We start from the raw sequence: 56,549 nt of genomic DNA, 5'->3' as shown, positions 1-56,549 counted from the left end.
GAGTCGACGCGGGCCAGCTCCTCCAGGGCGATGCCGAGGGCCAGGTAGTCGCCGCCCATCCCGCCGTACTCCTCGGGGAACGGCAGTCCGAACAGGCCCATCCGGCCCATCTCGCGGACGATCTCGTACGGGAACTCGTGCCGCTCGTAGAAGTCGCCGATCTTCGGCGCCACGACGTCGTGCGCGAACTCCTCCACCGTACGGCGGAGTTCTTCCAGTTCGGGGGAGAGGCGGTGGTCCATGGTCGTCACTCCTGGTGGGAGAGGGCGCGGACGGTACGGGACGGGCTGGGTCGGCCCAGCTGTTCGGCCATCCACACGCTGGTGGCGGTCAGGCGGCCGAGGTCGACTCCGGTCTCGACGCCGAGGCCCTGGAGCATCCAGACCAGGTCCTCGGTGGCGAGGTTGCCGGTGGCGGACTTCGCGTACGGGCAGCCGCCGAGCCCGCCGGCGGACGCGTCGACCGTCGTCACGCCGTGTTGCAGGGCCGCGTAGGTGTTGGCGAGCGCCTGGCCGTAGGTGTCGTGGAAGTGCACGCCGACGACGTTCGTCGGCACGCCCTCCTCGTTCAGCAGGGAGAGGAGTTCCAGGACGTGGCCGGGGGTGGCCACGCCGATCGTGTCGCCCAGGCTCAGCTCGTCGCAGCCCATGTCGCGCAGCGCCTTGCAGATCCGGACGACCTGGTGGAGCGGGACGGCGCCCTCCCAGGGGTCGCCGAAGCACATCGAGACGTACCCGCGGACGTGCACGTCGGCGTCCTTGGCCTGCCGGACGACCGGGTCGAAGACGGCCAGGGACTCGTCCAGGGAGCGGTTGAGGTTGGCCTTGGCGAAGGACTCGGTCGCGCTGGCGAAGACGGCGACCCGCCGGGCGCCGAGGCCGAGGGCGCGGTCCAGGCCGCGCTGGTTGGGGACCAGGACGGGGAGCGAGACGCCCCGGAGGCCGGCGAGCTGGGGGAACAGGTCCTCCGCGTCGGCCAGTTGGGGCACCCACTTCGGGTGGACGAAGCTCGTCGCCTCGATCGTGGTCAGGCCCGCGTCGGCCAGGCGGTGGACGAACTCCGCCTTCACCGACGTCGGTACGGTCGTCTTCTCGTTCTGCAGGCCGTCGCGCGCGCCGACCTCGTGGATCCGGACGCGGGCCGGGAGGCCGGGCGCCGGTACGACCATGGGGAGTGTCACTGGCCCTCCTCTGCCGGGGTGATCACGGCCAGCACCTGGTCCATGGCGACCGTGGCACCCGGTTTCACGTCGAGTTCGGCGACCGTGCCGGCGTGCGGGGCGGAGATGACGTGCTCCATCTTCATCGCCTCCACCACCAGCAGGCTCTGCCCGGCGGTGACCTCGTCCCCGACGGCGACCTTCACGACGGTCACCGTGCCCGGCATCGGCGCGGTGAGGGAGTCGGCCCCCGCGTGCCCCACACCCGTGAGGGACGCGGCGACCGGGTCGTGGTCGCGGACCTGCCAGGCGTCGCCGTCGCGGCCGATCCAGTCGGCGGCGCGGTGGAAGGTGTGCCGGACGCCGTCCAGCACCACCGACACGCGGTCGGCGGTGACGGTGTGCGTGCCGCGCGGGGCGTACTCCACCGGGTCCTGCACCCGGAGGTGGAAGCCGACGGGCTTGGCGGCACCGCCGAGGCGCCAGCCGCTGGGCAGGGAGAAGGGGTCCGTCCAGCCTCCGTCCGCGACCGGCCGCAGCGCCTCCAGCCGTACGGCCGCCGCCGCCTCGTACACCTCGTCCGGTACGTCCGTGGCGACCAGGTCGTCCACCACCCGCTCGACCAGGCCGGTGTCCAGCTCGCCCGCCACCACCGCCGGGTGGCCCAGCAGACGGCGCAGGAAACCGGCGTTGGTCTGCACGCCGAGGGTGACCGTCTCCGCGAGGGCCTGGCGCAGCTTGCGCAGCGCGGTCGCGCGGTCCGGGCCGTACGCGATCACCTTGGACAGCATCGGGTCGTAGCGGCTGCCGACCTCGGAGCCCTCGCTGAGCCCGGAGTCGGTGCGCACGCCGTCGCCCTGTGGTTCCCGCAGCAGCAGCACGGTGCCGCCGGTGGGCAGGAAGCCGCGTGCCGGGTCCTCGGCGCAGATCCGGGCCTCGACGGCGTGGCCGGTGAGCGTGACGTCGCCCTGGCCGAAGGACAGCCGCTCGCCGGCCGCCACCCGCAGCTGCCACTCCACCAGGTCCAGACCCGTGATCAGTTCGGTGACCGGGTGCTCCACCTGGAGGCGGGTGTTCATCTCCATGAAGTAGAACGACGCGACGGGGGGTGCGGGGGGTGTCCCCTCGACAGGCACAGTGCCGCCCGGCACGATGAACTCCACCGTGCCCGCGCCGACGTACCCGCACGAGCGCGCCGCCTGGACCGCCGCCGCGCCCATCGCGGCCCGCGTCGCCTCGTCCAGCAGGACCGAGGGCGCCTCCTCGACGACCTTCTGGTGCCGGCGCTGCAGCGAGCACTCGCGTTCGCCGAGGTGGACGACGTTGCCGTGGGCGTCGGCCAGGACCTGGATCTCGATGTGCCGGGGGCGGTCGATCCACCGCTCGACGAGGAGGGTGTCGTCGCCGAAGGAGGCGCGGGCCTCGCGGCGGGCGGCGGCGATCTCGTCGTCCAGGACTCCCAGGTCCCGGACCAGCCGCATGCCCTTGCCACCGCCGCCGGCCGAGGGCTTGAGGAGTACGGGGGCGCCCAGTTCGCGCGCGGCGACCGCCAGGTCGGGGTCACGGCCGCCGGGCACCACCGGCACCCCGGCCGCCGCCACCGTCTCCTTGGCGCGGATCTTGTCGCCCATCAGCGCGATCGCGGCCGCGGGCGGCCCGATGAAGACCAGCCCGGCCTCCTCGCACGCCCGCGCGAAGGCCGCGTTCTCGGCGAGGAAGCCGTAGCCCGGGTGGACGGCCTGCGCCCCGCCGCGGGCGGCCGCCTCCAGCAGCCGTGGCACGGACAGATAGCTCTCGGCCGCCGGCGCCGGACCGATCCGGACCGCGGTGTCGGCCTCGCGGACGTGCCGCGCGTCCGCGTCGGCGTCGGAGTACACGGCCACCGAGCGGACGCCCAGCGAGCGGAGCGTGCGGATGACCCGGACGGCGATCTCGCCCCGGTTGGCCACGAGTACGGTGTCGAACACGAGTCCCCTCCTCACATCCGGAAGACGCCGAACTGGGGCTCGCCCAGCGGCGCGTTGCCACAGGCCGTCAGGGCCAGTCCCAGCACCTGCCGGGTGTCGAGGGGGTCGATGACCCCGTCGTCCCAGAGGCGGGCGGTCGCGTAGTAGGCGTTGCCCTGGCGCTCGTACTGGGCGCGGACGGGTGCCTTGAAGGCCTCCTCGTCCTCGGCCGGCCAGGACTCTCCCCGGGCCTCCAGCTGGTCCCGCTTGACGGTCGCCAGCACCGACGCGGCCTGTTCGCCGCCCATCACCGAGATCTTGGCGTTGGGCCACATCCACAGGAAGCGCGGGGAGTAGGCCCGGCCGCACATGGAGTAGTTCCCGGCGCCGTACGACCCGCCGACCACCACCGTCAGCTTGGGCACCCGTGTGCAGGCCACGGCCGTCACCATCTTCGCGCCGTGCTTGGCGATGCCGCCGGCCTCGTAGTCCTTGCCGACCATGAAGCCGGAGATGTTCTGCAGGAACACCAGCGGGATGCCGCGCTGGTCGCACAGCTCGATGAAGTGGGCGCCCTTCTGGGCGGACTCGGAGAAGAGGATGCCGTTGTTGGCGACGATGCCCACCGGGTGGCCGTGGATGCGGGCGAAGCCGGTGACGAGGGTCTGCCCGAACTCGGCCTTGAACTCGGCGAACCGGGAGCCGTCGACGACGCGGGCGATGATCTCGCGGACGTCGTAGGGGGTGCGGGAGTCGACGGGGACGGCGCCGTAGAGGCCGTGGGGGTCGGCCTTGGGCTCGGTGACGGGCGCGACCTCCCAGGGAAGCGCGCGCCGGGCCGGCAGTGTGGCGACGATGTTCCGGACGATGCGCAGGGCGTGCGCGTCGTCCTCGGCGAGGTGGTCGGTGACACCGGAGATCCGGGAGTGGACCTCGCCGCCGCCCAGCTCCTCGGCGGTGACGACCTCGCCGGTGGCCGCCTTCACCAGCGGGGGGCCGCCGAGGAAGATCGTCCCCTGGTTGCGGACGATGACCGCCTCGTCGCTCATGGCCGGGACGTACGCGCCGCCGGCCGTGCACGAGCCGAGCACGGCGGCGATCTGCGGGATGCCCGCCCCGGACATCCGGGCCTGGTTGTAGAAGATCCGGCCGAAGTGGTCGCGGTCCGGGAAGACCTCGTCCTGCATGGGCAGGAAGGCGCCGCCGGAGTCGACCAGGTACACGCACGGCAGGCGGTTGTCGAGGGCGACCTCCTGCGCGCGCAGGTGCTTCTTCACGGTCATCGGGTAGTACGTGCCGCCCTTGACCGTGGCGTCGTTGGCGACGATCACGCATTCGCGCCCGCCGACCCGGCCGATCCCGGCGATCACGCCCGCCGCCGGGGCCGCCCCGTCGTACATCCCGTCGGCGGCCAGGGGGGCCAGCTCCAGGAAGGGGGAGCCGGGGTCGAGGAGGGTGTCCACCCGGTCCCGGGGCAGCAGCTTGCCGCGTGCGGTGTGCCGGGCCCGCGCCTTCTCACCGCCGCCCAGCGCGGCCGCGGCGAGCTTGGCGCGCAGCTCCTCGACGAGGACGCGGTGCGCCTCCTCGTTGGCCCGAAAGGCCTCCGACGCGGGGTCTGCCGCGCTCGTCAGCTCCGGCGCCTGGTCCATGCCGCGATCCCCTCACCTTGTTAATGAGCGTTAACGCATTGCCTACAGGTTAACGACCGCTAACCTGCCTGTCTAGAATTGTTTTCATGGTCACGAGAACCGACGTCCCGAGCCGTCGCGAGCAGATCCTCAAGGAGGCCGCCCGGCTGTTCGCCGAGCGCGGCTTCCACGGCGTCGGCGTGGACGAGATAGGGGCCGCGGTCGGCATCAGCGGGCCCGGTCTCTACCGGCACTTCGCGGGCAAGGACGCGATGCTCGCGGAGCTGCTGGTGGGGATCAGCGGGCAGTTGCTGACGGGGGCCAGGCGCCGCCTGGCGGAGGCCGGCGGGGACACCGCGCCCTCGGCGGTCCTGGACTCCCTCATCGAGGGCCACATCGACTTCGCCCTCGACGACCGTCCACTGATCACCCTGCACGACAGGGAGCTGGACCGCTTGCGCGACAGCGACCGGAAACTGGTGCGGCAGTTGCAGCGGCAGTACGTCGAGCTGTGGGTGGAGGTGCTCCGGGGTGTCTACCCGGCCCTCCCGGAGCCCGCCGCCCGCTCGGCGGTCCACTCGGTCTTCGGCCTGCTGAACTCCACCCCCCATCTGGGCCGACCGGGTTCGCTGCCGGGCCGGGCGGCGACGGCGGTCCTGCTGCACCGGATGGCGCGGGGCGCCTTCGGCGCGGCGGCGGAGGGGGACGGCGGCTCTCCGGCGTGACGAGCGTTACCTCCTTGCTCCGCCGCACACCCTGGACCCGCCCGGCTACCCGCCGGTACCTTGGACTCTGAGCAAGCGCTTAGACATGCCGAAGTCCGTGGAGGTGGCGGCCGTGCGCCGTACGTTGTTCGACGAGGATCACGAGGCGTTCCGGGAGACCATCCGCGCCTTCATCGAGGCCGAGGTCGTACCCGTGTACGACGAGTGGTTCGCCGCTGGCCAGGCCCCGCGCGAGTTCTACTACAAGCTCGCCGAGCTCGGCGTCTTCGGAATCCGCGTCGACGAGGAGTACGGCGGCGCCGGCATCGACTCCTACAAGTTCGAGGCCGTCCTGTACGAGGAGACCGCCCGCGCGGGCGTCGCCTTCGGCGGTTCCGGCGTGCACGTGCTGCTCGGCCTGCCGTACATAAAGCTGCTGGCGACGGACGAGCAGAAGAAGCGGTACCTGCCGAAGTTCGTCTCCGGCGAGGAGATGTGGGCGATCGCGATGACCGAGCCGGGCACCGGCTCCGACCTCGCGGGCATGAAGACCACCGCCAAGCTCAGTGAGGACGGCACGCACTACGTCCTCAACGGCGCCAAGACCTTCATCACGGGTGGCGTGCACGCCGACCGGATGATCGTCTGCGCCCGTACCTCCGCGCCCACCAAGGAGGACCGCCGGCACGGCATCTCCCTCTTCGTGGTGGACACGAAGGCGGAGGGCTACTCGGTCGGCCGCAAGCTCGACAAGCTGGGCCTGAAGACCTCCGACACCGCCGAGCTGGCGTTCGTCGACGTCAAGGTGCCCGTGGAGGACCTGCTCGGCGAGGAGAACAAGGGCTTCTACTACCTCGGCCACAACCTCGCCTCCGAGCGCTGGGGCATCGCCTACGGCGCCTACGCGCAGGCCAAGGCCGCCATCCGGTTCGCCAAGCAGTACGTCCAGGACCGCGTCGTCTTCGGCCAGCCCGTCGCCGCCTTCCAGAACACCAAGTTCGAGCTGGCCGCCTGCCAGGCCGAGGTGGACGCGGCCGAGGCCGTCGTGGACCGGGCCACGGAGGCCCTCGACGCCGGTGAGCTGACCGCCGCCGAGGCCGCCAGCGCCAAGCTGTTCACCACCGAGGTCGCGCACCGCGTGATCGACCGCTGCCTCCAGCTGCACGGCGGCTACGGCTTCATGAACGAGTACCCGATCGCCCGCCTGTACGCGGACAACCGCGTCAACCGCATCTACGGCGGTACCAGCGAGATCATGAAGACGATCATCGCGAAGGACATGGGCCTGTAAGGTCCCCGCAATTACCGGCCAGTAGAAAAGGTGCCATGAACCAGGCACTAAGTGATCTCCTCGATCTGCTCGACCTGGAGCAGATCGAGGAGAACATCTTCCGCGGTCAGTCCCGGTCCGCCGTCGTCCCGCGGGTCTTCGGCGGGCAGGTCGCGGCCCAGGCGCTGGTCGCCGCGGGGCGCACCGTCCCGGCCGACCGGCACGCCCACTCCCTGCACGCGTACTTCCTGCGGCCCGGCGACCCGGGCGCGCCCATCGTCTACACCGTCGAGCGCATCCGCGACGGCCGCTCCTTCACCACCCGGCGCGCGATCGCCGTCCAGCACGGCCGGCCGATCTTCGCCCTGTCGGCCTCCTTCCAGGTGGACGAGGAGGGCCTCGACCACCAGGCCCCGATGCCCCCCGCGCCCGACCCGGCGACCCTGCCCACCTCGGCGGACCGCTTCCGCGACTACGGCCACCTCGACCCCGCTGTCGTGGAGAAGTTTCTTGAGGCCCGCGAGGCGATCGACCTGCGGTACGTCGAGGAGCCGCCGTTCGGCAAGTACGGCGAGCCGCGCGAGCCGCACAGCCAGGTGTGGTTCCGCACCAACGGCAAGCTCGACGACGACCCCCTGCTGCACGTCGTCCTCGCGACCTATGTCTCCGACATGACCCTCCTCGACTCCGTCCTGCTCGCGCACGGCCGCGGCGGCTGGGCGGTCGGGGACGTGGTGGGCGCCTCGCTCGACCACGCCATGTGGTTCCACCGGCCGTTCCGCGCCGACGAGTGGCTGCTGTACGACCAGGAGTCGCCGTCCGCGCACGGCGGCCGCGGGCTCGGCCAGGCCCGGATCTACACCCGGGACGGGTCACTGGCCATCTCCGTGATCCAGGAGGGTGTGGTCCGCGTCCCCAGGTAGCACCGGGGCACGCCCGGGCCGAACCGCGTTCCCCGCCGATCGGCCGGATGTGTCCGGCCCCCCGCTCCGTCGCCGCCGGCCCCGGAGCGGGGGGTCCAGGACCGGCTCGGGGGTCGACTTCGGGCCCGGTGAGCTCGGGCGATCACGGGTGGTGACCATCCGAGGTGCCGTCGCCTTTATGCCGAATTAAGCTCTATGAGTGAAATGCCGCACAGTGCATGTGCCGCATAGCGGACGTGCCGCGTAGCGGACGTAAGTCCGGCAGAAAGGTATTTCCCATGCGAGTACAGCGCGCGAGGCGTCTCGCCGCGATGTCCGCCGCCGGCCTGCTGCTGGCCGGTGGCGCCGCGATCGGCGCCGCGGGTACCGCCTCGGCGGCCCCCGCCTCCACTCACCAGACTGTCGTCACCGGCGGCTTCGGCTGCAACGGCTTCCGGGGCGGCTTCAACAACTGCGGTTTCCGCAGCTTCGGGTTCGTCCCCGTCGTCCCTGTCGTCCCGGTCGTGGTCGTCCCCAGCTTCGGCTTCGGCGGCTTCGGCGGCTTCGGCGGCTTCAACGGCTTCGGGTTCGGCTGAGCCGGCCGGGCGTCAACACACCAGGAACTGAGGGTCTAGGGTCAGGCCACGATGTGCGGCTCCCGTGTCCGGGGGCCGCACATCGGTCTGTCAGGCCAGCCCCGCCTCGGCCAGCAGATACGCGGTCAACGGGTCGTAGTACCGCGGGCTGAGCACATGGTCGTCGAGCGGTACGGCCACCAGCAGGGTGCCCTCCGCCTCGGCGAGGAACAGCGCCGGGTCGTTGCAGTCGGCGTATCCGACGGAGTCCAGGCCCGCCTGCGCCGCGTAGCCCGCCCAGCCGTGGTCCGCGACGACCAGGTCCGGCAGCGGGCGCCCCTCGCGCTCGAGTCCGCCCAGGACGGCCTTCATCGGCTCCCCGGAGTGGGTGTGCCACAGCGTCGCCCCGTGCTCGAGGACCGCCACGTCGGCGAACTGCATGACGTACCCCTCGTCCGTCTGGAGCCCGTCCGGGATGACCACGATCTCGCAGCCGGCGGCACGCAGCGCGGCCGCGGTCGCCCGGTGCACGTCCAGCAGACCGCCCGGGTGACCGGTCGCGAACAGCACCCGCTGCTGCCCGTCGGCCGCCTTGCGCAGCCGGGCCGCCAGCCGGTTCAGGCCGTCCACGGTCAGCTCGGGGTCGATGGTGTCCTGGCCGTACCGGTACTCGGGATCGTCGTTCACCCCGACCCGCTCGGCCATCACGGCCAGCACGTCCTGCTCGTCACTCCAGCGGTCGCCGAGTTCCAGCCCCAGCCACCAGTTGCGCTCGCCGTTGGCCAGCTTGCGGTAGTGGAGCAGGTTGTTCTCGCGGGGTGTGGCGACATCGCCCGCGATACGGGTCTTCACGAGGTGCTCTACGAGCTCGGCGCGGCTGGGCGTCCCGGGTATCGGCATGGCTCCATTCTGGGGCAGCGGGCTGTGCGCTTCGCCCGCGTATCGCGCGCTGGGACGTGGATCACTGAGGCGGATCACTCCTGCCCCAGGGCGGAACCACGGCTCCGTCCGCACGTCGGGGCGTCGAGTCCGCGCTCGACTGTCCGGACGCCGCGCGCGCCCCGGGCACCGGCGCGCCCGAGGCCGGTGGTATGACGTCCGGGGAGCTGCTGGAGATCCCGCGCGGTCCGGCCGCGTGCGACCTCGATGGCGGCCTCGCACATCGCGTACGAACCGACCACGATCACGACCCGAAAGATTGCCGAGGCGCGTTCGAAGTGACCCACGACCACGACCTGGTGCTCCGCCCGACCGAGGCGCAGACGGCCGCAGCCCTGAACCCGCCCGCCGGCCGAAGCGGCGGGGACCTGGTCGTGGAGACCCTGGCCGGGCTCGGCGCGACCACCGTCTTCGGGCTGCCCGGCCAGCACGCGCTCGGCATGTTCGACGCGCTGCGCCGCTCCTCCCTGCGCTACGTCGGCCTGCGCGTGGAGAACAACGCGGGCTTCGCGGCGGACGCCTACGGCAGGATCACCGGCGAGGCGGCCCCGCTGCTGCTGTCGACGGGCCCGGGCGCGCTGACGTCGCTGGCCGCGCTCCAGGAGGCGGCCTCCGCCTCGGCGCCCGTGCTGGCGATCAGCAGCCAGATCCCCACCGCCGGCCTGGGCGGCGGCCGCCACGGCTATCTGCACGAACTCCCGGACCAGGCGGCCTCCTTCCGGGGCGTGGTGAAGTCGGTCCACACCGTCCGCACCCAGTCGCAGATCCCGTCCGCGCTCGCGGCGGCCTGGAAGTCGGCCCTGACGGCCCCGCACGGCCCGGTGTGGGTGGAGATCCCGCAGGACGTGCTCCTCGCCAAGACCGCGCTGCCCGTGGTGACGGCGGTGGACGCCACCCCGGACGAACTCCCCCCGCGCCCCGAACTGACGGCGGTGGCGGCCGACCTGCTCTCGCGCGCCGCCCGCCCGGCGATCATCGCCGGCGGGGGAGTGGTACGAGCGGACGCGTCCGGCAAACTCCGTCAGCTGGCCGAGAAGCTGAACGCCCCGGTCGTCACCACCTTCGGCGGCAAGGGCGCGTTCCCCTGGCACCACCCCCTGTCCCTTCAGTCCTGGCTGGAGGACCGCCACACCACGGACTTCCTGGCGGACGCCGACGTCCTGCTGGTGGTCGGCTCGGGCCTGGGCGAACTCTCCTCCAACTACCACACGTTCAGGCCGCGCGGCCGGGTCGTCCAGATCGAGGCGGACCTCGGCAAGCTGGAGTCCAACCACCCGGCACTGGGCATCCACGCGGACGCGAGGCTGGCGTTGCAGGCGTTCCTGGAGACGGTGACCCCGCGCGAGGACGACAGCGCGGCGGACCGGGTACGAGACCTGCTCTCGCGCGTCTCGGAACGCATCACCGCCCAGGAACTCACCCTGGAACAGGACGTGCTGGCGTCGGTCCGCCGCGCCCTGCCCGCCGGCTCCCCGTCCTTCTGGGACATGACGATCCTCACGTACTGGGCGTGGTCCGCGTTCGACGCACAGGCGCCGAACCTCATGCACTCCGCCCAGGGCGCCGGCGGCCTCGGCTACGGTTTCCCGGCGGCCCTCGGCGCGGCCGCCGCCGACCCCACCCGCCCGGTGCTGGCGGTCTCCGGCGACGGCGGCGCCCTGTACTCCGTCGCCGAGCTGGCGACGGCGAGGCAGCACCGGCTCCCGGTCACCTGGCTGATCGTCGACGACGGCGGCTACGGCATCCTCCGCGAGTACATGACCGACGCGTTCGGCGAGGCCACGGCGACCGAACTGACCCGCCCCGACTACGTGGCGCTGGCCGAGTCCTTCGGCGTCCCGGGCGTCCGCACGACCCCGCAGACCCTGGAGACCGACCTGGCGAGGGCCCTCGCCGCACCGGGCCCCTCGGTGGTCGTACTCCCGGCACTGCTACGGATGTTCGCGCCGACGCACCTCGGCTAGGGAGGCTGTCAGAGACAGCCCCTACCGCGCCCGCATGACGCATGGGATACGCCGGCCCCTGCCGTCCCGGGCCCGACCCCGGCCAGCCGTGATTCAGCAGGCCCCCGGCCCCACCCCGTCGATGCGGCCGCCGAAGTCGCCGCCGTACTGGGAGCGCCAGTCGCCGTTGTAGACGTCGCGCTTCTCGACCGGGGACCAGTTGACGAAGCAGGCGCGGGTGGAGGCGACGAAGGAGCCGACGTTGTCGTGGAGGTTCGGCGGCATGTCGCGGTAGCCGCTGCGGGACGTCCACTCCCAGTAGTCGCCGCCGAAGCCCTCTCCGCTCCAGAAGCACACCGAGCCGTCGGGGCAGGAGGGGGCCTCGGCCGCGTGGGCGGAGGCGCTCTGGGCGGGGACGACGAGCGCGGTCAGGGCGAGGGCGGCGGCGAGGGACCAGGTGCGAAGCTTCACGGGACTCTCCGGAAAAGGGAGTTGAGGGCACCCCGGCGGAACTGCCGGGGTGCCCTCCATGCTGCTGGGCGGTCACGCGGACACGCCCGAGCCCAAGATCGACTTCACCTGTGTGAGGGAAGTAGTAGGACTGGCCCGGACGGCGCCTACCAGATCGCGTCGACCCACTCGGGGTGGTCGATGAACGGGTTCCGGTTGTGCTGGTAGGTGGTGTAGATGACGTCGTTGCGGTTCTCCTCGAAGGAGTCCGGCGGGTCCTCGTCGTTCCACTGCTTCAGGACCGAGAGCTTGCCGATGTAGGGGGTGGAGCCGTTGTTGACCTTGTCGTCGGGCTCCAGGTCGGCGAATCCGTCGTCGCCCTCGTAGCGCACGGCCATGTAGAGGATCATGCGGGCCACGTCGCCCTTGACCGCGTCGCGCGGCTCGAAGGAGTCCGAGTCGACCTTGCTGCCGCCGCTGTTGGTGAAGGTGGAGCCGCCCTCGTCGAAGTCGAGGTTGCCGCGCTTGCCGTTGACCGCCACGTCCTCGGGCCGGATGTGGTGCAGGTCCGTGCCCGGGCCGGTGGACGTGGTGAGGTCGCCGTGCGAGATCGCCCACACGTGCTCGCGGTTCCAGTCGCCGCCGGCACCGCCGTTGAGGGACTTGCTGCGCGAGATGCCCGAGTACAGCAGGATCACGTTGCTGCTGTTGTTCGGGTCCTGGTCGGTCTTCTTCAGGGCGTCCCACAGCGCCGAGTACGACAGCTTGGTGACGTTCGCGCTGATGATCGTGTGCAGGGACGACTTGAGGCTCGTACCCGTCTTGCCGATCGCGTTCTTGTAGTACGTCGAGTCGTACGCGGTCGTGGTGGCGGCGGCCGGGGTCGCCGTCAGTGCCGGGGCGGTGAGGCCCACCAGGACGGCGGCGGTCGTCAGGGCCACTGACTTCCAGCGCCGGATGTGTGTCGCCAGCATAAAGAGTTTCCCATCTACGCGGGTTGACGAGGCGGCAAGAAGGAGAGTGACATGAACATGAGGACGTGCAGGTAAACGGGACGTAAAAAGAGGCCCCCGGCCGTGTGGCCGGGGGCTTCTTCGGGTGTCGGACCGCGTCAGCCGACGTCCGACGGGTCCAGCCGGTAGAGCGTCGAGGTGGTGCTCTGCGACGAGGAGGACGAGGAGGACGAGGACGAGGAGCTGGACTTCGAGCTCGACGTCGAGCCGCTCGTCGTGCTCTTGCTGTACGCGCTCTCCTTCACCGCCGTGCCGTACTTCTGCACCCAGGCGGTCACCGCGGAGCTGACGCTGTTGCTGCCGCCCATGCCACCGCCCATGCCGCTGCCGCCGACCTGGATGTAGTGCAGCTTGCCCGCCTTGACCAGTTCCTTGAGCTTGGCGACGGTCATCGCGTTGTCGGATCCGGTGAAGCCCCACATGGAGATCACGGGTTCCTGCGCACTCAGCTCGATCTGCGCGGCGGACTGCGAGTTGGAGACGGCCAGCAGCCAGGTGGCGCCGTCCTGGTGCTTCTTCAGATAGGCGATCAGGTCGCTGTCGACACCGCCGCCCATGCCACCGCCGCCGCCGAAGCCGCCGCCCATACGCCCGGTGCCGGTACCGCCGCCGGGCATCTCGCCGGTCCCGCCGGGAAGTTCGCCGTTGCCGCCACCATTCGGCAGCTCGCCGGTCCCGCCGGGAGCCTGGCCGGGCATGCCGCCGCCCGGCGCCTCGCCGTTCGTGCCGCCCGGGAAGCCGCCGCCCGTCTCGCCGCCGGCCTGGCTGTTCCCCTGCTGCCCGCCCGGCAGCTCGCCGCCGCCCGGGAAACCGCCCCGGTTGCCGCCGCCGCCCGGTCCGCCGCCGAAGCCGGAGCCCGTGGAGGGGCCCGCCGTCGGGTTCGTACCGCCCATGCCGCCGCCGGCAGAGCTGCCGAACGGCTCCGCCACCGCGTACGCCGTCGGACCCGCGAGGGCCGCGACCACCGCCACCGCCAGGGAGGCCGTCAGCAGCCGGACCTTGTGCGAGCGGAAGAGGATCATGCCCACGATGCCGGCCGCGGTCAGCACGCCGATCGTCGGCCACAGCCAGGTGTTCCAGCCGGAGGCCCGGCGCAGCAGCACGATCGCCCAGATGCCGGTGACGCCGAAGGCGAGCGGAAGGACCCAGATCCATCGCTTGTCGGTGCGGAAGGCCCGCACCAGCATCGTGCCACCGCCGCCGCACAGCACCGCGATGCCGGGAGCGAGCGCGGTCGTGTAGTACGGGTGCATCGTGCCCTGCGCGGTCGCGAAGATCACGTAGTGCAGCAGGGTCCAGCCGCCCCAGAGGACCAGGGCCATCCGCCTCAGGTCGGTGCGTGGGGCGCGACCGCACAGCACCAGGCCGCCCACCAGGGCGATCGCGGAGAAGGGAAGGAGCCAGGAGATCTGGCCGCCGAGGACGTCGTTGAACATCCGGCCGAGGCCCGCCGAACCGGAGAAGCTGGCGCCCCCGCCCCCGCCGCCGCCGTTGCCCTCGCCGCCGAAGACGCGGCCGAGACCGTCGTAGCCCATGATCAGGTCCCAGGCGGAGCCGTCCGTGGAACCGCCGATGTACGGCCGGTCCGAGGCCGGGACCAGGGAGACCGCGATCGCCCACCAGAAGCTGGAGACGGCCAGCACGACGGCGGCCAGCAGCAGGTTGACGGCGCGCTTGGCCCAGGTGGCCTTCGACGCGTACAGGTAGAGCGCGAAGACGGCCGGGAGCGCGATCCAGCCCGCGAGCAGCTTGGTGTTGAAGGCGAGACCGAAGCACGCCGCCGAACCGAGCAGGGGCAGCAGCTTGTCGTCACGGGTGGCGCGGAACGCGAGCGCCGCGCCCGACACCATCAGGAACACCAGGATCGTGTCGGGGTTGTTGTCGCGGTTGATGGCGACCGTGATCGGGGTCAGCGCCAGCACCAGCGCGGCGACCGCCGCCGCGCCGTGCCCCCACACCCGCTTCACCGTCGAGTGCAGGATCCAGATCGTGGCGAGCGCGAGCACGACCTCGGGCGCCATCATCTGCCAGGTGCCGAAGCCGAAGACGCGGCACGACAGGCCCATGACCATGAGAGCGAACGGCGGTTTGTCGACGGTCAGGAAGTTGCCCGGGTCCAGCGACCCGAAGAACCAGGCCTTCCAGCTCTTCGTGCCGGCCCAGATGGCACCGCTGTAGAAGGTGTTGAGGTCGGAGCCGGAGAGGTTCCAGGAGTAGAGCACCGCCGCCAGGATCAGGATCGCGATCAACGCGGGGAGCGACCAGCGCGGTGCCCTGTCCGGCAGGGCGGCCGCGGGGACGGCCGTGGGGGGCGCCGCGGAGGACGCCGTGGGCGGGCCCCAGTCGGGGGACACGGGCGTGTGGGGGACGGGATCGGTGGCAGATGTCACCACGCCACCATGCGGGCAGCCGATGGGTGAGGGCTGTGCCGATCCTGGGCGCACGCTGTGGGTGGGTGAGATACCGGTAAGAGGGCGGCCGGTGCGGCCGCCCTCCGAGACCGGTGCGGCCGCCCGCGGCACCGCCGCGGGGGCCGTGGCCGGTGTGCCGCCGCGTCAGCGGACGCGGACCGACAGCCGGTAGAACCGCGTCGTCTGTACGGCGTTCTGGTTGTCGTCGCTGACCAGCAGGACCTTGTACGCGCCCTTCGCGCGGCCGGTGACGACCATGCCCTCGATGTTGTCCAGGACGGGGTTGGGCTGCGGCTGCTTGGCCGTGGCGCCCAGCGACGGGCAGCTCGCGATGTCCGTGAGCAGGGTCTTCCTGACCAGCCGTACGCCGGCCTGCCCGGTGAGGTTCTCGATGCCGCTGGTGTCCGTGGCGTGCCGCGGGTCGGCCAGGAAGAGGCGGACGGCGTTGCCGACACCGGAGGTGAAGCCGCGTTCCAGGACGAGGAGACGGCCGTCGGGCAGCGCCTGCACCTCGGGAACGCCGAGGGTCGGGTCGTCGGTGCGGTAGGCGTACTGGGCCGACGGCTCGAAGTGGTCGCCCTTGGTGCGCTGCCAGGTCTGGAAGCGGACGATCCCAGCGGTGTCGCCGGAGATGGCGTACTCCATCGACGCCAGCAGGGTGCGGCCGCCGTTCAGGAGGGTCAGGCCCTCGAAGGTCTGGTTGGTGGTGGCCCGCCCGGCCGGGGAGACCAGGAGGGACGGGGGCACGGGGAGGCGGTCCAGGATCTTGCCGTCCACCGAGTAGCGGCGGATGGACGGTTCGGTCTCGGAGGTGATCAGGCGGGTGCCGTCCCGGTCCACGACCAGGCCCTCGGAGTCGAGCACGGCGCCGTTCTCGTCGGCGAGCCCGACGACCTTCTTCGGCGCGAGGGTCTGCGCGTCCAGGTCGAAGAGGTAGGACCGGTCGGCGAGGGCGGCGAGGGAGCCGTCCTGGTCCACCGCGAGCGCGGAGAGGTTGCCGACGAAATAGCCGCCGAAGGTCGTCTTGTCGAGGGCGTCGGAGAAGCCGTCGAGGGAGACCGAGGGCGAACAGGCGTGGGCGGCGGCGGTGTTGGCCACGGCGGTGCCGGTCGCGACGGCGTTGGCGGATCCGGCGGCGGACAGACAGGTGGCCGCCGCCAGGCCGGCGGTGACGGTGGCGAGTACGGTTCGCAGGCGCATGGCGATCACCGTAGGGGGGATCGGTGGCGGAGTGGAGGCCGCCCCGTGAAGGAAGGAGTCGGTTTACGGCCACGGGACGACCGCCGCTCGCCGCGGCGGCCGCCGCCCCGCCTCAGGAGGCCGCGAGGTCCTTGTGGATGACCTTCGCGACGGCCTGGATGGTGTTGATGCCGTAGCTCATGGTGCTGTTGTCCTGGGTCAGCACGGTCATCTGGTAGTCGTGGCCGCCACCGGTGAACGTGCCCAGGCTGTGCACCCGCCAGCCGTGCGTGGCGCGTTGCAGCCAGCCGTTCTTGACGTGCACGGAGACGCCGGACGGGGCGCCGTACGGCGTGCCCCACCGCTGGGACGAGATGACCTGCCCCATCAGCTTCAGGATGTAAGCCCGCGAATTGTCGCTGAGCACGGTGTTCTTGGCGGTGACGAGCGCGAGCAGCTTCTGCTCGTCGTGCACGTCGATCTGGGTCAGCCCCCAGTAGTTGTTCGCGCCCGGGGTGGTCTGCGTCATCCCGGCGGCGGTCAGGAAGCCCTTGATCTTCGTCAGGCCGAGCTGCTTCCACAACGTGCTGGTCGCGGCGTTGTCCGACCGCGTGATCATGGCCTTGGCGAGCGACTGCTCGGTGGTGGTCAGATACCGGTTGTGCTTCTTCGCGTCCCACAGCAGCGTGGCGAGGACGGTCACCTTGACCGTGCTGGCCGAGTCGTAGTGCGTGGTGGAGCGCAGGGTGCAGGTCGTCTTCGTCGACCGGTCGTACAGGCCGACGGCGATCGTCCCCGTGCGGTTCGCGATGGCCGCGGTGATGTCCTTCTTCAGCTTCGTGGCCAGAGCCGCCTTGGCGGACGTGCAGCTGACGGCGGGCGCGGCGGCCGAGGCGGGCGCGGCGCCGGCCACGCCGGCTATGAGAAACCCGGTGCCGAGCGCGGTGGCGACCAGTCCTCTCCTTCGTCTGTGAGTCATGCCCGTGTTGACACACGGGTTCGCGCGAATGGTTGTACGAACGCTCCGGGCTTTAAGGAAACATGCCCAAGGACGGAGCCCATGGGAAACCGCCAGGGAGCGCGGGCAACGGCGGTGTCCGCGCCGACGGTTGCGCTGTTCGCCGCCGCCGGGCTACCCGCGTCGGCTCTCGGCGATCCGCAGCACGTCCGTCAGCGACTCCCGCATCCGGGCCACCAGGAAACGAAGTTCGGCCCTGGTCACGTGCCGCTCTTCGAGCATCGCGGCCGAGTGGTCGAGGAGCCCGGCGGCCATCCCCAACTGCACGGACTCGACGGCGTCGGCGGCCCGGGAGAGGTAGCCGTCTCCGTCGCCGACAAGGAAACAGGGCTTGCCCTCAGAGCCCGTCCAGGGGAGCAGGCGTGGAGTGGTCCTCACCGCGTACCCCTCGCGTCCTTCGCGAGCATGCCGCACGAACCCATGCCGATCCCGTACACGCCGATCGGGTCGACCGGGGGTCGGTGTCCGGTGTGGTGGACGGTCGGACCGTGCACCCGCGGGCGCCGGAACAGCGAGCGGGCGAGACGGGCGATGCGGTGACGCATGGCGGCAACTCCGTTCTGTAGTGATCTGCTCACAGAGTGGGGCGGGCGCGGCTAGCCTGACCAGGGGGTGGAGTGTGACCAGGCATTTGTCACAAGGGAGTTGGCCATGGCGAACACTTACGGTGACTGGCTCCGGCAGCAGCGGGAGACGGCCGGGCTGACGCAGCAGGAGCTGGCCGACATCGCGGTGATGACGCGTTCGCACATCGCTCACATCGAGGCCGGGCGGCGGATCCCGTCGAAGGAGGACGCGCGACGGCTGGACAAGGCTCTGAACACGGGGGATGTGCTGAGCAGTTTCCTGCCGGAGCAGGACGTGACGATTGCCGACTACTTCGGGACGGTGCGCGAACTCGAACAACAGGCGGTGATGATCCGGGAGTTCGCCCTGGCGTACTTCCCGGGCATCCTTCAGACGAAAAGGTACGCGCGTGCGGTTCTGGGCGCGGCGTTCCCTCCGGTGAGTGAGGAGGAGTGTGACAGGCGCCTTGTCACACGCTTGGAGCGCGCGAAGATCCTTGAGGATCCGGTGACTCCCGTAGTGTGGGCGGTGCTGGACGAGACAGTTCTACGGCGTCCCGTCGCCGACGGGGACATCATGGCGGAGGCGATCATGCACATCGTCGCCCTGGCGGAGACCGGACGCATCCGCGCACACGTGTTGCCATTCGGCGCCGGCCACCATCCACTGATGCAGAACATGGTCACGCTGATGTGGTTCGAAGATCAGCCGCCGGTGGCATACAGCGAGGGAGACCGGATGGGAAGGTTGCACGACTCGCCGTCCACGGTCCGCGAATTGCAGACTCGCTTCGATCTCGCGCTCAGCGATGCACTGCCACTCAAGGAGTCGCTCGCCCTCCTCAGATCCACTGCGAAGGACTATGAACGCCGTGACTGACCGAACGATTTCAAACGCCGCCATACTCACCGGCTGGCGCAAGTCGTCGCACAGCAACGCCGACGCCGGCAGCTGCCTCGAAGTCCTCGACGCCCACCCCTCCGGCGTCCCCGTCCGCGACTCCAAGCACCCCCACGGCCCCGCCGTGATCTTCGCGTCGGACGCCTGGCGTCCCTTCGTCGCGGCGGTCGGAGTCACCCTCTAGAGATCGAGGACGACCTCGCCGGCCGGTGCGGCGCAGCAGACCAGGACCGTGCCGGGGGCGGGGAGTTCGAGGGGCGGGGTGGGGTAGGTGACGTCGCCTGTCACCAGCGGGGTGACGCAGGTGTGGCAGACGCCGGTGCGGCAGGACCAGCGGGTGGGGATGTCGCAGGCCTCGGCGAGTTCGAGGAGCGAGGCGCGGGCCGGCGACCACGGGGTGGCGAGGCCGCTGCGGCTGAAGGTGACGAGGGGGCCGGTGGCCCGGGGACCGGGTGGCTGGTGCGGCCGTACCGGGGCGGTGGCGGCGATGCCGGGATTGACCGCGGCGAGCGTGCCGAACCGCTCCGTGCGGATCCGCTCGGGGCGCAGGCCGTGACCGCGCAGGTACCCGCCGAGGTCGTCCATGAAGGCGGTCGGCCCGCAGAGGTAGGCGTCGGCGTCGGCGGGGATGCCCAGGGCGGTGAGCGAGGCGGCGGTCGGGCGGCCCCGGGTGGCGTGCTCGTCGCCGGGCGGCGGGGTCTGCGCGGTGTAGTAGACGTGCTCGTGGGCGTGGGGGAGCCGGGCCAGCAGGGCGCGGGCCTCGGCCGCGAAGGCGTGGTGGGCGCGGTCGTGGGCGGTGTGGACCCACCACAGCGGACGCGGATCCCCGGTGGCGGCGAGCCGGTGGAGCATGGCGAGCACGGGAGTGACGCCGATGCCCGCCGAGGCGAGGACGACCGGACCGGTGCCCTCTTCGAGTACGAACGTCCCGCGCGGGCCGGCGACGTCCACGAGGTCCCCGGTGCGCAGCCGGGCGTGGATGTAGCCGCTGACCTTCCCGCGGGGTTCGTGCTTGACGCTGATGCGGTAGGTGCCCTCCTCGGACGGGACGGCCGAGGACAGGGAGTAGCTGCGGATCTCGCGGGCCTCGCCGTCGACGGCGAGGCGCAGGGAGAGGTACTGGCCGGGGCGGCCCTCCGGCAGGGCCGTGTCGTCGGTGGTGCCGAGGTGGATCGAGGAGACGTCGGCGGTCTCGGGGACGATACGGGCGACGCGCATCGGCCTGAAGCCCGGCGCCTCCGGCTCGGGACCGGGCGGCCCGGCGGCGGCGAGTTCGCGGAAGGACTGCTGCCAGCCGGGGCTGAGGGCGGGGACGCGCAGGGCGGTGCGCAGCTTCGCGGGGTCGCGGCCGGGCAGGTAGAGCAGCGCGTCGGTGTCGGCGACGCTGAGTTCTCCCGGGCCCCTGCGGACGAGGGTGATGCCGTCACCCGCCTGGACTCGCCCCTCGGTGATCACCCGCAGGTAGAAGCCGGGGCGGTGGTGGGCGACCAGCAGGGAGGCCATGGCGGGCTCGCCCAGGCGCATGCCGACCCGGTAGCAGGTGACCCGGGGCTGGGTCACCTCGAACTCGGCCTCGCCGATGCGGTACCGGTCGCCGATGCACACCTCGTCGTCGGGCAGGCCGTCGACGGTGAAGTTCTCCCCGAACATCCCGAAGGTCAGATCGTCGCGGCCGAGTCGCTTCCGCCAGTACTCGTAGGACTGCAGCTGGTAGACGAGCACGGCCCGGATCTCGCCGCCGTGCCCGGCCAGGTCGCCCTGACCGTCCCCCTCGACGTTCAGCCGCCGCACCATCCGGCGGCCGGGCACGGGCGACTTCCACGCGCCGGTGCGGACGGTCCTGCCCTGCCAGGACACGTCCACGGGCATTCCCACGTTGACGGACAGCAGCTTCGCCATGCGGACCTCCTGTGGTGACCGTCTCCGATGCTTCCGCACCACACGGCCGACGCAAGTCGGCCGCCCCGCGGTCCGGCCGCCTTCACGGTCCGGCTCCGCTTCGGTCCGCCGGCCCTCACGGCGCGTCGGCCCTCACGGCGCGTCGGCCCCCACGGTCCGTCCGCCCCCATGAACAGTCCGTCCTCACGGTCCGTCCGCTCCCACGGCCCGGCCCGGCCCTTCTCTTCCGTCGGCCACCCGGCTCCCCTTCCCACCGACCCTCCCGCAGGCTTCCCCTCCCGTCGGCTCCCCAGGGAATTGTTGCGGAGGGATGAAATCCGCTTCCTTTCGTGTTGTGACCTGCGGACGGGCAGGGCGAACGAAGGGCAACCGCGTGGCAGCGCAACAGGGGGAGCGGCAGCAGGACGGCTGGGCGCGCAGGCTGGCCGGGTATGCCTGGCGGCATCCCCGGGACGTCGTGCTCGCGCTCGGGTCCTCGCTGGCCGGCATGGCCGTGCTGGCCGTCGTACCGCTGATCACCAAGGTGATCATCGACGACGTGATCACTGATCACCGCCGGTCCATGGGGCCCTGGGCCGGTGCCCTGGTCGGCGCCGCGGTCCTCGTCTACGCGGCCACCTTCGTCCGCCGCTACTACGGTGGCCGGCTCGCCCTGGACGTCCAGCACGACCTGCGGACCGAGATGTACGAAACCCTGACCCGGCTCGACGGCCGGCGCCAGGACGAGCTGTCCACGGGCCAGGTGGTGGGCAGGGCCACCAGCGACCTCCAGCTGATCCAGGGACTCCTGTTCATGCTGCCGATGACCATCGGCAACGTCCTCCTCTTCCTGATCTCCCTCGCGATCATGGCCTGGCTGTCACCGCCGCTCACCCTGGTCGCCCTCGCCGTCGCCCCGGCCCTGTACTGGATCGCCAAGCGCAGCCGCAGCAAGCTCCACCCCGCCACCTGGTACGCCCAGGCCCAGGCCGCCGCCGTCGCCGGCGTGGTCGACGGCGCGGTGAGCGGTGTGCGCGTGGTGAAGGGGTTCGGGCAGGAGGAGCAGGAGACCGGGAAGCTGCGGGAGGTCGGGCGCCGGCTCTTCGCCGGGCGGCTGCGCACGATACGCCTGAACAGCAAGTTCACCCCGGCCCTCCAGGCCGTCCCGGCCCTCGGCCAGGTCGCCATGCTGGCGGTCGGCGGCTGGCTGGCCGTGCGCGGTCACATCACCCTGGGCACGTTCGTCGCCTTCTCCTCCTACCTCGCCCAGCTGGTCGGCCCGGTCCGGATGCTCGCCGTGGTCCTCACCGTCGGCCAGCAGGCCCGCGCCGGCACCGAACGCGTCCTGGAGCTGATCGACACCCGGCCCACCATGACGGAGGGCACCAAGACCCTCCCCGCCGACGCGCCCGCGACCGTCGAGTTCGACGACGTGTCGTTCGGCTACGACCGGGCCGCCGGCGGGACCAGCCCGGTCCTGAGCGGGCTCAGCTTCGAGATACGGCCGGGCGAGACCCTCGCCGTCGTCGGCTCCTCCGGCTCCGGCAAGTCCACGGTCTCCCTCCTGCTGCCCCGCTTCTACGACGTCACCCACGGCGCCGTCCTGATCGGCGGCCACGACGTCCGCGAGCTGACCCACGACTCGCTCCGGGCCGCGATCGGCCTGGTCCCGGAGGACTCGTTCCTCTTCTCCGACACGGTCCGGAACAACATCGCCTACGGCCGTCCCGACGCGACCGAGGACGAGATCCTCGCCGCCGCCCGCGCCGCCCAGGCCGACCGTTTCGTCGCCGAGCTGCCCGACGGCTACGACACCAAGGTCGGCGAACAGGGCCTGACCCTCTCCGGCGGCCAGCGCCAGCGCATCGCCCTCGCCCGAGCCCTGCTCACCGACCCCCGTCTCCTCGTCCTCGACGACGCCACCTCGGCCGTCGACGCCCGCGTGGAACACGAGATCCACGAGGCCCTCGCCCACGTGATGCGGGGCCGCACCACCCTGCTCATCGCGCACCGCCGCTCCACCCTCAACCTCGCCGACCGCATCGCCGTCCTCGACGGCGGCCGGCTCGCCGACATCGGCACCGACGAGGAGCTCCAGCAGCGCTCCGCCCTGTACCGCAGGCTCCTCACCGACCCCGACGAGCTCGGCGGCGTCTCCCCGGGGCACGCCCTCCCGGCCGTCTCGCGCGAGGACACGTCCGTCCGCGACGAACTGGACGCCGAGTTCGACGCGGAGCGCGGCGTGACCCCGCGGCTGTGGACCGGCGACCGCACGCCCCGCGACCTCGCCCTCGCCGGCACCCCGGCCACCCCCGAACTCCTCGCCCAGGTCGAGGCGTTGCCCCCGGCGACCGACACCCCCGACGTCGACGAGGCCGGCGCCGTGCGCCCCGAGGACTCCTACGGCCTGCGCCGCCTGCTGCGCGGTTTCGGGCTGCCCCTGCTGATCAGCCTCGGCCTGGTCGCCGTGGACGCCGGCATGGGCCTGCTGCTCCCGGTCCTGATCCGGCACGGCATCGACCAGGGCGTCAGCAAGATGGCGCTCGGCGCGGTCTGGGCGGCCTCGCTGCTCGGCCTGGTCGCGGTGCTCGCCCAGTGGGCGGCCCAGATCGGCGAGACGAGGATGACCGGCCGTACCGGCGAGCGCGTCCTCTACGCGCTGCGTCTGAAGATCTTCGCCCAGCTCCAGCGGCTCGGACTCGACTACTACGAGCGGGAGCTGACCGGCCGGATCATGACGAGGATGACGACGGACGTGGACGCGCTGTCCACCTTCCTCCAGACGGGCCTGGTCACCGCCTTCGTCTCCGTCGTCACCTTCTTCGGCATCATGGCCGTCCTGCTGGTGATCGACGTACAGCTCGCGCTCGTCGTCTTCACCACCCTGCCCCCGCTGATCGTCGCGACCTTCTTCTTCCGCCGGGCGAGCGTGAAGGCGTACGAACTCGCCCGTGAGCGGGTGTCGGTGGTCAACGCCGACCTCCAGGAGTCGGTGTCGGGCCTGCGGATCGTGCAGGCCTTCCGGCGCGAGAAGGACAGCAGGCGGCGCTTCACCGAGCGCAGCGAGAGCTACCGCAAGGCCCGCATCCGGGGCCAGTGGCTGATATCGGTCTACTTCCCGTTCGTCCAGCTGCTGTCGTCGGTGGCCGCGGCGAGCGTGCTGATGGCGGGCGCCCACCGGGTGGCGGCGGCGACCCTCACCACCGGCGCGCTGGTCGCCTACCTGCTCTACATCGACCTGTTCTTCGCCCCCGTCCAGCAGCTCTCCCAGGTCTTCGACGGCTACCAGCAGGCCACCGTCTCCCTCGGCCGCATCCAGGAACTCCTGCGCGAGCCGACGTCCACCAAGTCGGCGGCCAAGCCCCTGGAGGTGACCTCGCTGCACGGCGACCTGGCCTTCGAGGACGTGCACTTCGCCTACGGGGACGATGAAGAGGCGCTGGGCGGCATCGACCTGACCATCCCCGCCGGGCAGACCGTCGCCTTCGTCGGCGAGACCGGCGCCGGCAAGTCGACCCTCGTCAAGCTGGTCGCACGCTTCTACGACCCCACCGCGGGCCGGGTGACGGTCGACGGCAGGGACCTGCGCGACCTCGACCTCACCTCCTACCGGCACCGGCTCGGGGTCGTCCCGCAGGAGGCGTACCTCTTCCCGGGGACGGTCCGGGACGCCATCGCCTACGGCCGCCCGGACGCGACCGACGCCGAGGTGGAGGCGGCGGCCCGCGCGGTCGGCGCCCACGAGATGATCGCCACCCTCGACGGCGGCTACCTCCACGAGGTGGCCGAGCGGGGCCGCAACCTGTCGGCGGGCCAGCGCCAGCTGATCGCCCTCGCCCGCGCGGAACTCGTCGACCCCGACGTGCTGCTCCTCGACGAGGCGACGGCGGCCCTGGACCTGGCGACGGAGGCTCAGGTCAACATGGCCACCGACCGCCTGACGGGCCGTCGTACGACCCTCGTCGTCGCTCACCGGCTGACCACCGCCGCCCGCGCCGACCGGGTGGTGGTCATGGACCACGGCCGGGTCGCCGAGGACGGCACCCACGACGAACTGCTGGCCCGCGACGGCCGGTACGCGGAACTGTGGCGCACCTTCATCGGCCAGCCCGAGGAGCCGGAGGAGCCGGTGGGCGCGACCCGCTGACCCGTCCCCCGGGGACTCGCGTCCCTGACGGCCGTGCAACCATCCGACACATGTCGGGCGTCCGTACATCCGTACGGTGATGGTGCAGGCTGCGGTACGGGAGGGGACGACTGTGAACAGTGGTGCCATACGCCGGTGGTTCGCGCTCGGTGCGGCCGCGCTGGCCGCCTCCGGGGCGCTCGCCCTCGTGGCACCGGCCGAGGCCGAGGCCGCCACGGCCGCGAACTGCGCCGGACGCGAGGTACGGACCCTGTCCTTCGCCACCGGCACCGTGCACGTCTACCGGCAGGGCGGCTACGTCTGCGCGATCACCCTCCCCAAGACGTCCGGCGGCAGGCGGATGATGTCCGTCAGCGTCCAGGCCCGCGGCAACCGCCCGGTGGTCGACAAGGGCAGGTACAGCCACCGCGCGGGCCCGGTCACCGTCCACGCCGGACACCGCTGCGTGTGGGTGAAGGGCTCGGTGGGGCGGAGTTCGGTGAGCTCGGGGTGGATCCTCTGCTGAGGTAAGACGATCCAAACGTGCGCATACGACGAGAGGTTCGCTGGGTCCTGTGGGGACTGTGGCTTGCGTGCCCGGTGTGCTGCGTCTGGTTCTACGCGGAGGTCGTCACGCTGTTCCGGCAGGCCGAGTCATGGTGATGCGGGCAGCGGACGAGTGACGTCCGCCCGGTGACCGCGACGCCTGCGGACGCCTTGGCGCGTGGCGTTCACACACGGCGGGCGCAGCCCACCGGGTGCTCGCCGCCGAGCTGGACGTACAGGGCGGTGGCCGCCGGGCACGCGTCCCGGGAGGTCACCGCCCGCACCACCCGGTACTGCGGCTTCCGCTTCCCCGAGCCGTCGCAGGCGGTCTCCCGGACCTGGCCGTGGCCCGAGCCGTAGACGCAGTCGCCGACGATCGTGCGCGGCCCGCCGCCCCCGCCGGGGTCACCGGGGTGCGGCGGCTCCAGGTCGCGCATGCAGGCGTAGCCCCGCGCGATCGTTGCGCCGCCGTCCTCACCGCCGCCCGTGCGCTGGGTGCCGATGTGCAGCACGAAGTCGGTGGTGGCCGGGCACGGCGGCCCGTCGGCGATGGCACCGTCGTGCCGGGCGATCACCCGGGCCGCCGCCCGTTCACTCGTGCAGGGCACCTCGGTGAAGCCGGCGGTCCCGAACGAGCTGCACTCGTCGACCGCGAGGAACCGCGCGCCGTACCCGGACCGGGCCGGGCTCGCCGTCGACCGCGCGCTGCCCGTCGGCGCCCCGGAGGAGGACGTCCCCCGGCAGCCGGTCGGCAGCAGCACGACGGCCAGTGCCACCAGAACCCCCGCACAACGCCTGCTGCGCATACGACCCCCCCTTGCCAGCGTGGCCCGCGACCATGGTCCACGCCGGCCATGCGGGAGGCTTTACTCCTATTGGGGCATTACGCCCGGTTCGCTGACGTGCATCTGATGCGTCGTCTCATAGGTCAGCCCGTGGCCGATCGGATACAGCACCCGCGCCGGATCGTCCGCCCGCTGCACCGGCACCGGGAGTCTGCCGCGCGGCGCCACCCGGCCCGCGATCACCCGTGCCGCGGCCCGCACTTCGACGTCGGTCCACGAGTAGGTGGCCAAGCAGGCCTGCACGAAGGGGAGTTGGGCGACATCGTAGGGATTGCGCACCGCCACCGCCACCACCGGGCGCCCGGTGGCGACCAGTTGCTCCACCAGGTGCCGCTGTCCGCCGCCCGCCGTGACGTTGTACGTCCCGACGACCACCGCGTCCGCCGCCCGCGCCGCCGAGACCGCCTTGTCGACGGTGGCGGCGGACGGGGCCGTACCCGTCGGCAACGCGGTTGCCGTGAAGCCCAGTTCGGTGAGGGCGGCGGCGAGCACACCGGTCGGCGGGCCCGTCGTGCCGGACGGCGAGTCCGGGTCGGCGCCGACCACCAGCACCGTGCCGTGCGTGCGACGGGAGAGGGGAAGCAGCCCGCCCTCGTTGACCAGCAGGGTGGTGGTGCGTTCGGCGACCCGGTCGGCGGCGGCGAGGTGCTTCGCCGTGCCGACCACCCGGCCCACGTCCTTGGCGTTGACGTACGGCCGGTCGAGCAGCCCCAGCCGGGACTTCAGCCGCAGGATCCGCAGCACCGACTCGTCCAGCCGGGACTCGGTCAGCTCCCCGTCCTGTACGGCCTTCAGGACCGCGTTCCAGGCGATGTCCAGGGTGGGCGGGTTGAGGAGCTGGTCGGCACCGGCCTTCAGGGCGAGCACGGGCACGCGGTCGTCGCCGTACTTCGTGCGGACCCCCTCCATGCCCAGGGAGTCGGTCACCACGACCCCGTCGTAGCCGAGTTCGCCGCGCAGGATGCCGGTGAGGACGGGGTGGGAGAGGGTGGCCGGGTCGCCGGAGGCGTCCAGGGCCGGGAACTGGATGTGCGCCGTCATGATCGAGTCGATGCCGGCCGCGATCGCCGCCCGGAACGGGACCGCGTCCAGCTTCTCCCACAGCTCCCGGCTGTGCGTGATCACCGGGAAGCCGGTGTGGCTGTCGACGGCGGTGTCGCCGTGCCCCGGGAAGTGCTTGGCGGTGGCCGCGACCCCTGCTTCCTGGTACCCCCGCGCCTCGGCGGCGACCAGCGTCCCGACCGCGTCCGGAGCGGCCCCGAAGGACCGTACGCCGATGATCGGGTTGGCCGGGTTCACGTTGACGTCGGCGTCGGGGGAGTAGTCCTGCCGGACGCCCATCGCCCGCAGTTCCGCACCGGAGAGGCGGCCTAGGGTGCGGGCGTCGGCCGGGGAGCCGCCCGCACCCATGGCCATGGCGCCCGGGAAGAGGGTGGCGGGCTTGCCGATCCGGCAGACCGCGCCGTGCTCCTGGTCGGTGGCGATGAGCACGGGCAGACCGCGCGGCAGCGCCAGCGAGGCCCGCTGGATCCCGTTCGACAGCTCGGCGATCTGCCGGGGATCGCGGGTGTTGTGCGCCCAGGTGAAGTAGATGATCCCGCCGACCCGGTACTTCCCGACCAGCTCGGCGGCGGTGCGGACGCCGATCTCCTTGAGGTTGGCGTCGATGTCGGCCTGGCCGGGGTCGGTGGCGGAGTCCCCGTAGACCCGCATCACGAACAGCTGCCCGACCTTCTCTTCCGGCGTCATCCGCGCGATGAGCGCACGGAGCCTGTCGTCGTGGGGGTTCCCGGTGCGGGAGTTCTCGTCGTAGGCGCCGAGGGCGTTCGCACCGGTGCCGACGGCCAGTTGCGCGGTGACACCCGCGGTCGCGGCGAGGACGGTACGTCTGGAGGGCACGTGCGCTCCTTCCGGTGGGAAACCGGCTGAAGGAAACTTCCGTGTGGTCATACGTATGCGGGAGGTTTCTTTCCGTCAAGGCAATGCACGTTAACGGGAAAGGGGCCGCCATCGGCGCATTTCCGTCATCCGGGAAGAGGGAGCTGAAAGCTGCGTCAGGGACAGCGCCCCTGAAAGGGGCGCGGGAAACTGTGCGCCAAGCCCCCACCGGCCATGACGCGTCGGACAACCTGTTCCACCCCGTGGACAGACATTCCCCGACCCTTCAGAAACCGGAGATCATCGGTCCATGCCCGCTGTCGCCATCCCCGGTTCCAAGTCCGTCACCGCCCGCGCCCTCTTCCTCGCGGCCGCCGCCGACGGAGTCACCACCCTCGTCCGCCCGCTCCGCTCTGACGACACCGAGGGCTTCGCCGAGGGCCTGGCCCGGCTCGGCTACCGGGTCGGCCGCACCCCCGACACCTGGCAGGTGGACGGCCGCCCGCAGGGCCCCGCGCTGCCCGCGGCCGAGGTCTACTGCCGGGACGGCGCCACCACCGCCCGCTTCCTGCCCACGCTCGCCGCGGCCGGCCACGGCAGCTACCGCTTCGACGCCTCCGAGCAGATGCGCCGCCGCCCGCTCGGCCCGCTCACCCGCGCCCTGCGCGATCTCGGTGTGGACCTGCGCCACGAGGAGGCGGAGGGGCACCATCCGCTGCGCATCGAGGCGGCCGGGGTCGAGGGCGGTGAGGTGACGCTCGACGCCGGGCAGTCCTCGCAGTACCTCACCGCCCTGCTGCTGCTCGGCCCGCTCACCCGCAAGGGCCTGCGGATCCGGGTGACGGACCTGGTGTCGGCGCCGTACGTGGAGATCACGATCGCGATGATGCGGGCGTTCGGGGCGGAGGTGGCGCGGGAGGGCGACGTCTTCGTCGTCCCGTCCGGCGGCTACCGGGCCACCACCTACGCCGTCGAGCCCGACGCCTCCACCGCCAGTTACTTCTTCGCCGCGGCGGCCGTGACGGGCCGTGAGGTCACCGTCCCCGGGCTCGGACAGGGCGCGCTCCAGGGCGACCTGGGCTTCGTGGACGTGCTGCGGCGGATGGGCGCGGAGGTGGAGGTCGCCGCGGACCGTACGACCGTGCGGGGCAGCGGCCGGCTCCGCGGCCTCACCGTCGCCATGCGGGACATCTCCGACACCATGCCCACCCTCGCGGCCATCGCCCCCTTCGCCGACGGCCCTGTCCGCATCGAGGACGTGGCCAACACCCGCGTGAAGGAATGCGACCGGCTCGACGCCTGCGCGGAGAACCTGCGCCGGCTGGGCATCGAGGCCGCCACGGGCGAGGACTGGATCGAGATCCGCCCCGGCACCCCCGCCCCGGCCGAGATCAAGACCTACGGCGACCACCGCGTCGTCATGTCCTTCGCGGTCACCGGCCTGCGCACGCCCGGGATCTCCTTCGACGACCCGGGGTGCGTGAAGAAGACCTTCCCGGGCTTCCACGAGGCGTTCGGCGCGCTGGCCGCGGGGTGGGGGATCCCGGTCAGGCCGACTCGGTGAGTCACGCCGACTCGGTGAGTCACGCCGACTCGGTGAGCAGCCGGGTCAGGTGTTCCCGGCCCGCTGTGAGCAGGTCGGGCAGCGGGGCGGCGGACTCGTACCAGCGCTTCTCGTACTCCCAGCACAGCCAGCCGTCCCAGCCGTGCCGGGAGAGGACCTCCACGCAGTCGGAGAGGGGGAGGACGCCGGCGCCGAGCGGGAGCGGGGTGGTGTCGTCGGCCGACGCGATGTCCTTGACCTGGACGTAGCCGAGGTGCGGGGCGAGGGCGGCATAGGTCTCGGCGGGCTGTTCGCCGCCCAGCCAGGTGTGCATGACGTCCCAGAGCGCGCCGACCATGCGGTGGCCGACCGGGCCGAGGACGCGGATCGCGGCGGCGCCGGTGCGGTGCGAGTCGTGGGTCTCCAGCAGGATCCGGACGCCGAGCGCGGCGGCGTCCTCGGCGACCGTGCCGAGCCGCCGGGCGGCGATCGCGTCGGACTCGGCGGCGGGCAGGGACGGGTCGGCGCCGGGGAGGACGCGGACGTAGGAGGCGCCGATGTCGTGGGCGAGCTGGAGGAGCCCGCGCATCTCGTCGATGACCGGGGCGTCCGCGCCGGGCGCCGCGACCCGCGCGTACCCGGCGACGCCCAGGACCTCCACTCCGGTCGCCTTGAACTCTGCGGCCACATCGGATCGCGCGGCCGGGCCGAGGCCGGGATGCACGGGTTCTTCCGGGTGGGCGCGCAGTTCGACGCCGTGGTAGCCGTGGGCGGTGGCGAGGGCCAGCACCTCCGGTAGCGGCAGGCCGGGCACCCCGAGGGTGGAGAAGGCGAACTTCATGCTCACCAACCTACTTCTCACTTACCGGTCGCGTGCAGGTCCAGCCGCCAGTCCTGGCCGACCAGGTCCTTGCCGAAGGAGCGGTGCGGTCTCTCCGCGGTGAGGACGAAACCGTGCCGCTGGTAGACGCGGCGGGCGGCGGACAGCACGTCGTTGGTCCACAGCACCAGGTCGCGGTAGCCGACCCCGCGTGCGAACTCGGTCACGGCGGTGACCAGACGGTCGCCGATGCCGAGGCCGCGGGCCTCCGGCTCGACGAGCAGCAGCCGCAGCCGCGCGGTGCCCGGGGCGTCGTCCCGTACGCACATCACGCAGCCCACCGGCCGCCCGCCCCACTCGGCGATCCAGGTCCGCTCCAGGTGCGGGTCGTGGTCCTCGGCGTAGTCGGCGACGATCCGGGCGACCAGGCCCTCGTAGTCGGTGTTCCAGCCGTACTCGGCCGCGTACAGGGCGGCGTTGCGCTGCACGATCCAGCCCAGGTCACCGGGGTGCGGCTCGCGCAGCACGACCTCGCCGGGCCCGGCCGGGGCGTGCCCGTCGCCGAGGATCGTGCGGATGGTGCGCATGGCCTCGGCGAGCCGGGGCCGCTCGCCGGGGTCGACGGCGCCCAGCAGCGAGCCGACCGATTCCCGGGCCCGCTCGTCCAGCTGCTCGGCGGCGGCCCGGCCGCCCGCGGTCAGGGACACGCGCCGCCGCCGCGGGTCCTTCTCCGAGGGCGCGCGCTCGATCAGCCCGGCCTCTTCGAACTTGTTGAGGATCCGGCTCAGGTACCCGGCGTCCAGCGCGAGATCGGACCGCAGGTCGGCCGCGTCGGTGTCCGCGGAGTGCGCCAGCTCGTACAGCACGCGGGCCTCGGTGAGGGTGTACGGGGCGTAGAGGTGGCGGCCGTAGTCGAGGGCGCCGATGAGGTTGGTGTAGAAGCGGTTGAAGGCACGGACTTCCTGGACGGTCATGGCTGGACCCCGATGGTTGACTGAGTCAGAGATACCGTGTCTCCGAGGCTACCCGCCGCCCCGCCCGGCCGGAAGGTGCCGGCCCGAACGGCGGCCCCGCAGGCTTTACTTGTTCTTTTTGCCTGGCCCTGGTCCTGCTTTTGACTTCGTCGCCCCACCGCCGTAGGTTTATACACGAACGTCACTTATGTCCGTTTCAACCAGGACGTGACGTGGTCCGCCGGAGAATCCGAACGGTGCGGAGAAAGCCCGGCATCGCGGGCGGCGGACGCGCTCAGAGCTGCGCGCAGGCTCTGGAGCGCACGCAGGGCGGTCGCCCCCCTGACGCGGCGGCCGTCGTCACACAACCACACCCTCTGAGAGGGGCTGAAAACATGCGCGCGCACAGCACACGTATGAAGAGGGTCGTCATCGCTGCGATCTCGGCACCCATCCTGGCGCTCGCCGCGGGAGCCGGAGTCGCCAGCGCGGCCACCAACTCCGCGCCGGCCCACGTCGCGACCATTCAGGATAACGGCGGTGGCGGCGGCCACGGCGGTGGCGGCGGCCATGGCGGCGGCGGCTACGGCGGCGGCGGTCACGGTGGTGGCGGCTACGGCGGTGGCGGTCACGGCGGCTACGGCGGCGGCGGCTACGGCGGCGGTCACGGTGGTTACGGCGGTCACGGCGGTTATGGCGACCACGGCGGCTATGGCGGCTATGGCGGCTACGGCGGTTATGGCGGCCACGGCCACGGCGGCCACGGCGGCCACGGCGGCTACGGCGGCTACTGGGACGACGACTACAGCTGGGACTAGCCAGGTCGCGGCGTTTGACGTCCCCTGACAGCAAAGGTGGGTCCGGGTGCCCGTTCTTCGGGCACCCGGACCCGTCTGTCGAAAGACCTCTGCGCCAAGACCCCCGCGGGCCCGGGTGTCGCGGCCGTGGCGGCGGTGACCGGATGCGGACCGTCCGTGTGGACGCAGGCCCGGCCCCACCGCACTTCCCGATCCCGGCGAAACCGCGGGGCGGCTGACCGGCCCACCTGTTCCCCCCTGCCCACCGCCCGCCCCCGCGGGACGGTCATGGTGAGAGGCGGCCCGGGACCGAGAGGCGGCCCCGGGCCGCGAGGGCGACGGCCGGCCGGAACCGGGAACGGCGCTGATGACGGGGTGTCCGGGGGCACCTGAGCCGCGCCCCCCGGCGCCGTGTCCGTCGTGTCCGGTGGTCGGTCAGGTGCGCGGCACGCCCGAGGACCCCCGCACCATCAGCTCCCCCCGCACCGTCGCGATCCCGCCCGGCGGCGGCTCCTCGCGGCCCATGGCGATACGGCCGGCCCGGGCCCCCGCCTCGGCCAGCGGCAGCCGCACCGTCGTCAGCGACGGCACCGCGTCGATGCTGAACGGCAGGTCGTCGAAGCCGGCCACCGACACGTCCGCCGGGATCCGCAGCCCGGACTCCCGCAGCGCCGCGCACGCGCCGAGCGCCACCGAGTCGTTCGCGGCCACCACCGCCGTCAGCGTCGGATCCCTGCGCAGCAGTTCGAGCGTCGCCTCGTACCCCGCCCGGCGGTCGTACCGCCCGTGCACGGTCCAGCGCGGGTCCTCCTCGATCCCCGCGTCGGCCAGCGCGGCCCGGTGGCCCTCCAGCCGGTGCCGGGTGGTCGTCCGCTCCTCGGGGCCGGCGATGTAGCCCAGCCGCCGGTGGCCGAGCCCGATCAGGTGCTCGGTCAGCTGCTTGCCGCCGCCGCGGTTGTCGAAGGTCAGCGCCACCGCGTCGGTGTCCGGCGCCGGCGGCCGCCCGCACAGCACCACCCGGGTCCCGGCGTCCGCCAGTTTCCGCAGCTTCGCCGCCACCGCCGCCGCGTGCGGCGCGTTCTCCATCGCCCCGCCGGTCAGGATCACCGCCGCCGCCCGCTGCCGCTGTAGCAGGGTCAGGTACGTCAGCTCCCGCTCCGGCGACCCGCCGGTGTTGCACACCACCGCCAGCCGCTCGCCGCCCGCGCGCCCGCCCGGGCCGCCGATCTCGGCCTGGATCGCGCTCGCCATGATCCCGAAGAACGGGTCGGCGATGTCGTTGACCAGGATGCCGACCAGGTCGGAGGTGGCCGCCGCGAGCGCGCTCGCCGGCCCGTTGAGGACGTAGTCCAGCTCGTCCACCGCCCGCAGCACCCGTTCCCGCGTGGACGCCGCCACCGGGTAGTTTCCGTTCAGTACGCGCGACACCGTCGCGGGCGAGACCTGGGCGCGGGCCGCCACGTCCGCCAGGGTCACCGTCATCTCGTCGTCCTCCGGTCGCGCATCTCGTCGTCCGCCGTCCTACACAGGTTCATCGACAGCCGGCTCACAGAAAGCCCCCTTGCCGTGCAGACCATAAGGCCACTCACTCCTGTTGTTCGTCCCCTCGAACAAGTCGCTCCCGCCACGGTCTTGTACAGACCAGGGTTCAAAGGCTAGCTTCTGACCATATAGAAAGCGCTTGCTGCGTTGCTGAGGCGCACGCGGACGAAGGGAATCACGTGAACCGCAAGACGGTGCGTATCGCCATGAACGGCGTCACCGGGCGTATGGGCTACCGCCAGCACCTCGTCCGCTCGATCCTCGCCCTGCGTGAGCAGGGCGGACTCGACCTCGGTGACGGCACGGTGCTCTGGCCGGAACCGGTCCTCGTCGGCCGCCGCGAACACGCGCTCCGCGAGATCGCCGACCGGCACGGCCTGTCCGGCGAGCACATCGCCACTGACCTGGCGGCCGTGCTCGCCGACCCCACCATCGACATCTACTTCGACGCCCAGGTCACCTCCGCCCGCGAGGAGGCCATCAAGCAGGCCGTCGCGGCCGGAAAGCACATCTACACCGAGAAGCCGACGGCCACCGGCCTGGACGGCGCCCTGGAGCTGGCCCGGCTCGCGCACGCCAAGGGCGTCAAGTCCGGCGTCGTCCAGGACAAGATCTTCCTGCCCGGCCTGCTGAAGCTGAAGCGGCTCATCGACGGCGGCTTCTTCGGCCGGATCCTGTCGGTCCGCGGCGAGTTCGGCTACTGGGTCTTCGAGGGCGACTGGCAGCCCGCCCAGCGCCCCTCCTGGAACTACCGCGCGGAGGACGGCGGCGGCATCGTCGTCGACATGTTCCCGCACTGGGAGTACGTCCTGCACGAGCTGTTCGGCCGCGTGCAGTCCGTCCAGGCCCTCACCGCCACCCACATCCCGCAGCGCTGGGACGAGAACGGCAAGCCCTACGACGCGACGGCGGACGACGCCGCGTACGGCATCTTCGAGCTCGACGGCGGTGCCGTCGCCCAGATCAACTCCTCCTGGACGGTCCGCGTCAACCGCGACGAACTGGTCGAGTTCCAGGTGGACGGCACCGAAGGCTCAGCGGTCGCCGGCCTGCGCAACTGCCGCGTCCAGCACCGCAGCGCGACCCCCAAGCCGGTCTGGAACCCGGACATCCCCGCCACCTACGCCTTCCGCGAGCAGTGGCAGGAGATCCCCGACAACACCGAGTTCGACAACGGCTTCAAGGCCCAGTGGGAGCTGTTCCTCAAGCACGTCTACGCCGACGCCCCCTACCACTGGGACCTGCTGGCCGGCGCCCGCGGCGTGCAGCTCGCCGAGCTGGGCCTGAAGTCCTCGGCACAGGGCCGCCGCATCGAGGTCCCGGAGATCGCGCTGTGACCATCAGACTGCCCGATTCCGAAGGGGGCCTGCGGGCGTACGAGCCGCGCACCGAGCCGCTCGCCCTCACCCCCGGCACCCCCTTCACCTCCCGTACGGTCTTCTCGGCGGCGCACGTCGTCGCCGACCCGTTCGCGGACACGAACCCCGACTCGCCGGCCGCCGTCGACTGGGACGCCACCCTCGCCTTCCGCCGCCACCTGTGGTCGCACGGCCTGGGCGTCGCCGAGGCGATGGACACCGCCCAGCGCGGCATGGGCCTGGACTGGGCGGGCGCCGCCGAACTGATCCGGCGCAGCGCCGCCGAGGCGCGTGCCGTGGGCGGCCGGATCGCCTGCGGGGTGGGCACCGACCAGATCGCGGGCGGTTCCCCCGCCGAGGTCCGGGCCGCGTACGAGGAGCAGCTCGCGCTCGTCGAGGAGTCCGGCGCCCAGGCCATCCTGATGGCCTCCCGGGCGCTCGCCGCCACGGCCGCCGGCCCCGAGGACTACCTCGACGTCTACGGCCACCTCCTGCGCCAGGCCGCCGAGCCGGTGGTCCTGCACTGGCTCGGCCCGATGTTCGACCCGGCGCTGGAGGGCTACTGGGGCTCGTCCGACCTGGACGCGGCCACCGACACCTTCCTGGAGGTCATCGCCGCCCACCCCGACAAGGTCGACGGCATCAAGGTCTCCCTGCTCGACGCACAGCGCGAGATCGACCTGCGCCGGCGCCTGCCGGAGGGCGTCCGCTGCTACACCGGCGACGACTTCAACTACCCCGAGCTGATCGCGGGCGACGAGCAGGGCTTCAGCCACGCCCTGCTCGGCATCTTCGACCCGCTGGGGCCGCTGGCGGCACAGGCGGTCCGGGTCCTGGACACCGGGGACACGGCGGGCTTCCGCGGCCTCCTGGACCCCACCGTGGAGCTCTCCCGGCACCTCTTCCAGGCCCCCACCCGCTTCTACAAGACCGGCGTGGTCTTCCTGGCCTGGCTGGCCGGCCACCAGTCCCACTTCACCATGGTCGGCGGCCTGCAGTCGGCCCGCTCCCTGCGGCACTTCGCGCGCGCCTACGAACTCGCGGACGGCCTGGGCCTGTTCCCGGACCCGAAGCTGGCCGAGGACCGTATGAAGACCCTCCTCGCCCTGTACGGAGTCAACCAGTGACCGGCGACCTGTCCCGCTTCTCCATCAACCAGATGACCGTCAAGCAGCTGTCGATGCCCGAACTCGTCGACGCCTGCCTGGAACTGGGCGTGCCGGGCGTCGGCCTGTGGCGCGAGCCGGTGCGGTCGTACGGGGTGGAGGCGAGCGCCAAGCTGGTCCGCGAGGCGGGCCTGGCCGTCACCACCCTGTGCCGGGGCGGCTTCCTCACGGCGATCGACCCGGACGAGCGCGCCGCCGCCGTCGCCGACAACCGGCGGGCCGTGGAGGAGGCCGCGACCCTCGGCACGGACACCCTCGTGCTGGTCTCCGGCGGCCTGCCGGCGGGCTCCAAGGACCTGCGCGGCGCCCGGGAACGCATCGCGGACGCCCTCGCCGAACTCGGCCCCTACGCCGAACAGCACGGCGTCCGGCTGGCCATCGAGCCGCTGCACCCCATGTTCGCCTCCGACCGCTGCGTGGTCTCCACCCTCACCCAGGCGCTGGACCTCGCGGAGCGCTTCCCGGCCCACCAGGTCGGCGTCACGGTCGACACGTACCACATCTGGTGGGACGACCAGGCCCCCGCGCAGATCGCCCGGGCCGGCGCGGGCGGCCGCATCCACACCTTCCAACTCGCCGACTGGACCACCCCGTTGCCCGAGGGCGTCCTCAACGGCCGCGGCCAGATCGGCGACGGCGCGATCGACATGCGCGAGTGGCAGGGCTACGTGGAGGCGGCCGGCTACACCGGCCCCATCGAGGTCGAGCTGTTCAACGACGGGCTGTGGGCGAGGGACGGCCGCGAGGTGCTGGCGGAGACCGCGAACCGGTTCGTGGAGCACACGGCCGGCTGACCGGTCCGCGGCCCGCCCGCTTCCCGCACCGACGGGCGGGCCACGGCCCCTTGTCGGGCGCGTTCCGGGACTTCCCGAACCGCAACGCGCCGCAGCCTCAGCTCCTCCCCGTACCTCTCCCGTTGCGTCCGAGGTTTCAGGCGCTCGCTCATGCGGCCGACTCCCGTTCCTGACACAGGCTCCGGCAAGTCCCCGCCTCTGGAAGCCTGGCCACCGCCGGCCCCGGCCGCCCGACGGCGTACCGCGGGGGCGAAGCCGGGGGCTGCGACTCGGCATGGCGGACGGCCTGCTGGACCATGGGGCCGCACTTCTCACCGACCTCGGCCGGGTTGACCCTCGACCTTGTGCAGGGCCCAGAGTGCTCGGTGTGGAGAACGACATGCGCAGCATCGGGGAGACGGCCCGTGACAGTGGCCTGGGCGTAAGCGCCCTGCGGTTCTACGACCGTGCCGGTGTGCTGGTCCCCGCCTGGGTGGATCCGGTGAGCGGTTACCGCTGGTACGAGCCCCGGCAGCTCGAAGAGGCGCGGCTGCTGGCCTGCTTGCGCCGGGCCGGGATGCCGCTGGCGGACATCCGGCTGGTGCTGGCCGGCTGGTCCGGCGCGGACACCGATCTGGTCCGGAAACTGCTCACGGCACACCTGCGCCGTCTCGAACAGGGGCTGTCCGACGCCCGCGGCGAGTTCTCCGCACTCCGCGCACTACTCGATCACCGGGAGAACGTCATGACCTCGCTCCGCATCGCCACCGTCCGTCTGTCCGTCGCCGCGCCGGAACTGGCGGCCGCGCTGGACACGGTTCGTTTCGCGGCGAGCACCGACCCCGAGCTGCCGATGCTCGGCGGGGTTCTGTTCGACATCGAGGGCGAGAGCCTTCATGCCGTGGCCACCGACCGGTACCGAATGGCGGTGGCGCGGGCCGGTATCGCCGGGCACGACGGGAGCCGGGTGCAGGTCATCGTGCCCGCCCCGCTCGCCGACGCGATGCGGGCGCTGTCGGACGGCGAGGGACCGGTGAAACTCTCTCTCGACGGTGACCGCGTGACACTCGAGGCCGGGGACAGGCAGGCGGCCGGCCAGTGCCTCGACCACGGCTTCCCCGACTACCGTCGGCTGCTGCCCCAGGCCGGCGGACGCCGCGCCGTCGTCGAGGTGGCGGCCTTCCGGCGGGCTCTGGAGACTGGCCCTGTCCGTTCCGGAGAGGCCGGAGGGCACGACCTCAGCGTGCTGAGGGTGGAGGACGGCGGCGCGGTGGCCCTCTGCGCCGATGATGACGAGGACCCGAACCGCGTCGCCGTGAACCGTGAGTTCCTGCTGGCCGCGCTCGCCGCCGGGGCCCGTGACCGACTGATTCTGGAGTTCGGCGCGCCCACGGCACCGATCGTGATCCGCCGACCCGACGACGAGGGCGCCTTCTCCATGCTGATGCCGGTCCGGCTGGAGAGCTGACGGTACATTCACCCGATGCGGGCCGCCCGAGCGGATGGTGAGGGCATCAGTGCCGCTCGGGACGCGGCCCGTTCCCGGCGAACGCCGGGATAGGCTCGACGCGGTCCGTGCGGCCAGAAATTCGATTCCGGTATCGATCCCGGCGGGGCCGTCCGGTCTGCGTCTGTGATTGCAAGGTCTTGCCGGTCATCTCCTCTCAGCAGACATGGTGTTCGGCAAGGAACGGTGCCGTTCGTCTGCTACTCGGCGTCGGGCGAGTGAGTACCGGGCCGGCGTCCGCCTCGCAGCTGTGGCCGACGATCGTGAAGCCCCGCGCGAGGTGCCAGACGAGCCCCGGTCGGGCCTCGCTGTCGACCGACAGGGGGCTTCCCTGCCCCAGGATCTCGACACTGACGCCCGGAGCATCCCCGCCGCATTCGATGAGGCGGTGCCCGTAGAGCATGCTGCCGATGCCCATGCCTCGGAACCCGGGGAGGACTTCGGACGAGCACAGGTACACCCCCATGGCGTGGACGGCGGTCCCGTCCAAGGCCACATAGGTGTGCCGATACTCCTGGTACCAGGAGGTGCAGCCGATCACCCGACCCCGATGAAGGGCGTAGAGCACAGCCTGGCCCGGGGCGAGGCGATGGGCGGTGCGCACGGAGGCCAGGCTTTTCAGGGTCGTACGGTCCGCGAATCCGAGAAAGGCAGTCGGCCACGGGTGCTCCAGCCGCTCTATGAGGACTTCGCTCTTGTCGATCAACAAATTCCCCCAGCTCCCGGGTCCGGTGTCCTACCAGCCGGTGCGAAACCGCGTTCTCCTGAATTCCTCAAGCATGGGTCTGCCCGGCATCAACTGAGGCACGTTCATGCCCCAGTTCGGGTTGCCCTCCAGTACGACGGGCCCGCGGTCGGACAGCCCCACGTCCCAGCCGACCGATCCGACGCAGGGGAAGAGGTCGTGTGCCCCCGTACACATGCGCCGGACGGTCTCCGCCTGCGCCGGGGGCAGGACATAGGCGCACGGGCCTCGGTCCACGCCCTGTGCGTCCAGGCCGGCCCCGCAGGAACCGTCCTCGTGGACCAGGTGCGCGAGCCCACCCTGCCTGCGATTGGCCGCCACGGTTCCGGGCGCGCCGCGGAACAGGACCATGCCCACTGCTTCCGTGTGTCCCCCGAGCCTTGAGGTGACGACCCTCAGAGTCGGCAGAGCCGTGTCCCCGGAATCCGCGAACCAGTCCTCCGGGCGGAGCAGTTCCTCTGCCACCAGGCGACCGGAGCGGACCAGCTCCATCAGCACGATGCTCGCGGTCTCCGGTTCATGACATGAGTGCGCGGCCCACACGGACTCTCCTTGCAGCCCGAGGCGGTCCTTCAGCATCCAGCGTGTCCCGTGTGGGGCGGTCGCGTGCGAGAACTCCAGAGGACCCCCGACGACCTCCTCGGCTCCCTTCCATACTCGTGTTTCCGGGCCGAGGGGTATCTGACGCGGGACGTCGATTCCCGCGTCCCTCAGTCGTCGGTTGCACTCTGCCTTGTCGTCGAGGAGCGCGGCAGCCACGGCGCAGTTGTTCCAGTCGCGGTATTCCGTGCGGCGTGCCCTCGGCACCACACCGCGCAGAGCGCTGAGGTCCCGTCCACCGCACTTGCGGAGCGCCGCGATATCACGGCTGTCGCAACTCGTGCGCAGCGCCATGAACACGGCGTCCCGTACCGGGTACTCCTGAGCTATCGCCTGCCGGTGGCCCCATACGTCCACCGCGCTCTTGATCCCGTAGAGGAGAGAGCGCAGTGCCCGACCGGCGGCCGTTGGACCGGTCGTCGCGGTGAGGACGGTTCCCCAGGTCAGACGAGGGGCGTTGACGCGCGTCAGCTGCCCCCGGTGAAGCCCGCACACGAACCGGGTGGCCAGCCACTGTGGCAACGGACGAGCCGACGTCCCGGAGGCGCTAGTCATGGACCATCATGCGCGACCGCTCCCGCTCGACGTCCGACCAACTGCGCAGCACCCGGTTTCTGACGGTGTGTGACTGCGCCGCCTCGAACTCGGACACCGCTGCGGACACCGGGCTCGGGCCCTCCGGTATCCGTCCGGTCTCAAGGAACTCACGGAGTTGGGTCAGGGCGGTGCCGTCCAGGCCGGATCGGACGAACGCTTCGTAGTTCAGCCGGAGAAAGGAGGCCGGGTTGCCCACCACGAGTTGCCCTATGCCGACCGTGCGGGTCACCACGGCGGCCATGCCGGCAAAGGACCAATGGCCCATCACGGTCCGGGGATGCAGCGAACTGCCGATCCCCAGGCCACTCCAGTCGAGCAAGACGCTGTGGCCCCCCACGGAGCAGTTGACCGACAAGGTGACCTGGGAGCCGACGCGCGAGTCGTGGGCGAGCAGGCTGCCCGCGCCCACGGAGCTGTTGTCGCCGATCGCCGTGACCTGGCCGACCGGGGCATGCATCACGGCGTGCTCTCCGAAGTAGTTGCCGGAGCCGACGCGGACCATGCCCTTCCTCTGCCCGTCTGTGCCCTGGCGGTGAGCCTGGCGGCACCGACCGCCGATGACCGAGTACGCGCCGAAGAAGTTGTCGTCTCCGATGACCGCGGGACCGCAGATCACCACGCCCTGCTCGAAGGTGTTCCGGCGGCCCATCTCGATGTCGCCGATTGTTGTCGGTCCCTTGGCCACGGCAGCCCCCCTTCACCAACCGGGTATGTCCAAGGCTTTGCGTACTTCGCCGGTACACGTTCTGATCAGGTCGATCGTCTCTTCCGCCAGCGTCGGCCGCAGACGGGGCGCGGAGCGCCGCCACTGACTGACGATCTCGCCGAAGCCGTCCCTGTGGGCGTGATCGGGCAGGTGCTCGTACGCCCAGAGCGAGACGTCCCAGTCGGCCGCGCGCAGGGCCAGATACTCCTCGGCGGTCTTCCGCCAGCGCTCCGCGTAGAAGACGGCGTACCAGGAGTCCGGTCCGCCGTACTGAGCGGCGATGTCCCCGTGCCGGTCGGGGTCGCACATCGAGCGATAGGCCGCAGCGGGTTCACGGAGGAGAAACACGATGCGTCGCCGGGTGTTGTGCCGTAGGAGTTGCTGCTCCGCCCACGTGCTGAGGACCGCGGTGGTGGCAGCGGCGCCGGACAGCCGGTCGAGGTAGTGCTGGATACCAGCGATACCGGTGCTGTCCAGCGTGAAGCCATCGGCTCGCCGTGCGAACTCGTCGTGTTGCGCTGTGCGGCCTTGTTTCACCCAGTGCCGATGGTGAACGATGTCGGGCTTGTTGTGCACGGTCATGCCGACCCGTTCCAAGGCATGCCTGAGGTAGGTGGAGCCGGAGCCTCCCATGCCGCAGAAGACCACCGGATCAGACGAGTTCAAAGCGATCACCGTCCGAGAGGATCCGAACCTCTGACCCACAGCCCTGGAACACGCTCAGCATGGCGTCGTCCTCGGACGGGGGGGTTCCGATGTGGGTCAGCAGGACGGACTGCAATGAGTCGCGTTTGCGCACCAGTTCGGCGATGTCTGCGGCACCTGCGTGCCCGGCGTTTCCGGACAGGCCGCCACCGCAGTCGACGACGAATGTCCGCACCGAATCGTCCACCGCACTCGCCAGTCGGTCGTCACAGACGGCGTCGCCGGAGAACAGGGTGCCGTGCACCCGGTAGCCAAGGGCTTCGGTGCCGGCGTGGGTGACGGGGAACGCGGTGGCGCGCAGCCCTGCAAGGCCTTCCAGGTCGCTGGGGCGGTCCGCTGCGGCGGGCCTCCAGTCGATGCGGGGGGCGTTGCGCCGCTCCTCCAACCCGAAGGGAGCGAGCAGCGACCTCGCGATGCGGATCGTTTCGCTCGTGCCGTGGATGGCGAGTGGCTCCTCGCGGAACAGCCCCAGCATCCACAGCGAGTGGACAAGGCTGGGAAGACCGTAGACGTGGTCGACGTGGCCGTGGGTGAGCAGGAGATGACGCAACGCCCCGGGGTCGAGTCCGCGACGCATGATCTCGTGTGCGGGACTGCCACTGCAGTCGACAGCCAGCAGCGAGCCGCCGACTTCCACGATGTACGAGGAGTTGGCCCGCCCCGCGCTGGGCTTGGCCGATCCGCTGCCCAGCACATGGACCGTGCCCATGACGTGTGCTTGTTCCACTTCTTCCCACTCACCTTCCCTCTTCGAGTTCCTGCCAGTTGCGCACACTGGAGTTGCGCTCTGCGAACAGACGATCGATGTCGAGTGAACGACGGCCCGCTTCCACCGCTTCGCGGATCGCCGTGACCCGCTTGCGGATGTTCCTCCGGTCGAGACCGCCCCGGAAGATCGGGGTCATGGTGTGCAGCAGTACCGGATCATCGACCGCAGCGGCGTATTCGTAGGCCACACGCGGCTCGACGCCGCCGGTGAGCGCCGGCAGGCTGGCCTTTCGACTGCTCCGCCTGCTCAGCAGCGGCATCATCGCCTCGTAGAGCGTTCCGGCGCGCAGGGCGGGAACACTCAACAGGCCTACGTTGACCACGTCTGCGCCCATGGCATGGATCATCGAGGCATAGGCGGACTGGCTCCAGGAAGTGCGCCCCGAGGGGTAGGCGGTGAGCGTGTAGGCGAAGATCGGTACATTCCAGGCCCGCAGGTATTCGAGGACCGAGAACCCCATCGCAACCGGACACATGCGGATGCCGATCGTGATGTTGGGGACCTGTGGCTGCAGCGTTGTGGCGATCTTCTCGACAAGTCGGACTGCGTAGTCGAGCCGGCTCGTTGCGTTGAAGAAGAGCACGACCGGGTGGTTGGCCGTCGCCTCTTCTGCTACAGCCGCACTGCGTGTGGCCAGTTCCTGGTCGCTCACATTCGGACTGAGGTCCGTGATCACCTGTACCCCGGCCTGTACGAGGGTGCGGCTCACCTCGTTCCACGCCTGATGGGCGGCGGTCTTCGGCACCGGCACCGAAAGCCATGGTGCAGGTCTGGCGGACGCGTCCAGAAGGCCGGTGCCGCGGGCCGGGCCGGGAAAGAAAGTGTCGTCACCGACGCATCTGAACGCACTGAGCCGCACGTTCCTGATGGCTGGATCGCGGAAACTCGTCCCCCCGAGCAGGGCGGCCAGCCCCGCCGAGCCGCGCTCTGCCATCCCGAAGGAACCGAGTTCCAGTTCGACACTCAGAGACAGTCTCAGGTCGTCCTCGGTGGTGTTCGTGCGGTAAATCATGTCGATCTCGGCCTGGTTGTCGGTCCGGTGGGCCAGCAGTCCCCTCCGGACGGTGGCTACGATCTGGTCCACGTGGGAGGACGGGGCGAGGACGAGGTCGTACTCCAGGCGCAGTGTCATGCCGGCTCCATCGGGCCGACGAGTGCCCAGAGCACGGTGAAGGTCGTGGTGACGTTGAGAGCCACCGCCCATGGGCCCAGCGCCGTGTAGTGGGCTGCGGCAGTCGCGACGACGAACGCGACGAGAGCGAACGCCGCAGCGAACTGGAACCTGACCGAGCGACGCCACATGCGTGCGTTTCCCCCTGGAGTCTTCGGTGTCACCGATGTGCGCAAGGTGGCCAGCGCCACAAAGACTGTCGTGGCGGTGCCGTCGAACTGGGAGAGCAGCCCCATGACAGCGGTGTCGCTGCTGATCGACAGTCGCTCGGTCACCTCGTGCAGGGCGAGGGTCACGAAGAGCATCACAACGACGGGAACCCAAAGCACACGGGCATAGAACTTGATATGCACCTCCGGCCGTGTCAGTAGGACCGGACGAACGGGCCGTTCGCGTCGAGTGCGTCGCTGACCCTGAGTGCGCGCAGCGGTGGCATCACCGTGGAGGCCTCTTGCGGGGTCATCCACGCCACATCCGTAGCCTCGTCCGAGATGCCGGGTTCGCCCCGCACTACGCGGCAAAGGAACGCGATGGATATCGTGCGACGAGGAATGTTCTTGTAGATGCCGGTCAGTCTCACCGGAAGCACGGTGACTCCCGTTTCTTCGAGTACCTCGCGGACGACTCCCTGCTGCAGTCCTTCGCCGAGCTCCAGCATCCCTCCCGGCGGTACCCAGGTGCCGTCGTCCGCTCTCTTGATCGTGAGCAGGCGACCGTCGTCTCTCAGAACGATGCCGGTGACACTGACGGCATGAAGCGGTGCCACGAGATCGGAATCCACATGCGCTCCCCTACAGGCCACCACATTCTAGCTAGACGTGACATGAGTCACGCAAGACGCGAGTCGTGGAACGAAACTGGTGGCCGAGCACCGCATACGGAGAGGCGATCCGCGCCACGGGACGGAGACCGAGAAATCCCGGACCGGCGTACAACCCTCCCCCCACCCCGCCGGTCGTATGTGGCATCAGAGCTTTCGGAGGGGGATCCGGGGGGATCGCGGGGGTTCTGACACGGAGGGGAAAACCGAGGGGGCTCGGTCGACGGACCGGGCCCCCTCGAAGCATGTCCGGAGCCGTCGCGGCCGCGCGCTAGAAGAACACCCCGCACCGCAGCAGCACGTTCGCGTACGGGCGGGCCTCGCCCGTGCGGACGACCAGACGCGCCTGCGCCGACAGGTCCTTCAGCGTCTCGTGCGGGACCAGGGCCAGGTCGGGGAAGTGGCCGTCCAGCAGCCTGGCGGCGGCCGGGTTGGCCCCGCGGACCTCGCTCGCCGCCGTCGCGCCCTCCACGACCAGCTCGGCCAGCAGCCCCTCCAGCACCTCGGCGAAGGACGGCACCCCGGCCCGGAAGGCGAGGTCCACGACCCGCGGGCCCTTCGGGATCGGCATCCCGGCGTCGCACACCAGCACCCCGTGCCCGTGCCCCAACTCGGCCAGCGCGCCCGCGAGATGACGATTGAGGATGCCCGCCCGCTTCACAGCATCCCGCCTTGCCCGCCAGACCCGGGCGCGCTGTCCGACCCGCGGCCGGGGGTCCGGTCCGCGGCGGAGCCGCTGTCGGACACGGCGCCCCCCGGGATGGCACAGCACAGCGCGTCGACCTCCGCCGCCGTCGGGTACGACTCCTGCGCGCCCCGCCTCGTGACCGCCGCCGCCCCGACCCGCGCCGCGTACGCCGCCGCCCGCGCGAGCGACTCGCCCGCCCCGAGCCGCACCGCCAGAGCCGCCGTGAACGCGTCACCGGCACCGGTCGTGTCCACCGCGTCCACCTTCACAGACGGCACCGGCTCGACCCCGTGCCCGTCGGCCACCAGCGCGCCCCGCGCGCCCAGCGTCACCACCACCGACCTCGGGCCCCTGGCGAGCAGCAGCCGCGCCCAGTCCGCCGGTTCCTCGCTCACGCACGCCTCGCCGAGGATCACCCGCGCCTCGTGCTCGTTCACGATCAGCGGGTCGCAGGCCGCCAGGACCTCATCCGGAAGGGGGCGCGGCGGGGAGGGGTTGAGGACGAACCGGCTGCCGGGAGCGAGGTTCCGTACCACCTCCACCACCGTCTCCAACGGGATCTCCAGTTGCGCTGACACCACCCGGGAGGCGTGGAAGAGGCTGACCGCGGCCCGCGCGTCCGCCGGCGTGAGACGGCTGTTCGCGCCCGGGGAGACGACGATGCTGTTCTCGCCCGAGGGGTCCACGGTGATGAGGGCGACCCCCGTCGGCGCGCCGCCCACCAGCACGCCCCCGGTGTCCACACCGGCCGCCCGCTGCGAGTCGAGCAGCAGCCTGCCGTGCGCGTCGTCGCCGACCCGGGCCAGCAGGGCGGTACGGGCGCCGAGCCGGGCGGCCGCGACCGCCTGGTTGGCGCCCTTGCCGCCGGGGTGGGTGGCGAGATCGCCGCCGAGCACGGTCTCGCCGGCGCCCGGCCGCCGCTCGACATCGATCACCAGGTCGGCGTTGGCCGAGCCCACGACCAGGAGGTCGTAGTCGTACATCAGTTGACTCCCTAAACGGCTGGACGACGGACGGGATGAGGCGGCCGGGGGCTCGATTCGAGCGCCCGGCCGCCCCGCTGGTGCCTCAGCCCGTGAAACCGGCCACGTTGTCCTTCGTGACCACCTTCACCGGCACCTTGATCGCCGACGGGATCTTCTGGTCCTTGACGGCCTTGAGGGCGTTGTCCACGGCGATCTTCCCCAGCTGGCTGGGCTGCTGGGCCACCGACGCGTACAGCGTGCCGTTCTTCACCGCGGTCAGGCCGTCCGGGGTGCCGTCGAAGCCGATCACCGAGACCGACGAACCGGCCTTGGAACCCAGCGCCTTGATCGCGCCGAGGGCCATCTCGTCGTTGGCGGCGATCACACCCTGGACGTCCGGGTGCGCCTGGAGCAGGTTCGACATCACGTCGAGGCCCTTGGTGCGGTCGAAGTCGGCGGGCTGCTGGGCCACCACCTGGATGCCGGGGTAGGCCTTGAGGCCGTTGGCGAAGCCCTGCGCCCGCTCCCGGGCGGCGGAGGTGCCGGCCTGGCCCTGCAGAATCACGATCTTGCCCTGGCCGCCGAGCTTCTCGGCGATCGTCTTCGCGGCCAGCTCGCCGCCGGTGACGTTGTCGGAGGCGACCAGCGTCGCCGTCGTGGCGTTGTTGACGCCGCGGTCGACGGCGATCACCGGGATGCCGGCCTTGTCGGCGGCCTTCACGGAGTTGCTCGCCGCGTCCGAGTCGACCGGGTTGACGATGATCGCGCCGAGACCCGAACTGGTGAAGTTCTGTAGCTGGTTGGCCTGCTGCGAGGCGTCGTTCTGGGCGTCGGTGACGGTCAGGTCCACGCCCTGCTTCCTCGCCTCGGCCTGGGCGCCGGCCCGGATCTGCACGAAGAAGGGGTTGTTGAGGGTGGACAGGGACAGGCCGATCTTCGGGGTGGCGGAGGAGGAGCCGGTGTGCAGCAGGGAGGTCGCGGCGACCAGAGCCACGGTGACGACCGCGGCGAGGGCGTACGTCCCGGCCTGCCTGCCCTTGTTGCCGCCGGTGCCGGCGGCGAGCGGGGTGGCCCCGGCCTTGCGGCGCACGGTGTCCAGGAGCACGGCCAGCGCGATGACGACACCGATGACGACCTGCTGCCAGAACGCGGACACGTTGAGCAGGTTGAGGCCGTTGCGCAGCACCGCGAGTATCAGCGCGCCGATCAGCGTGCCGGACGCCTTGCCGGTGCCGCCGGCCAGCGAGGCGCCGCCGATCACGACGGCCGCGATGGCGTCCAGTTCGTAGCCGTTGGCGGCCTGCGGCTGCGCCGAGGAGAGCCGGGCGGCCAGCACGATGCCGGCGACGGCCGCGAACAGCCCGGACAGCGCGTAGATGGCGAGCTTCTGCTTGTTCACCCGCAGCCCGGAGAGCCGGGCGGCCTCCTCGTTGCCGCCGATCGCGTACATCGAGCGCCCGATGTAGGTCCGGCCGAGCACGAAGGCCGCGATCAGCCCCATGAGGATCATGACCAGCACCGGCACCGGCAGCCAGCCGCCGAGGGTGTCACCGAGGTGCGAGACCGAGTCGGGGAAGGCGATGGGGGAGCCCTCCGAGATCACCAGCGCGAGGCCGCGTCCCACCGACAGCATGGCGAGCGTCGCGATGAACGGCGGCAGCTTGCCGTACGCGATGAGGAAGCCGTTGACGAGACCCGCCGCGATGCCGGTGGCCACGGCGAGGACGACGGCCAGGAACACCGGCACCCCGTGCGAGGTGGCGCTCCACGCCAGCACGGTGGCCGACAGGGCCGCCACCGAGCCGACCGACAGGTCGATGCCCGCCGCGACGATCACGAAGGTCGCGCCGAAGGCGAGGATGGCCGTCACGGCCGCCTGGACGCCGACGTTGAGCAGGTTGTCGGTGGTGAGGAAGTCCCCGGACAGCGCCGACATGGCGATGACGAGAACGATCAGCGCGGTGAGCGCGCCGTTGTCGAGGAGCAGCCGGCGCACACCCGCGGCGCCACCGGCGCCCGTGCCGCTGCTCTTGAGCGTGTCAGTGGCCACGTCCGGCCTCCTTGTCGGTTGTGGTGGGGGTGGTGGGGGTGACGGGGGTGGTGGGAGTGCTGGGGGCGGCGGGGGTGCTGACGGCGAGTGCCATCACGGAGTCCTGGGTGGCCTCGTCCGCGGCCAGTTCGCCCGCGATCCGGCCCTGGGCCATCACCAGCACCCGGTCGCTCATCCCGAGGACCTCCGGCAGATCGCTGGAGATCATCAGCACGGCGGCCCCGGCGGCCGTGAGTTCGTTGATCAGCTGGTAGATCTCGACCTTGGCGCCGACGTCGATGCCGCGCGTCGGCTCGTCGAGGATCAGCACCCTGGTGTCGGCGAGCAGCCACTTGCCGATGACGACCTTCTGCTGGTTGCCGCCGGACAGGGTGCGCACGTGCTGGCCGAGCCCGGCCATCCGCACGCCCAGCTGCCCGGCGATCCGCTCGGCGGCGGTGTGCTGTCCCTTGAGGTCGACGATCCCGGCCCGGGTCGCCTTCCGCAGGGTCACCAGGCCGAGGTTCTCCTCGACGGAGGCGTCGAGCACCAGCCCCTGCCCCTTGCGGTCCTCGGGGACGAGCCCGATCCCGGCCGCCATGGCCGCGCCCACGTCGTGCCGCCTGAGCGCCGTACCGGAGACCCGCACGGCCCCCTTGTCGTACGGATCGGCCCCGAAGACGGCCCGTACGACCTCCGTACGGCCGGCACCCACAAGCCCGGCGATCCCGACGACCTCGCCCGCGTGCACCTCGAAGCTCACGTCGTGGAAGACCCCGTCGCGGGTCAGGCCCTGGACGGAGAGCAGCGCGACCCCCGTCTCGGTCCGCTCGCGCGGGTACTGCTGCTCGATGGACCGTCCGACCATCAGCCGTACCAGCTCGTCCTGCGGGGTGGCGGCGGGCACCTGGCCCACGCTCTTCCCGTCCCGGATGACCGTCACCCGGTCCCCGAGGACGGCGATCTCCTCCAGGTGATGCGTGATGAAGACGATCCCCACCCCGTCGGCGCGCAACTGCCGCACGATCGCGAAGAGCTTCTCCACCTCCTCGGAGGTGAGGACGGCGGTCGGCTCGTCCATGATGAGCACCCGTGCGTCCAGGCTGAGCGCCTTGGCGATCTCGACCATCTGGAGCCGGGCGATGCCGAGTTCACGGACACGCGCGCGCGGCGACACGCTGAGGCCGACCCGCTTCAGCAGGACCTCGGCGTCGGCCTCCATCCGCTTCCGGTCGATCATCCCGAAGCGGCGCGGCTGCCGCCCCAGGAAGATGTTCTCGGCGACCGTGAGGTCGGGTACGAGGTTGAACTCCTGGTAGATGGTGGCGATCCCGAGCCGCTCGGAGTCCTGCGCACCATGGATGCGCACCTCCTCGCCGCCGGCCAGGATCCGCCCCGCGTCGGGGGTGTAGGCGCCGGAGAGCATCTTGATGAGGGTGCTCTTGCCCGCGCCGTTCTCACCGAGGAGCACGTGCACCTCGCCCCGGCGCAGATCGAAGTCGACGCCGTCGAGCGCGACCACGCCGGGGAAGGACTTGCGTATGCCCTCGATGCGCAGCAACTCGTCCGGGTTGCTCACGATGTGCTCCTTTGCACGGGGGTCTGGTGCTCGTCGCGGCCTTCGCCGCAGGAGCGGCGGACGACGAGCCGGGCGGGGAGGGTGACGGACCGCGGGGGGCGGCCCTCGATGCGGTCGACCAGCGCGCGTACGGCGGCGCGGCCCAGGTCGCCGGTGGGCTGGGCGATGGCAGTGACGGGCGGGTCGGTGTGGACGAACCAGGGGATGTCGTCGAAGGCGGCCAGCGCGATGTCATGGGGCACCCGCAGCCCCCGCGCCCGGATCGCGTCCAGCGCGCCCAGCGCCATCAGGTTGTCCGCGGCGAACACGGCCTCGGGCGGCTCGGGCAGGTCGAGGAACCCCTCGGTGACCCGCCGTCCGCTCTCGGCCTGGAAGTCGCCCTGGCCCGTGTAGGCGTCGGGGAGGGGGACGCCGTGCTCGGCGAGCGCCTCGCGGAAGGCCCGCACACGTTCGCTGCCGGTGGTCGTGGCCGCGGGCCCCGCGATGATCGCGACCCGCCGGTGTCCGAGCCCGCACAGGTGGGCGACGAGATCGCGGATGGCGGCCTGTCCGTCCGCCCGCACCACCGGCACGTCGACGCCCGGGATCCACCGGTCGACGAACACCATGGGCGTCCCGGCCCGCGCGGCCTCCAGCATCAGCGGCGAGCCGCCGTCGGTGGGGGAGACCAGCAGCCCGTCTATCCGCCGGTCGAGGAGCGTCCGCACGTGGTGGTCCTGGAGGTCCGGCCGTTCGTCGGCGTTGCCGATGATGACGCTGTAGCCGAGGGCGCGGGCCGCCTCCTCGACCGAGCGGGCCAGTTCGGTGAAGTAGGGGTTCATCACGTCGCTGATGACCAGGCCGAGGGTGTGGGTCTGGTCGGTGCGCAGGGAGCGGGCGACGGCGTTCGGGCGGTAGCCCAGCGTCTGTACGGCGGTGAGCACCCGGGTACGGGCGTCGTCGCTGACCGACGGATGGTCGTTCAGGACCCGGGACACCGTGGCGACGGAAACGCCTGCCTCGGCGGCGACGTCCTTGATGCTCGCCATCCCCGCTCCACCTCCTCGTGGAATCGATTACACGACTGCGTGCACCGAGGATTGGAATCGATTACACGGCGCGGAGGCAAGGGCCCGGAGGTGGCCGAAATCCAATCGTGACCGAAGGGGGGGCGAGGGACGGGCCGAGGGGAGGACCGAGGGGAGGACCGGAGGGGCCCGGCCCGGGGCCGGGCCGCTTGCGCCCCGCGCGCGTCCGCCTAGCCGAGGGCGGGCCGGCCGCCCATGGCGCTGAGGGTGGCGCCGTTGACGTAGCTGGCGTCCGGGGAGGCCATGAAGGCGACGGCCGCGGCGATCTCCTCGGGGTCGGCGAGGCGCTTGAGGGCGACGGCCTGTCCGGCGGATTCGAAGGCGTCGCCGTAGGCGGTGGTGCCTTCGGTGCGGGTGGGGCCTGCGGCGACGGCGTTGACGCGGACGCCGTCGGGGCCGTATTCGGCGGCCCAGACGCGGGTGAGGGATTCCAGGGCGGCTTTGGTGGCGCCGTAGATGCCGCTGCCGGGGCCGGGGGTGGTGGCCGCGCCGCTGCTGATGTTGATGATGGCGCCGTGTCCCCGTGCGGTCATGCCGGGGGCGAGGGCCTGGACGAGGAGGTAGGGGGCGCGCAGGTTGACGGCGATGTGGGCGTCGAAGGTGGCCGGGTCGGTGTCGGCGGTGGGGGCGAAGCGGAAGATGCCCGCGTTGTTGACCAGGATGTCGACGTGGCCGGCGCGTTCGGCGAGCGCGGTCACCTGTGCGGGGTCGGACAGGTCGGCGGGTTCGAAGCGGGCGGTGGCTCCGAGGGCTTCGATCTGCTGGCGGGTGTCGGCGGCGCGGTCCTTGTCGCGGCCGTGGACGATGATGTCGGCGCCGCGTGCGGCCAGGGCCAGGGCGGTGGCGCGGCCGATGCCCGCGGTGGCTCCGGTGACCAGGGCGGTCTGCCGGGCGAGGTCCTCGCTCATGATCGTGCTTCTTTCTCCGTCGTGCGTCGTGCGTCGATCGGGTTGTTTCAGCGGGTGCGCCGGGCGGTGAGGACGGTGTCGTGGACGGTCACCGGCGTGCCGTCGGGCGTGGTGGCGGCGCGCGGGCGCGCGGTTCGGGTGAGGACCTTCCACTCGTGGTCGGGGAGGCCGGCTGCGAGGTCGTCGGCGGTGTAGAAGAGGCCGGGTTCGGCGGGGCGGGGCATGGCGGTGCCGAGGTCGCCCGGGTGGTGCCCGATGATCACCAGATGCCCGTCGGGGGCGACCCGGTCGGCGAGGGCTGCGAAGACCGATTCCCGTACCGGTCGGGGGAAGTGGCTGAAGGATGCGGTGACCAGGTCGTGGCGGGGCCGTTCGCCGGGCTGCCAGTGGCGGATGTCGGCCTGCTGCCAGGTGATGCGGCCGGCCAGGTGGGCGGGGGTGTGCCCGGCGGCCCGCCGGAGGGCCTGGGAGGAGAAGTCGACGCCGGTGACCTGCCAGCCCTGCCCGGCCAGCCAGACGGCGTCCGCGCCCTCACCGCATCCCACCTCCAGTGCCGTCCCGGGCGTGAGGAGCGAGACCTCCTCGACGAGCGCGGAGTTGGGCTCACCGCTCCACACCTGGCCGGTGCCGCCGTAGCGCCGGTCCCAGAAGGCGGCACTGAAACGCGGGTCGTTCTCGGTCATCACGGACTCCTTCGGACGGCAGGGCAGGGTCGTACGGGGGCGGGGACGCGGCGTGCTCACACGCCGAGGAGGACGAGGCCGGCCGGGCGGCGCCGACGCGGTGTCAGGCGCACCCGCCGGGGCGGTGGGCGAGCTGCCTCGGGCCATCGCGCCGTCTCCTGTCCTGTGCCGTCGCCCGCATCGGGGCGCCTGCCGACACAGTCGGACCACGCAGACCGACATGCAAAGATCCTTGCTGCGGTGGCAAGGTAGGGGGCATGGACGAAGAGACCGCGTCGACGATGGCGGCGGTCGGGCCCCGCCTGAAACATCTGCGCACGCAGCGCAACCTGTCGCTGACCTTCCTGGCCCGGTCCACCGGGATCTCCCTGAGCACGCTCTCCCGCCTGGAGACCGGTCAGCGCCGCCCCACCCTCGAACTGCTGCTCCCTCTGGCGCGCGAACTGCGCGTGGACATCGGCGAACTCATCGGGGCGCCGCAGACCGGCGATCCCCGCCTGCGGCTCAAGCCCGTCACCCGCCACGGCATGACCATGCTGCCCCTGACGCGGCGAGCAGGAAGCCTGCAAGCCTACAAACTGATCATCTCGCCCAGGATGCGCTCACCCGAGCCCGAGCAGTCCAGCCATGAGGGCTACGAGTGGATCTACGTCCTCGACGGCCGCCTGCGCCTGGTCCTGGGAGACAAGGACCTGGTCATGAGGCCCGGGGAAGCGGCCGAATTCGATACCCGCACCCCCCACTGGTTCGGCAACGCCGACGAGAACCCCGTCGAAATCCTCAGCCTCCTGGGCCACCAGGGAGAGCGCGCACACCTCCGGGCCCGGACCGCACGGCCACGGCCTGAGGGCATCGCAGCAGGCACCGAGTGACACGGCACAGCGGCGGTGGCCGGCCGTCCACAGGTCCGGGCGGCGGCCGGCAGGCCGTCACCGCGCGGCCGGGCCGCGCACCGGGCGCTCAGGGCTGACGGGCGGAGAACCGACGGCGCAGGTATCCGTACCAGGCGTGGACGTACGCGGCACTCACCGCGGCTCCGGGGGCGAAGAGGTCAAAGGCGTGGTAGGCGCCGGGGTACAGGTGCAGTTCGACGGGCACGCCGCCGGCCTGGAGCCTGGCCGCGTAGCTCAGGTCCTCGTCGCGGAAGACGTCGAGTTCGGCGGCCGCGACGAAGGTGGGCGGCAGGCCGGTGAGGTCCGTCGCGCGTGCGGGTGCGCAGTACGGCGGCACCTCGTCGGCGCCGGCGCGGTCCCCGAGGACCAGGTTCCAGGCCAGGATGTTGGTCGCGCGGTCCCAGATGCCGATGTCGGTGACCTCGTGACTCGAAGCGGTGGTGTTGCGGTCATCGAGCATCGGGTAGCTCAGCGCCTGGAACAGCGGCGCCGGCTCGCCCTGGTCGCGGATCATGAGCGCGGTGGCTGCGGCGATGCCGCCGCCACCGCTCTGCCCGGCCAGGGCGACGCGGCCCTCGTCGATGCCGAGCGCGGCTGCCTGACCGCGAAGCCAGCGATAGGCGAGCAGTCCGTCCTCGGCGGCGGCCGGGGCGGGAGCCTCCGGCGCGAGCCGGTAGTCGACGGAGGCGACGACGCAGCCGACCTCCAGGACCAGGGGCTTGAGGGCGGGATCGTCCTGGGCGGCGTATCCGAGGACCTGCCCCCCGCCGTGGAACCAGAGCAGCACCGGGAGCGGCCCGGCTGCCTCGGTGGGCCGCAGCAGCCGGACGGGGAGGGTCGATCCGTCCGGGCGGACCACGTCGACCTCTTCGACCGACACGGACGGCTCGTCCGGTGTCCCGGCCGCGATCGCCTCGGCGAAGGCGCGGACGCCGGCGCGCGTGCCCGCCAGGTCGCTGACGTCGAACACCCCCGCCTCCGTCATCGGCACCGCCTTCAGCGCCTCGGCGAGTTCGGGGTCGATCCGCTCGTGTGCGTTCTTGGTGTTCATGTCGTCCGTCTCCTCGCGGCTGCACAGCAGCCGGTCGTGCAGGCTCCCGACCTGGGCGGAGAGCACTGATGTCAGTTCGTGACATCACGGTAGCGCCCATGTCAGACCCTGTCATCACTCTGATGTCAGATTCTGACATCAGTGAGTAGGATCGGAACATGGGCCGATGGAAACCCGACGCACGAGGCCGCCTGGAGAAAGCGGCGATGGAGCTCTACAACGACAAGGGCTTCGACGCCACCACCGTGGCCGAGATCGCCGCCCGGGCCGAGGTCACCGAACGCACCTTCTACCGGCACTTCGTCGACAAGCGGGAAGTCCTCTTCCAGCCCAACGCCCTGGCTGACGTCCTCGCGCACGCCACGGCCACCGCCGCCGCACCTCTGGCGCCACTGGAGGTGATCGCCCACGCCCTGACCGAAGCCGCTCCCGTCCTCGAGGAACGCGCGGAACTGGTACGGCAGCGGCAGGCCGTCATCGCCGCCAATCCCGAACTGCAGGAACGCGAACTGGCCAAACTGGCCTCACTCGCGTCCACCCTCGCCGACGCGCTTCGCGAGCGCGGCCTGGAGGCCACCACCGCCACACTCGCGGCCGAAATCGGGATCGCCGCGTTCAAGGTCGCCATCGAACGCTGGGCCGACGACCCCGGCCGGCACACCCTCGCCCGGTGGATCCGGGAGACCCTGGACGCCATCAGGCACCTCACCGCACCGGCCGGGGGCGGACCGCGGCCACCATCCGGGCCGGCGTCGTGACCCCGGGCAGCACCACCCGGTTGGCCGCTCTGCGAAGGTCGGTTGAAGCGGAACCGGGCCCCGTCCGCTGCCGCACGGTCCCGGCGGGCGACCGCCTCAGCCTTCCGCCAGCACCGCCCGGATCACGTGCCGGGCGTTGGACGCCATCGCCGGGTTCGTCTTCCGGTAGTACGGCAGTGCGATCAGCGCCTGCGAGAGAGTCCGCCCCCGGCCGCGGATCCAGGTCGCGTCGTCCACGCCCAGCGCCTCGCGGAAGACTTCCCTCGCGTCGGCCGGCAACAGATTCCACGCCGGGAACAGATCACAGGCCGGATCGCCCACTCCCAGGCACCCGAAGTCGATCACCGAGGTCAGCCTGCCCCCGTCCACCAGCAGGTTGCCCGGCATGAGGTCGGCGTGCAGCCACACCGGCGGCCCGTCCCAGCCCGGTGCCGCCAGCGTCTCCTCCCACACGGCGGCGGCCGCGTCGCAGTCGACGCCCTCCTGCGGAATTCCGCGCAGTTCCTCGATCGCGGCCCTGGTCGCCGCGTCGAGCGAGGCGACCGGCCCGCCGCGGTGGGCCCGCGGCGCGCCCGGCAGGGTGATGCTCCGCATCGCCGCCACGAACCGGGCCAGATCCCCGGCCAGCAGTACCGGCTCGCTCAGGGCTCCCGCTTCCGGATTCTCCCCCGGCAGCCACCGGTACACCGACCACGGCCACGGATACCCCTCGGCGGGCTCTCCGGCCCCGAGCACCTCAGGGATGGGCGTGGGCAGGTGGGCCCTGAGCCGGGGCAGCCAGGTCCGCTCCGTCGGCACGTCGTCGGCCCCGCCCCGCACCAGCGGCAGCCGTACGGCCATGTCGTCCCCCAGCCGGAACATGGCGTTGACCGTGCCGCCGGACGCGAACCGCTCGACCGCGAGCCCCGCCCACCGCGGGAACTGCCCGGCGACCAGCCGCCGTACCAGGTCGTCGTCGACGTGATGGGTGCCGGGATGCATCCGCCCTGTGTTCATCGACGTCATCCGACCGCCTGCCGCCGACGGGCGTCAAACGCCTTTCCGGCAGGAAGCTCACCAGCGCACCGCGGTGAAGTCCACGGGGCGGGGCCGGAGTTCGCGCGTGCGGGCCGCCAAGTGCTGGAGCCGGGACGTCATTTCCTCGCGTGGGAGACGGCGGCGGTCACCGTGCCCCGGCAGCAGCCACTCGAAGCGCAGCCGGCCGGCGGCCCGGGTCAGCGAGGCGGCCAGTTCGCGGATGGAGTACCAGGTGACGCTGTCCACCACCTCGATGTCCGCCGTCGTACGCGACCAGTGGAAACTGTCGCCGCTGAAGCAGTACCGCTCGTCGGCCAGGTAGAGCACGCTGCCCCGGGTGTGCCCGGGGAAGGGGAGGGCGTGGACGCCGGCGGCGATCTCGGCCGGCTCGGCGCCGCGCAGCACCCGGTCGGCGTCCGGGGCGGCGTCGAGATCGCCCTCGTGGATCCAGAGCCGGGCGCC

General features: G+C 71.6%; 53 protein-coding genes and 1 pseudogene (2 of these 54 cut by a window edge). 18 read left to right on the top strand and 36 right to left on the bottom strand.

Annotated elements, in window-relative coordinates:
- The 4 genes in view from AB0P24_RS03555 to AB0P24_RS03540 are tightly spaced (at most 11 nt apart) and all read right to left on the bottom strand, a layout consistent with a single transcriptional unit that may run on beyond the window.
- A protein-coding gene (locus AB0P24_RS03555) for an acyl-CoA dehydrogenase family protein (RefSeq protein ID WP_365790516.1) crosses the window boundary here: on the bottom strand, positions 1-242 show its beginning. The gene continues 919 nt to the left of window position 1, outside the view; 242 of the gene's 1,161 nt are visible here — the first part of the coding sequence; it begins with the start codon at positions 240-242; its stop codon lies beyond the left edge, outside the window.
- A 5-nt stretch (positions 243-247) separates the two neighbouring features.
- Positions 248-1,168, bottom strand: coding sequence for a hydroxymethylglutaryl-CoA lyase (locus AB0P24_RS03550; protein WP_365790675.1), 921 nt, complete (start codon positions 1,166-1,168; stop codon positions 248-250).
- Between the two features lie 8 nt (positions 1,169-1,176).
- The gene (locus AB0P24_RS03545) at positions 1,177-3,126 is read right to left on the bottom strand and encodes a biotin carboxylase N-terminal domain-containing protein (protein WP_365790515.1); all 1,950 of its coding nucleotides are present in this window, start codon (positions 3,124-3,126) and stop codon (positions 1,177-1,179) included.
- A gap of 11 nt (positions 3,127-3,137) precedes the next feature.
- Positions 3,138-4,754: a carboxyl transferase domain-containing protein gene (locus AB0P24_RS03540; protein ID WP_365790514.1), complete on the bottom strand. Its 1,617-nt coding sequence runs from the start codon at positions 4,752-4,754 to the stop codon at positions 3,138-3,140.
- Positions 4,755-4,840: 86 nt separating this feature from the next.
- Here AB0P24_RS03540 and AB0P24_RS03535 point away from each other — a divergent pair, with 86 nt between their 5' ends.
- The 4 genes from AB0P24_RS03535 (at position 4,841) to AB0P24_RS03520 (ending at position 8,205) form a co-directional block, all read left to right on the top strand.
- A complete protein-coding gene (locus AB0P24_RS03535) occupies positions 4,841-5,458 on the top strand; it encodes a TetR/AcrR family transcriptional regulator (RefSeq protein WP_365790513.1) in 618 nt (205 codons plus the stop codon).
- A gap of 112 nt (positions 5,459-5,570) precedes the next feature.
- On the top strand, positions 5,571-6,728 hold the full coding sequence (locus AB0P24_RS03530) for an acyl-CoA dehydrogenase family protein (protein ID WP_365790674.1): 1,158 nt from the start codon (positions 5,571-5,573) through the stop codon (positions 6,726-6,728).
- Positions 6,729-6,763: 35 nt separating this feature from the next.
- A complete protein-coding gene (locus AB0P24_RS03525; protein WP_365790512.1) occupies positions 6,764-7,630 on the top strand; it encodes an acyl-CoA thioesterase II in 867 nt (288 codons plus the stop codon).
- Positions 7,631-7,908: 278 nt separating this feature from the next.
- Complete coding sequence (locus AB0P24_RS03520; protein WP_365790511.1) at positions 7,909-8,205, top strand: hypothetical protein; 297 nt, start codon at positions 7,909-7,911, stop codon at positions 8,203-8,205.
- 90 nt (positions 8,206-8,295) lie between these two features.
- Here AB0P24_RS03520 and AB0P24_RS03515 read toward each other — a convergent pair whose 3' ends face one another.
- Positions 8,296-9,084, bottom strand: coding sequence for a phosphatase (locus AB0P24_RS03515; protein ID WP_365790510.1), 789 nt, complete (start codon positions 9,082-9,084; stop codon positions 8,296-8,298).
- 134 nt (positions 9,085-9,218) lie between these two features.
- Here AB0P24_RS03515 and AB0P24_RS03510 point away from each other — a divergent pair.
- Positions 9,219-9,405 (top strand): annotated as a pseudogene (locus AB0P24_RS03510) (arginase family protein); the annotation flags it as partial.
- Complete coding sequence (locus AB0P24_RS03505; RefSeq protein WP_365790509.1) at positions 9,402-11,087, top strand: thiamine pyrophosphate-binding protein; 1,686 nt, start codon at positions 9,402-9,404, stop codon at positions 11,085-11,087. The pseudogene AB0P24_RS03510 and the gene AB0P24_RS03505, both read left to right, overlap by 4 nt.
- Before the next feature lie 93 nt (positions 11,088-11,180).
- Here AB0P24_RS03505 and AB0P24_RS03500 read toward each other — a convergent pair whose 3' ends face one another.
- The 7 genes from AB0P24_RS03500 to AB0P24_RS03470 all read right to left on the bottom strand — a co-directional run bounded on the left by AB0P24_RS03500 (position 11,181) and on the right by AB0P24_RS03470 (position 17,682).
- On the bottom strand, positions 11,181-11,537 hold the full coding sequence (locus AB0P24_RS03500) for a peptidase inhibitor family I36 protein (RefSeq protein ID WP_365790508.1): 357 nt from the start codon (positions 11,535-11,537) through the stop codon (positions 11,181-11,183).
- Between the two features lie 146 nt (positions 11,538-11,683).
- Positions 11,684-12,490, bottom strand: coding sequence for an endonuclease (locus AB0P24_RS03495; RefSeq protein ID WP_365790507.1), 807 nt, complete (start codon positions 12,488-12,490; stop codon positions 11,684-11,686).
- A 137-nt stretch (positions 12,491-12,627) separates the two neighbouring features.
- The gene (locus AB0P24_RS03490) at positions 12,628-14,919 is read right to left on the bottom strand and encodes a glycosyltransferase family 39 protein (protein ID WP_365790506.1); all 2,292 of its coding nucleotides are present in this window, start codon (positions 14,917-14,919) and stop codon (positions 12,628-12,630) included.
- 165 nt (positions 14,920-15,084) lie between these two features.
- On the bottom strand, positions 15,085-16,140 hold the full coding sequence (locus AB0P24_RS03485; protein WP_365790505.1) for an esterase-like activity of phytase family protein: 1,056 nt from the start codon (positions 16,138-16,140) through the stop codon (positions 15,085-15,087).
- A gap of 112 nt (positions 16,141-16,252) precedes the next feature.
- Positions 16,253-17,098 (bottom strand): serine hydrolase, encoded by an 846-nt coding sequence (locus AB0P24_RS03480; RefSeq protein ID WP_365790504.1) that lies wholly within the window; start codon positions 17,096-17,098, stop codon positions 16,253-16,255.
- Positions 17,099-17,251: 153 nt separating this feature from the next.
- Positions 17,252-17,515, bottom strand: a complete 264-nt coding sequence (locus AB0P24_RS03475; RefSeq protein ID WP_365790503.1) for a hypothetical protein — start codon at positions 17,513-17,515, stop codon at positions 17,252-17,254.
- A complete protein-coding gene (locus AB0P24_RS03470) occupies positions 17,512-17,682 on the bottom strand; it encodes a hypothetical protein (RefSeq protein WP_365790502.1) in 171 nt (56 codons plus the stop codon). Before AB0P24_RS03470 ends, AB0P24_RS03475 begins: the two co-directional genes overlap by 4 nt.
- Positions 17,683-17,788: 106 nt before the next feature.
- Here AB0P24_RS03470 and AB0P24_RS03465 point away from each other — a divergent pair, with 106 nt between their 5' ends.
- Together AB0P24_RS03465 and AB0P24_RS03460 are read left to right on the top strand one after the other, a co-directional pair.
- A complete protein-coding gene (locus tag AB0P24_RS03465; protein WP_365790501.1) occupies positions 17,789-18,583 on the top strand; it encodes a helix-turn-helix transcriptional regulator in 795 nt (264 codons plus the stop codon).
- Positions 18,576-18,788, top strand: coding sequence for a DUF397 domain-containing protein (locus AB0P24_RS03460; protein WP_365790500.1), 213 nt, complete (start codon positions 18,576-18,578; stop codon positions 18,786-18,788). The genes AB0P24_RS03465 and AB0P24_RS03460 overlap by 8 nt, the downstream gene beginning before the upstream one ends.
- Here the strand turns inward: AB0P24_RS03460 and AB0P24_RS03455 are convergent.
- Entirely contained in the window at positions 18,785-20,503 is a 1,719-nt protein-coding gene (locus AB0P24_RS03455) for an MOSC and FAD-binding oxidoreductase domain-containing protein (protein ID WP_365790499.1), read from the bottom strand. The two genes, AB0P24_RS03460 and AB0P24_RS03455, sit on opposite strands and share 4 nt — an antisense overlap.
- A gap of 373 nt (positions 20,504-20,876) precedes the next feature.
- On the opposite strand from AB0P24_RS03455, the gene AB0P24_RS03450 reads away from it, so the two are divergent.
- Complete coding sequence (locus tag AB0P24_RS03450; protein WP_365790498.1) at positions 20,877-24,629, top strand: ABC transporter ATP-binding protein; 3,753 nt, start codon at positions 20,877-20,879, stop codon at positions 24,627-24,629.
- Between the two features lie 112 nt (positions 24,630-24,741).
- Complete coding sequence (locus AB0P24_RS03445) at positions 24,742-25,134, top strand: hypothetical protein (protein ID WP_365790497.1); 393 nt, start codon at positions 24,742-24,744, stop codon at positions 25,132-25,134.
- 205 nt (positions 25,135-25,339) lie between these two features.
- On the opposite strand, the gene AB0P24_RS03440 is transcribed toward AB0P24_RS03445, so the two are convergent.
- Entirely contained in the window at positions 25,340-25,960 is a 621-nt protein-coding gene (locus AB0P24_RS03440; RefSeq protein ID WP_365790496.1) for a hypothetical protein, read from the bottom strand.
- 66 nt (positions 25,961-26,026) lie between these two features.
- Positions 26,027-27,898, bottom strand: coding sequence for a glycoside hydrolase family 3 protein (locus AB0P24_RS03435; protein ID WP_365790495.1), 1,872 nt, complete (start codon positions 27,896-27,898; stop codon positions 26,027-26,029).
- A 289-nt stretch (positions 27,899-28,187) separates the two neighbouring features.
- On the opposite strand from AB0P24_RS03435, the gene aroA reads away from it, so the two are divergent.
- On the top strand, positions 28,188-29,441 hold the full coding sequence (aroA, locus tag AB0P24_RS03430) for a 3-phosphoshikimate 1-carboxyvinyltransferase (RefSeq protein ID WP_365790494.1): 1,254 nt from the start codon (positions 28,188-28,190) through the stop codon (positions 29,439-29,441).
- A 19-nt stretch (positions 29,442-29,460) separates the two neighbouring features.
- Here the strand turns inward: aroA and AB0P24_RS03425 are convergent, their stop codons facing one another.
- A complete protein-coding gene (locus AB0P24_RS03425; RefSeq protein ID WP_365790493.1) occupies positions 29,461-30,261 on the bottom strand; it encodes a sugar phosphate isomerase/epimerase family protein in 801 nt (266 codons plus the stop codon).
- Between the two features lie 17 nt (positions 30,262-30,278).
- Positions 30,279-31,214 (bottom strand): helix-turn-helix domain-containing GNAT family N-acetyltransferase, encoded by a 936-nt coding sequence (locus AB0P24_RS03420; protein WP_365790492.1) that lies wholly within the window; start codon positions 31,212-31,214, stop codon positions 30,279-30,281.
- A gap of 395 nt (positions 31,215-31,609) precedes the next feature.
- Between AB0P24_RS03420 and AB0P24_RS03415 the strand changes: the two genes are divergently transcribed.
- Positions 31,610-32,011, top strand: a complete 402-nt coding sequence (locus tag AB0P24_RS03415) for a hypothetical protein (RefSeq protein WP_365790491.1) — start codon at positions 31,610-31,612, stop codon at positions 32,009-32,011.
- A gap of 414 nt (positions 32,012-32,425) precedes the next feature.
- Here the strand turns inward: AB0P24_RS03415 and AB0P24_RS03410 are convergent, their stop codons facing one another.
- Complete coding sequence (locus AB0P24_RS03410; RefSeq protein WP_365790490.1) at positions 32,426-33,472, bottom strand: LacI family DNA-binding transcriptional regulator; 1,047 nt, start codon at positions 33,470-33,472, stop codon at positions 32,426-32,428.
- A gap of 239 nt (positions 33,473-33,711) precedes the next feature.
- Here AB0P24_RS03410 and AB0P24_RS03405 point away from each other — a divergent pair, with 239 nt between their 5' ends.
- From AB0P24_RS03405 to AB0P24_RS03390, 4 genes are all read left to right on the top strand, one after another.
- Positions 33,712-34,869 carry a Gfo/Idh/MocA family oxidoreductase gene (locus AB0P24_RS03405; protein ID WP_365790489.1) on the top strand — a complete coding sequence of 386 codons (1,158 nt, stop codon included), beginning with the start codon at positions 33,712-33,714 and terminating at the stop codon, positions 34,867-34,869.
- The gene (locus AB0P24_RS03400; RefSeq protein ID WP_365790488.1) at positions 34,866-36,017 is read left to right on the top strand and encodes a dihydrodipicolinate synthase family protein; all 1,152 of its coding nucleotides are present in this window, start codon (positions 34,866-34,868) and stop codon (positions 36,015-36,017) included. The genes AB0P24_RS03405 and AB0P24_RS03400 overlap by 4 nt, the downstream gene beginning before the upstream one ends.
- Positions 36,018-36,049: 32 nt before the next feature.
- The gene (locus AB0P24_RS03395) at positions 36,050-36,850 is read left to right on the top strand and encodes a sugar phosphate isomerase/epimerase family protein (protein WP_365790673.1); all 801 of its coding nucleotides are present in this window, start codon (positions 36,050-36,052) and stop codon (positions 36,848-36,850) included.
- Positions 36,851-37,229: 379 nt separating this feature from the next.
- The gene (locus AB0P24_RS03390) at positions 37,230-38,297 is read left to right on the top strand and encodes a MerR family transcriptional regulator (RefSeq protein ID WP_365790487.1); all 1,068 of its coding nucleotides are present in this window, start codon (positions 37,230-37,232) and stop codon (positions 38,295-38,297) included.
- A gap of 196 nt (positions 38,298-38,493) precedes the next feature.
- On the opposite strand, the gene AB0P24_RS03385 is transcribed toward AB0P24_RS03390, so the two are convergent.
- From AB0P24_RS03385 to AB0P24_RS03315, 15 genes are all read right to left on the bottom strand, one after another.
- Positions 38,494-39,042 (bottom strand): GNAT family N-acetyltransferase, encoded by a 549-nt coding sequence (locus tag AB0P24_RS03385; protein WP_365790486.1) that lies wholly within the window; start codon positions 39,040-39,042, stop codon positions 38,494-38,496.
- A gap of 30 nt (positions 39,043-39,072) precedes the next feature.
- A complete protein-coding gene (locus AB0P24_RS03380) occupies positions 39,073-40,236 on the bottom strand; it encodes a sugar-transfer associated ATP-grasp domain-containing protein (protein ID WP_365790485.1) in 1,164 nt (387 codons plus the stop codon).
- On the bottom strand, positions 40,229-40,963 hold the full coding sequence (locus tag AB0P24_RS03375; RefSeq protein ID WP_365790484.1) for a hypothetical protein: 735 nt from the start codon (positions 40,961-40,963) through the stop codon (positions 40,229-40,231). The genes AB0P24_RS03380 and AB0P24_RS03375 overlap by 8 nt, the downstream gene beginning before the upstream one ends.
- Positions 40,964-40,975: 12 nt before the next feature.
- Entirely contained in the window at positions 40,976-41,650 is a 675-nt protein-coding gene (locus AB0P24_RS03370) for a hypothetical protein (protein WP_365790483.1), read from the bottom strand.
- The gene (locus tag AB0P24_RS03365; RefSeq protein ID WP_365790482.1) at positions 41,637-42,398 is read right to left on the bottom strand and encodes an MBL fold metallo-hydrolase; all 762 of its coding nucleotides are present in this window, start codon (positions 42,396-42,398) and stop codon (positions 41,637-41,639) included. The genes AB0P24_RS03370 and AB0P24_RS03365 overlap by 14 nt, the downstream gene beginning before the upstream one ends.
- Before the next feature lie 28 nt (positions 42,399-42,426).
- A complete protein-coding gene (locus AB0P24_RS03360; RefSeq protein ID WP_365790481.1) occupies positions 42,427-43,590 on the bottom strand; it encodes a hypothetical protein in 1,164 nt (387 codons plus the stop codon).
- Positions 43,587-43,982 (bottom strand): hypothetical protein, encoded by a 396-nt coding sequence (locus tag AB0P24_RS03355; protein WP_365790480.1) that lies wholly within the window; start codon positions 43,980-43,982, stop codon positions 43,587-43,589. The genes AB0P24_RS03360 and AB0P24_RS03355 overlap by 4 nt, the downstream gene beginning before the upstream one ends.
- Before the next feature lie 11 nt (positions 43,983-43,993).
- Entirely contained in the window at positions 43,994-44,410 is a 417-nt protein-coding gene (locus AB0P24_RS03350; protein ID WP_365790479.1) for an NUDIX domain-containing protein, read from the bottom strand.
- A gap of 310 nt (positions 44,411-44,720) precedes the next feature.
- Positions 44,721-45,110 (bottom strand): D-ribose pyranase, encoded by a 390-nt coding sequence (gene rbsD, locus AB0P24_RS03345; protein WP_365790478.1) that lies wholly within the window; start codon positions 45,108-45,110, stop codon positions 44,721-44,723.
- On the bottom strand, positions 45,107-46,120 hold the full coding sequence (locus AB0P24_RS03340) for a ribokinase (RefSeq protein WP_365790477.1): 1,014 nt from the start codon (positions 46,118-46,120) through the stop codon (positions 45,107-45,109). The genes rbsD and AB0P24_RS03340 overlap by 4 nt, the downstream gene beginning before the upstream one ends.
- Positions 46,121-46,205: 85 nt before the next feature.
- Complete coding sequence (locus AB0P24_RS03335; protein WP_365790476.1) at positions 46,206-48,152, bottom strand: substrate-binding domain-containing protein; 1,947 nt, start codon at positions 48,150-48,152, stop codon at positions 46,206-46,208.
- A complete protein-coding gene (locus tag AB0P24_RS03330; protein WP_365790475.1) occupies positions 48,142-49,710 on the bottom strand; it encodes a sugar ABC transporter ATP-binding protein in 1,569 nt (522 codons plus the stop codon). The genes AB0P24_RS03335 and AB0P24_RS03330 overlap by 11 nt, the downstream gene beginning before the upstream one ends.
- A complete protein-coding gene (locus AB0P24_RS03325) occupies positions 49,707-50,738 on the bottom strand; it encodes a LacI family DNA-binding transcriptional regulator (RefSeq protein ID WP_365790474.1) in 1,032 nt (343 codons plus the stop codon). The genes AB0P24_RS03330 and AB0P24_RS03325 overlap by 4 nt, the downstream gene beginning before the upstream one ends.
- 209 nt (positions 50,739-50,947) lie before the next feature.
- Entirely contained in the window at positions 50,948-51,685 is a 738-nt protein-coding gene (locus AB0P24_RS03320) for an SDR family oxidoreductase (RefSeq protein WP_365790473.1), read from the bottom strand.
- 47 nt (positions 51,686-51,732) lie between these two features.
- The gene (locus AB0P24_RS03315; RefSeq protein WP_365790472.1) at positions 51,733-52,368 is read right to left on the bottom strand and encodes a class I SAM-dependent methyltransferase; all 636 of its coding nucleotides are present in this window, start codon (positions 52,366-52,368) and stop codon (positions 51,733-51,735) included.
- 257 nt (positions 52,369-52,625) lie between these two features.
- On the opposite strand from AB0P24_RS03315, the gene AB0P24_RS03310 reads away from it, so the two are divergent.
- Positions 52,626-53,240, top strand: coding sequence for an XRE family transcriptional regulator (locus AB0P24_RS03310; RefSeq protein ID WP_365790471.1), 615 nt, complete (start codon positions 52,626-52,628; stop codon positions 53,238-53,240).
- A gap of 88 nt (positions 53,241-53,328) precedes the next feature.
- On the opposite strand, the gene AB0P24_RS03305 is transcribed toward AB0P24_RS03310, so the two are convergent.
- Complete coding sequence (locus AB0P24_RS03305) at positions 53,329-54,378, bottom strand: alpha/beta hydrolase (protein WP_365790470.1); 1,050 nt, start codon at positions 54,376-54,378, stop codon at positions 53,329-53,331.
- Between the two features lie 92 nt (positions 54,379-54,470).
- Here AB0P24_RS03305 and AB0P24_RS03300 point away from each other — a divergent pair, with 92 nt between their 5' ends.
- Positions 54,471-55,070, top strand: a complete 600-nt coding sequence (locus tag AB0P24_RS03300; protein WP_365790469.1) for a TetR family transcriptional regulator — start codon at positions 54,471-54,473, stop codon at positions 55,068-55,070.
- Positions 55,071-55,166: 96 nt separating this feature from the next.
- Here AB0P24_RS03300 and AB0P24_RS03295 read toward each other — a convergent pair whose 3' ends face one another.
- Together AB0P24_RS03295 and AB0P24_RS03290 are read right to left on the bottom strand one after the other, a co-directional pair.
- A complete protein-coding gene (locus AB0P24_RS03295) occupies positions 55,167-56,066 on the bottom strand; it encodes an aminoglycoside phosphotransferase family protein (protein ID WP_365790468.1) in 900 nt (299 codons plus the stop codon).
- 57 nt (positions 56,067-56,123) lie between these two features.
- On the bottom strand, positions 56,124-56,549 hold the 3' end of the coding sequence (locus AB0P24_RS03290; RefSeq protein WP_365790467.1) for an MBL fold metallo-hydrolase. It continues 483 nt past the right edge of the window; 426 of the gene's 909 nt are visible here — the last part of the coding sequence; the start codon falls outside the window, past its right edge — the gene reads right to left on this strand; the stop codon is at positions 56,124-56,126.

Source organism: Streptomyces sp. NPDC086519 (assembly GCF_040686075.1).
GTDB classification, from domain to species: Bacteria; Actinomycetota; Actinomycetes; order Streptomycetales; family Streptomycetaceae; genus Streptomyces; species Streptomyces shenzhenensis.
The sequence above is the reverse complement of the archived record's forward strand: the minus strand, read 5'-3'. Positions and strand labels throughout refer to the sequence as shown.

Coding starts and splice junctions, on each gene's coding strand:
- AB0P24_RS03395 (WP_365790673.1), top strand. CDS start 36,050: ATGACCGTCAAGCAGCTGTCGATGCCCGAACTCGTCGACGCCTGCCTG.
- AB0P24_RS03390 (WP_365790487.1), top strand. CDS start 37,230: ATGCGCAGCATCGGGGAGACGGCCCGTGACAGTGGCCTGGGCGTAAGC.
- AB0P24_RS03480 (WP_365790504.1), bottom strand. CDS start 17,098: ATGACTCACAGACGAAGGAGAGGACTGGTCGCCACCGCGCTCGGCACC.
- AB0P24_RS03540 (WP_365790514.1), bottom strand. CDS start 4,754: ATGGACCAGGCGCCGGAGCTGACGAGCGCGGCAGACCCCGCGTCGGAG.
- AB0P24_RS03295 (WP_365790468.1), bottom strand. CDS start 56,066: ATGAACACAGGGCGGATGCATCCCGGCACCCATCACGTCGACGACGAC.
- AB0P24_RS03495 (WP_365790507.1), bottom strand. CDS start 12,490: ATGCTGGCGACACACATCCGGCGCTGGAAGTCAGTGGCCCTGACGACC.
- AB0P24_RS03485 (WP_365790505.1), bottom strand. CDS start 16,140: ATGCGCCTGCGAACCGTACTCGCCACCGTCACCGCCGGCCTGGCGGCG.
- AB0P24_RS03315 (WP_365790472.1), bottom strand. CDS start 52,368: ATGACCGAGAACGACCCGCGTTTCAGTGCCGCCTTCTGGGACCGGCGC.
- AB0P24_RS03550 (WP_365790675.1), bottom strand. CDS start 1,168: ATGGTCGTACCGGCGCCCGGCCTCCCGGCCCGCGTCCGGATCCACGAG.
- AB0P24_RS03360 (WP_365790481.1), bottom strand. CDS start 43,590: ATGACACTGCGCCTGGAGTACGACCTCGTCCTCGCCCCGTCCTCCCAC.
- AB0P24_RS03380 (WP_365790485.1), bottom strand. CDS start 40,236: ATGACTAGCGCCTCCGGGACGTCGGCTCGTCCGTTGCCACAGTGGCTG.
- AB0P24_RS03470 (WP_365790502.1), bottom strand. CDS start 17,682: ATGCGTCACCGCATCGCCCGTCTCGCCCGCTCGCTGTTCCGGCGCCCG.
- AB0P24_RS03340 (WP_365790477.1), bottom strand. CDS start 46,120: ATGTACGACTACGACCTCCTGGTCGTGGGCTCGGCCAACGCCGACCTG.
- AB0P24_RS03325 (WP_365790474.1), bottom strand. CDS start 50,738: ATGGCGAGCATCAAGGACGTCGCCGCCGAGGCAGGCGTTTCCGTCGCC.
- AB0P24_RS03410 (WP_365790490.1), bottom strand. CDS start 33,472: ATGACGGTGACCCTGGCGGACGTGGCGGCCCGCGCCCAGGTCTCGCCC.
- AB0P24_RS03520 (WP_365790511.1), top strand. CDS start 7,909: ATGCGAGTACAGCGCGCGAGGCGTCTCGCCGCGATGTCCGCCGCCGGC.
- AB0P24_RS03320 (WP_365790473.1), bottom strand. CDS start 51,685: ATGAGCGAGGACCTCGCCCGGCAGACCGCCCTGGTCACCGGAGCCACC.
- aroA (WP_365790494.1), top strand. CDS start 28,188: ATGCCCGCTGTCGCCATCCCCGGTTCCAAGTCCGTCACCGCCCGCGCC.
- AB0P24_RS03525 (WP_365790512.1), top strand. CDS start 6,764: ATGAACCAGGCACTAAGTGATCTCCTCGATCTGCTCGACCTGGAGCAG.
- AB0P24_RS03455 (WP_365790499.1), bottom strand. CDS start 20,503: ATGGCGAAGCTGCTGTCCGTCAACGTGGGAATGCCCGTGGACGTGTCC.
- AB0P24_RS03425 (WP_365790493.1), bottom strand. CDS start 30,261: ATGAAGTTCGCCTTCTCCACCCTCGGGGTGCCCGGCCTGCCGCTACCG.
- AB0P24_RS03415 (WP_365790491.1), top strand. CDS start 31,610: ATGAAGAGGGTCGTCATCGCTGCGATCTCGGCACCCATCCTGGCGCTC.
- AB0P24_RS03465 (WP_365790501.1), top strand. CDS start 17,789: ATGGCGAACACTTACGGTGACTGGCTCCGGCAGCAGCGGGAGACGGCC.
- AB0P24_RS03515 (WP_365790510.1), bottom strand. CDS start 9,084: ATGCCGATACCCGGGACGCCCAGCCGCGCCGAGCTCGTAGAGCACCTC.
- AB0P24_RS03310 (WP_365790471.1), top strand. CDS start 52,626: ATGGACGAAGAGACCGCGTCGACGATGGCGGCGGTCGGGCCCCGCCTG.
- AB0P24_RS03440 (WP_365790496.1), bottom strand. CDS start 25,960: ATGCGCAGCAGGCGTTGTGCGGGGGTTCTGGTGGCACTGGCCGTCGTG.
- AB0P24_RS03300 (WP_365790469.1), top strand. CDS start 54,471: ATGGGCCGATGGAAACCCGACGCACGAGGCCGCCTGGAGAAAGCGGCG.
- AB0P24_RS03365 (WP_365790482.1), bottom strand. CDS start 42,398: ATGGGCACGGTCCATGTGCTGGGCAGCGGATCGGCCAAGCCCAGCGCG.
- AB0P24_RS03420 (WP_365790492.1), bottom strand. CDS start 31,214: ATGACCGTCCAGGAAGTCCGTGCCTTCAACCGCTTCTACACCAACCTC.
- AB0P24_RS03535 (WP_365790513.1), top strand. CDS start 4,841: ATGGTCACGAGAACCGACGTCCCGAGCCGTCGCGAGCAGATCCTCAAG.